The following is a 57,671-nucleotide window of genomic DNA, read 5'->3' as shown; positions in this document are numbered from 1 at the left end:
CGGCTATGTGAAAGCCGGCGTGCGCGCCGGCCAGAAGATCATCTACTTCGCCGACTCTCCCCCGGACACCCTGTTGCGCGAGCTGCGGGACAACGGCGTGGACACACGGCATCTGACCCGCATCGGGCAGCTCAAGGTGGGACATCCCGAGAACGGCTACCTCACCACCGGCATCTTCGACCCCGTGGCGGTGCTGGACACCTGGCAGCGCGAGATCGCCATGGCGCGCCGCGGCGGCTACTCCGCCCTGCGGCTGATCGGCGACATGACGTGGGCCGGCGCGCCGGACGTGGGCGCCGAGCGGCTCCACTGGTACGAGGCACAGGTCAACCGCATCTTCGCCGACGGCTACGCCATGGCGATGTGCCTGTACGACCGGCGGCTGTTCGACCCGGGAAGCCTCGTGCGCCTCTCGGCCGCGCACCCGTCCACGGTCGACCCGACCGCCGTCTGGAACTGGCGGCCCCTGCTGCGCATGGAACGCACCGGCGAGCCGCCGGGGCTTCGGCTGATCGGCGAGGCCGACGCCTCCAACCGCGACGCGCTGGCCGCCACCTTGGCCGACCTCATCGACGACATGTCCCGCGCGGACGCCCCGGTGACCCTCGATGTGGCCGGGCTGCGTTTCGCCGACGCGGCCGCCGCCAGGCTGCTGATGAGCGCGGCCAACACCGCCCCGCCGGAGGTTCGCATCACCGGTTGCTCCCTGTCCCTGGTGAAACTCATGAGATTGTTGGGCGGCGAGCCCCGCGCAGGAGTGGTCGCATGACCGAGCCGACACCCGTGCCGACCGGCGCCGCGGAAGACCCCTTCGAGCACATCGGCCTGTTCTACCGTGACGAGGCCCAGTACACGGCGGGCTGCGCCGCGTTCGTCCGCCGGGCGCTGGCCCGCCGGGAACCCGCCCTGGTCGCCGTGCCCGGCCGCAGCGGCGAGCTGATCCGCGCCGGGCTGGGCGGCGACGCCGACGCCGACGCGGTCGCCTTCGCCGACATGGCCGAAGCCGGGCGCAACCCGGGACGCATCATCCCGTCGGTGCTGCTGGCCTTCGCCGGCGCCCATCCCGGCCGCCGCGTGTGGATCATCGGCGAGCCGATATGGCAGGGCCGCAGCGCCATCGAGTACCCGGCGTGCGTCGCGCACGAGGCGCTGATCAACGCCGTGTTCACCGGCCGGGACGCGGCGATCCTCTGCCCGTACGACGCCTCGGCGCTCCCGGCCTCGGCGCTCGCGGACGCCGAACGCACCCACCCCATCCTTGAGGACACGGGCGGCACCTGGTCGAGCGCCGCCTACGGCGACCCGGTCGCGACGGCCATGGCGTTCGACTGGCCGTTGCCCGCACCACCGGACGCCGCCGACCGGTACGCCTTCACGGGTGTCGCCGCGCTGCCGGGGGTGCGCGACTTCCTCACGGTGCGCGCCATGGCGGAGGGACTGAACGGCGACCGCATCACCGAGCTGCTGCTGGCGATGAACGAGCTGGCCACCAACACCGCCGAGTACACCACCGGGCCCGCCACGGTGACGGTGTGGGCCGAGGACGGCGTGCTGGCCTGCCAGCTCGACGACAACGGGCACATCGGCGACCCGCTGACCGGGCGCATACCGCCGGCGGCGGGCGCCACCCGCGGGCGCGGCATCCTCATCGTGAACGAGCTGGCCGACCTCGTGCGCATCCACCGCCGGCCCGCGGGCACCTCGATCAGGCTGCACTTTCGCCTGCGGGCGTCCGCGGACGCCGGCACGGGTCAGACGGCGGCGGTGGAGGGCACCGGGAACGACCCGGTGAGCGCCGGCTCCTCGTAGGGCGCCAGCGTCACAGGGACGCCGTTGAAGACCGCGTTGCCCGACGGCACGTCGATCACCGACTCGTCCGTGAGGGCGTTGGCGTTGACGCCCGGGTGCTCGGCGGCGACGCGCTGCGTGGTGCCGGCGTGCCCCCATCCGTGCGGCAGGCTCACGACGCCCGGCATGATGGCGTCGTTCGGCTCGACCGGCACGACGAGCTCGCCGTTCGCCGACCGGATGACCGCCAGCTCGCCGAGACCGAGCCTCGCCACGTCGTCCGGGTGGACGTGCAGGGTGCACTGGTTGCTCCCGCCGACCAGCGTCGGCACGTTGTGCAGCCAGCTGTTGTTGGAGCGCAGCTGCCGCCGCCCGATCAGCAGCAGCTCGGGGGCGGGCGCGGCCAGCCGCTCGCGCAGCCGTCCCGCCTCCTCGGCCAGCCGCGGCGGGGCCAGCTCGACCCGGCCCGACTCGGTGCACAGCAGCTCCGGCAGCCGGGGTGTGAGCGGCCCGAGGTCGATGCCGTGCGGGTTCTCCAGCAGGTCGGCGAGCGACAGGCCGTGCGTGCCGAGCCGCAGGAAGAGGTCCAGCAGCAGCTCAGGGCCGCTGTCGCCGATCAGCGAGGCGCGCACCTCCGCCACTTCCCTGCCCTCGAACGGGGAACCCGGCGCCTGCGTCGCGCCGCCGAGGATCTGGTCGAGCATCATCTCGGTCAGGGCCGAGGGGTCGGCGTCGGTGCCCTGGCCGGAGGCGATGAGCGTCAGCCGGGACATGATCTCGGCCTCGGACAGCTGGCCGGGCTCCAGCGGCAGGATGGCCGGGGAGAACCGGGTGTAGTTGCGCACCGCGACCGACAGCAGCAGGAAGTCGTAGTGCGGCATCTGCAGGATGCGCGGCGGAGGCAGGATGACGTTCGCGTGCCTGGTCGTCTCGTTCAGGTACGGGTCCACGCAGACCATGAAGTCGAGGTCGTCCAGGGCGCGGTCCAGGCGGGGGCCGCCCGGCGCGGACAGCACCGGGTTGCCGGCCACCGCCACCAGTGCCCTGACCTGGCCTTCGCCGGGGGTCTCGATCTCGTCGGCGAGGGTGGCCACCGGCAATTCACCGAGGGACTCGGGCAGACCGCGCACGCGGCTGTGCCAGCGCCCGGTGGTGTACGGCTCGCCGGTGCGGCCGAGGTCCATGGTGGCGGTGCGGGTGAACATGACGCCGCCGGGACGGTCGAAGTTGCCGGTCAGGATGTTGATCACATCGACGAGCCACTGCGTCGCCGTGCCGAACTCGACCGTGCAGCCGCCGATGCGGGAGTAGACGGCGGCCGTGGGCGCCGCGGCCAGCTCGCGCGCGAGCCGCGCGATGCTCTCGGCGGGCACGCCGCACACGCGGGAGACGACGTCGGGGGTGAAGTCGTCGGCCAGCCGCCTCAGGTCGTCCAGCCCCGCGACGTCGAGGCCGATCGTCGTGAGGTCCTCGGCGAGCAGGGTGTGGACGATGCCGAACAGCAGGAAGGCGTCGGTGCCGGGGCGGACGGGCAGGTGCTCGTCGGCGACGGCCGCGGTACGGGTGCGGCGCGGGTCGACGACCAGGAGCTTGCCGCCGCGCCGGCGCAGCGCCTTGAGCCGGCCAGGGAAGTCGGGGGCGCTGCACAGCGAGCCGTTGGACTCCACCGGGTTGGCGCCGAGCACGAGCAGATAGTCGGTGCGGTCGACGTCGGGCACCGAGATGGCCAGCGGGTCGCCGAACAGGTATCCGCAGGCGACGTGCTTGGGCATCTGGTCGATGGTGCTGGCGGAGTACACGTTGCGGGTGCCGAGGGCCTGGCCCAGCGCTCCCCGGTACAGGATGCCGCCCATGGTGTGGAACGTGGGGTTGCCGAGGTAGAGGGCGACCGCGTCACGGCCGTGCCGGTCGATGACGCCCTTGAGTCCCCGCTCGACGGTCTCGAACGCCTCCTGCCAGGAGACCTCGTGCCATTCGTCGTCCTGCTTGCGCACCAGGGGCACGCGGAGCCGGTCGGGATCCTCGTCCAGGTGGCCGAGGCTCGCGCCCTTGGGGCAGATGAACCCCTTGGAGAACGGGTCGTCCGGGTCACCCTTGACCGACGTGACGCGACCGGTGTCGTCGAGCGTGAGCCGCAGGCCGCAGACGGCGTCGCAGAGGGGACAGGTCCGGTGCGCGGTTCTCATCGGCACTCCTGAGATCGTCGATTGCACTCATGATGAGCGGGAGTCCGAGACGGGGGGAACCCCAGCAATCGGGGTCATAGGGGTCGGTACGGGTACACCGGTCGCGCCGGCCTGGGCACGGGACGGACGTGGAGCCGAGGTTTACGAGCCGGTTCGCGGCCAAAAACGGCTTTTCTCACGTACGGTGGGACCCGGGGGTTTTCGCGGCGTGATCGCGGGCAGTCCGGTCGGGTTCGAGTCGGCCGACCGACCGTCCGTAAAGGGGCCGAACCCGGCGAGGAAGCTCGCCGGAGTCGCTCCGTAGATGGTGACCGTTCCGGCTGACGATGACGGGTGAACCACGGGAAGAGGGTCGTAATGGCGAACGAGGTCACCGACGGCAAGACCGCCGCGCGCGAACTGGCGGCACGGCTGCCCGGGTGGGCCGTCTGGTACGGAGAGCACACCCAGCGTTTCTGGGCCATGCCGCGAGGGGCCGCGCAGCCGGGCTCCCAGCTCGCCGAGGCCGACACCATCGAGGAGCTCGAAGCCGCGGTGCGCGCCCTCATCAACGGCACGCAGGGCGCGGGAACGCCGGCGCCGCATGCTCACCGTCCGGAGCAGATGCCGATGGCGCCCGAGCAGCACCGTCAGCCGGTCGGCGCGCGACACTGATCGGCCACGGCCGCTCAATGCGACACTGATCGGCCACGGCCGGTCAGCGCGGCACCGATCGGACATGGCCGCGCGACGCGGTATCGATCGGAACACGGCCGGTCAGCGTGCGGCGACGGCTGACCGGCTCACTGAGGCCGGCGAGCCATGGCCGGTCATCGGCACTGCGCCAGCATCGCCGACTTGTCCGCCCTGGTGACCGGCAGGTCGTATTTCACCGCAACCTGCGCGAACCGTGCGACGTACGCGCAGCGAACCTTCCGTACGGGAGGCAGCCAGGACGCCGGGCCCGCCCCGCCCTTGTCCTCGTTGGCCGGACCGTAGACCGGGATGAGGTTGAGCGGGTCGTTGGCGATGCGCACCCGCTTGGCCATGGTCCAGCGGGAGGCGCCCATCCGCCACTCGTACGACAGCGGCACCACGTGGTCGACCTGCACGCGGTCGGCGTCACGCTTGCGCCACTTGATCACCTTACCGGTGTAGGGGTCCCGCAGTTTCATCGCCACGACGACGCAGCGGGACCCGTCGCGGTAGGCCACCTCTTCGCCGTCCCGGGCGAGCAGGTCGTCACGGGTGCGGCAGCCGTTGCGCGCGTACGGCACCCCCCGCGCGTTGTCCGCCCAGTTCTCGCCGAAGCGCTCGCGCGTGTAGCCCCGCTTGGAACCCTGGCGGCCGACGCGCACCTGCCTGACGAGGTCGAGCGCCGCCGCGCGGTCCATGCGCGAGGTGATGGCGACCAGGCCGGGCTTGGTGCCGTTGGGATTCTCCAGCGGGCTCGCCCGCTGGACGACGCGCGCGGTGTCGTGCTTTCCGGTCTGGGCCGCCAAAGAGACGAGCACTATGGCGACCCCGGCCACGGCGACCATCTCACGCGCGCTCAGTGCCGCCTCCCGGGCATGTACGGGTGATGACTCGCTGACCTATCAATCCCCATGAATCCATCGATCGACACCATCCCGTCCCCCGGTCAAGCCACCGCGATCGGCGACGGCGGTGACACCGCGGCACGACCGGCGCGAGCACCACGACCGGCACGAGCGAAGCGAGCGGCACGGGCGCTCACGGGAGCCATGCCACGCGTCCGCGGAGCAGGCCGTACCCGACGAAGGCGACCACGTCGATGAGCGTGTGCGCGACGACCAGCGGCATCGTCCGGCCCCAGCGCTGGTACAGGCGTCCGAACAGCAGGCCCATGGCGACGTTGCCGACGAAGCCACCGAAGCCCTGGTACAGGTGGTAGGAGCCGCGGATCGCCGCCGAGAGGTGGACCGCGCGCCAGGGCCGCCAGCCCAGCGCGTCCAGGCGGTGCAGCAGGTAGCCGCTGACGATCACCTCTTCGAGGACGCCGTTCTGCGCGGCGGCGAGCAGCAGGACCGGCACCCGCCACCAGGCGTCGGGAAGCCGGTCGGGCACGACGTCCAGGTTGACGCCCGCGCGGAACGCCATCAGGTAGAACGCCAGCCCGGTGCCGCCCACCACGGCCGCGAGCAGCGCTCCGCGCAGCAGGTCGCGTCCCGGCTCGCGCAGGTCGGCGCCGATGGTGCGCGCGGACTCGCCGGACCGGACGAGCAGGTAGGCGACCAGCGCGACGGGAGCCAGGGTGATCACGATGTCGGTGAGCTGAAGCGACAGGTCCAGCCACGGGCGGCCGGGCGCCATCGTGCCGACGAGCACCGCGTGCTGCACCTTGAGGTCCGCCGGCGCGGTGAGCGAGCCGATCAGCGAGACCAGCGAGCGCAGTGCGCTGGCCCCGAGCGACACCGCCAAGACGACGAGGATCTCGGCCCTGATGAGCCGTGGGCCGAGCACGGTGCTTTCGCCCCTCAGCGGGGATGCCGCCGGTGGTCCGGCGGGTCCTGACGTGTTGAGCACCGTTCGACCGTAGAGGGTGGGCCGTCAGCGCGGCGTGAGGACGGCGCGGCGGACGCTGGGAAGAGTCCAGGCGCGGCGGATACGGGAAAGGTCAAGACATAATGACACATTCCTGATTTGGCCGCCCCAATCTCCGCGACCGAAACCGGCGCCCCGCCTTCGCCGCACGTCGCACCACCCGCCTGGACCAGGCCGAAACCTCAGATGATCTTGATTTTGCAAGGGACCGTCAAGTCGCTTGCAGGCGGCCGGGTCCATCATGTGCCCATGACGACGTACGGGATCACCGCACCCCAGGGCAGATACACCCCGGTCAGCGACGACCTCGCCATCGGAGCCACGATCAGCGTGGTGGTCCCCGCCATGAACGAAGCGGAGAACCTGCCCCACGTGTTCGCCACCCTGCCGCGCTGGATCGACGAGGTCATCCTCGTCGACGGCAGGTCCACCGACGACACCGTGGCCGTCGCCCGGGCACTGCGCCCCGAACTTCGCGTGGTCACCCAGGCCGGACGCGGCAAGGGCAACGCCCTCATCGCGGGCTTCGCCGCCGCGACCGGCGACATCATCGTCATGATCGACGCCGACGGCTCCACGGACGGACGCGAGATCATCCGCTTCGTGTCGGCGCTGGTCGCCGGGGCCGACTTCGCCAAGGGGTCGCGTTTCGCCTCGGGCGCCGGCTCCGACGACATCAGCGTCACCCGCTCGCTCGGCAACACGGTGCTGACCACGCTGACCAACTGGCTGTACGGCACCCGTTACACCGACCTGTGCTACGGATACAACGCCTTCTGGGCCCGCCACCTGGACGATCTCGCCCTCGACTGCGACGGCTTCGAGATCGAGACGCTGATGAACGTACGGGCGGCCAAGGCCGGGCTCACCGTCCACGAGGTGCCGAGCCACGAGCACTGCCGCATCCACGGCACCAGCAACCTGCACGCCCTGCGCGACGGCTGGCGGGTGCTCAAGACGATCGTGCGCGAGCGCACGCGCGCTCTCCCCCAGCGGCGCCACGCCACCGTCACCCCGGTCACCGAGCACGTCGCCGCCTGAGACGTCCGTCCGCTCTTCACTTCACCCGTACGAGGCCGGCCTTCACCTCAGCTGGACGAGATCGGCACGCGCGGCCGGGCGGAACGTGTGCGGGCGCGGGCGCGGCGCCCGGCCGCGTCGCCGCGCTCCAGCCACCACTCGACGATCAGCAGGGGCACGGTCCACCCGAGCCAGCCGCCAAGGCCGGCGATCGTCCAGGTGAACATGGTCTCGTCGCCCTTGAAGGTCGTCTCCAGCGCCGGGCTCAGGGCGATGAAGAGGATGACGCCCCAGAGGCGGTTGGTGATGATCGAGAAGGTCAGCGCGAAGCTGCGCAGCATCCACCGCCGGTGGTCGGCGAACCGCCGCTGCCGGGCCATCCGGTAGCCCGCGACGGTGCAGGACAGCCAGAGCAGCGCCAGCATCACGTTGCTGACCGCGATCACCGGCCCGAACGGCGTCCCCGCCCCGATGACCAGGCCGGCCAGACCGGCGGGGAGCACCCCGCCGAAGACGTAGACCCGGCCGGTGTACCGGTGCGCCGCGGGGTGCCGCTGCCGGAACCACGGCCACACCTGCAGGAAACAGGTGATCATCGCGATCGAGGCGAACAGGACGTGGGCCACCAGCAGGGGATAGTGCGCCGAGAACCCCGCAGGCTGTGGCACCCGGGAGGCGGCCGGGTCGCCGGTGAGGTACGGCGGCACCGAGAACGCCAGGAACATGACGGCGACGAAGCCGAGGGGCGCCATCCACGGCCGCCGCCACCAGCGCCGAGCCGGGCCGGAGCGAGGCGGGGCCTGCGGGTCTTGGGCGGGCGAGGGCGGCGGGTTCTCCGTGGTGGTGACCATGACGGGGCTCCTGTCGGCGAGGATGGACGCTGCGTATGCAATACGCTGAGCGTAAGGCATACGCAATGTGTATGGAATACGCAGAGCGTAGGTAATACGCATCGAGATAGGATGGCGCCCGATGAGCGAGAAGAGCGGAAGCGAGCTGCCCCGCACGCTGGAAGTCCTGTGGGGGCGCCACGCCGAGCGCCGCACGAGAGGCCCGGCGCAGGCGCTGAGCCTCGACCGCATCGTGACCGCCGCCATCGCCATCGCCGACACCGAAGGCCTGCCCGCCCTGTCCATGGCCCGCCTGGCCGAGCGGCTCGGCTGCGCCACCATGTCGCTCTACCGGCACGTCGCCAACAAGGACGAGCTGCGGATGTTCATGCTGGACGCCGCGCCGGGCCCGCCGCCCGACATCCCGGCCACGCCGGCCGACTGGCGCGGCGAGCTCCGCCGGTGGGCCGTGGAGCTGGTCGGCGTCTACCACCGGCATCCATGGATCCTGCAGATGACGGCCATGGGCCCCCCGCCGCTCGATCCGGGCCAGCTGGCCTGGATGGAGGCCGGCCTGCGCGCCCTGGGCGGCACGGCCCTGCGGCCGCGCGAGAAGATGTCGGTGCTGCTGCTGGTCACCCACTACGTCCGCGGGGACGCACAACTCGCCACGAACGACCTGCGGGCCACGGCCGGCCAAGAGCAGCACCCGTCCCCGGCGTATGAGGAGCTCCTCACTCGCCTGGTCGACACCGAGCGCTTCCCCGCCCTGTCCGAGCTTCTCGACGCCGGCGTCTTCGGCGAGTTCGACGGCGAGGGCCCCGGGACCAGCCCCGCCGGCCACTTCGGGTTCGGGCTCGACCGCATCCTGGACGGCGTCGAGCCCCTGATCCGCGAACGCGCCGCCGCTCTCGAAACGAGGTAGGCGACCTTCCCGGCGACCGTGCATGAGGCGCGGTACACGCGCGCCGAAGGCAGGAATCCCGATGCGCACGGCAAAGGGACCGAATGCTGTCGAACACGTTTTCGAAGAGTTGCTCTGTGTGCGCGGCTTCCATTGCGGGAGCGCCGGGCAGTTGATATTGCTTGCGCTAGCGAGCCCGCCGAAGGGATCAAAGATCCTTTGGTGGGAGGTGGGCCACATGGCCAGATCGAGACGCCCGAGAGTGGTGCGGAGGCTGGAGGACGCCTCCACGGTCATCGGGGCCGCGAGCGGCCTGCTCGGGCAGACGTCAGGCCTGCTCGGGCACATGGCGTGCCTGCTCCGTCAGCTCGTCACGATCGTCGGCTGGCTGGTGCTGCTGGCCGGTTCCGTACGGCTGCTCCTCGACCCTCCGGCCACGCTCTCACCGGAGCACTTCCTCACTCCCGGGGCCGGCGCGGCGGCCGTCGCCCAAGGACTCGTCAGGATGCCGTCACGCCGGTGGAGATCACCGCGGCCGTAGGTCGGCCGGGCGTATCGCCGAGCACCGCGATCCGGCCCGAATCTCCTGGCCAGGCCACACAAACCGAGAACCAGCGGTCTCATGGGAGGGCTCCACAGGTAGGCTGGTCGCACTCGATGTGGAAGGTCTCGTGATGTCACGAGCACGACCGGCCGGCGAGATCCCCGGCTCCATCAGCGAACCCTCCGCCCCGCAGGTGAACGACCCGCCGCGATGCCCGGCCAGACCCCTGGACGCGAAACTGCTGCAGGCCCTCCTGGACGCCTCCGGCGAGGCGGTCGTGCTGTGCGACGCGGACGACCGCGTCATCATGGCCAACCCCGCCGCCGGCCGCATCGTGCCCGACCTGGCCCCCGGCGTCCTCATCGCGTTCGGCGCCGCCGCCGCCCTGTTCGACCCCGGCTGCGCCCCTGGCCAGAGCCGGCGCGTCGCCTACGGCGACCGGCTGATCCGCGTGCGCCGCGAGACGTTCGGCCTCGCCCGCGAGGCCTGGTACCTGTCCGACGTCACCGCCGAATCCTCGGACGGCAACCGCTCGGCCTCGCCCGCGAACCGGCGCACGGAGTTCCTCATCAAGGCCGGCCACCGGCTGTCCGGCTCGCTCGACGCGCGCCGCTGCGCCGCCACCGTGGCCGAACTGGCCGCCTCGTTCCTCGCCGACGCCGCCACGGTGATGCTTCCCCCCGACCATCGCCGCTCCCACTGGATGCGCGCCACGGCGGGGGACCCGGCGGTGGAGGAGGGCGGCGTGCCGTCCGCCACCGCCGCCGAGCTGCCCGGCCTGACCGAGGCGCTGTACGGGGACCCGGCCACGCCCAGCCGCCGCGTCGACGCCGCCCAGGCGCCGGACTGGCTTCTGCCCACCGGCTTCGGACCGGCCTCGCACCTGCTGATGACGCCGCTGCCCGGCACCGGGGCGCCCGCCGGCGTCCTCGTGCTCGCCCGCCGGCAGGGCGCGCCGCCCTTCGACGAGGACACCGAGATCCTGGTGCAGGACTTCGCCGTCCGGGCCGGCGCCGCCATCGCCGCCGCCATGCTCTACCAGGAGCAGAGCGCCACCAACGCGATCTTGACCGAGGACCTGCTCCCGCCGCGGCTGCCCGTGCTCGACCAGGCCGACCTGGCCGGATCGCTACGCGCCTCGCAGCAGGCCGGGCTGATCGGCGGCGACTTCTACGACGTGTGCCTCCCCGACGTCCCGGCCGGCACGGGCGCACGGCGGGCCGCGCCGCTGGTCATCCTCGGAGACGTCTGCGGCAAGGGCGCCCGCGCCGCCGTGCTCGCCGGGCAGATCCGCCACGGCCTGCGCACGCTCCTGCTCCTGGAAAGCCGGCCCGAACGGCTCATCGAGCTGATCAACCGCACCCTGCTGGCCTCGTCGGCACCCGACTCCTATGTCACGCTCGTGCTGGCCAGACTGCGTCCCGGCCGCGAGGGAAGCCTCCTGGTGGACCTGGCCGTGGCCGGGCACCCCGAGCCGCTGATCCTGCGCCAGGACGGCGGCATTGAGGAGGTCACCGCTCAGGGTTCCATGCTCGGCGTGCTCGAACGCATCGACCTCAACCCCGTCACCGTCGAACTCGCCCCCGGCGAGCTGTGCCTGCTCTACAGCGACGGCATCACCGAGGCGCCGGGCGGCCCCACCGGCCGCGAGCTGTACGGGACCGACCGGCTGAAGGCGGCCCTCACCACCTGCGCCCGCATGCCGGCGACGGCCGTGGTGCGGCGACTGGAGCAGACCACCACCGCCTGGGCCCCCCACGGCGAAAAGGACGACCGCGCCCTGCTCGCCATCCGCGCCCGCCCCCTGCCGCACCGCCGCCCTTAGACCGCCGGAGGCAACGTGTCCGGCATCTTCGTCAACGACCGCCTTGTCGGTACGTTCTGCTGATGCGGATGAGGCAACTGCTGGCTTCGGGGCGCACCGCCGATGTGTACGCGCTCGGCGACGGACGAGTGCTCCGCCGCTACAGGACCGGGGCGGACGCCACCACCGAGGCGGCCGTCATGACCTACCTCGCCGGCCATGGCTACCCCGTGCCGGCCGTCCACGCGACTCCCGTCGGCGCCCCCTCGGATCTGGTGCTGCAGCGGCTGTCCGGCCCGACGATGCTGCTGGCCCTGATCAACGGCACGATCTCCCCCGAGGAGGCCGGGGCGACACTCGGGCGGCTCCTCCACCGGCTGCACGCCATCCCGGCGCGGATCTCCAGCGCCCCCGGCGACCGCGTCCTCCACCTCGACCTGCACCCGGACAACGTGCTGCTGACCCCGGACGGCCCCTTCGTCATCGACTGGTGCAACTCGGCCGAAGGCCCTCCGGAGCTGGACTGGGCCATGTCCGCGTTGATCCTGGCGCAGGTCGTGCTCGTCCCGGAGGCCGATCCGGCACGGGCGGAAACGGCCCGTACGGCGCTCGTCTCCCTGCTGTCGACCCTCGGCGACACCCTCGACATCGGCGACCCGCGTACCGGCCCCCTCGCCGAAGCCGGAACGAGACGAGCCTCCGACCCCTCCCTCACCCAGGAGGAAGCGAACCTCGTCCCCTCAGCCCTGACCTTGATCGCGGATTCCCTCCCCCACCACCCGCGACCGGCATAGCCGCAGGCTTTCCTATGCCTCACGCGAAGCGCGATCAGCCCGCCTCCGGCTGATCCGGGTGCGGATCGAAGTCGATCCGCAGATGGCTGGTGTAAGCCCCGCCACCATCCCGCCCGCCGACTACGCCCGGCGGGCGGGGCGTGAGGTCGTCTCCCTTGCCAGAGGCGTTGGGGCCGACCGCCCCACTCCCGCTTCCGCGCCGAGCAGCCCGCAAGCCGGCCGGAGGCGCGGTCAGAGCGCTGAAAGCCGCCTGCAAGGGAGGTGGCCTTCACTGAGTGTGCGGGTGGAACGGCGAGGGGACCGCGTGCCGCCCGCTCACCTGGGAACGCGAGAGGGAGCCCCCCATGAGCACGTCCGACCGACCGGCGCCGTCGACGCCGCTCGTGCAGACCGCACCGGCCGTGCAGGCCGCGACGCCGGCACCGGCCGCGGCGTCTGCGGAGTCCGCAGCGTCGGCGCGGGTGGGGTGGCTCGGGGTCGACTGGCGCCGGCCGCCACGGTGGCTCGGGCTGTTGCTGCTTCCGGGCGACGTCTACCTGACGGCCCGACTGACCGAGAAGCACGGCCTGGCGGTCGGCGTCCTCGCGGCCGTGGTGTACGGAGGGCTGACGTTCATGCCGCTGTTCTTCGAGCGGGTGAGCGCGTGGTCGAAGGCCCACCCTGTGCTCGACAGTCTTGTCCTCATCCCTCTGATCTTCCTCGCCCTGGCCTACCTGACCCCGATGTCGCTCGCCATGTGCGCCGCGATCACCGCCGCCTGCGGGCTGCCGTGGGCGGCCGTCACCATCGCCGTGCGGCGTCGTCGCCACGCCTGAGCGTCGCGGCCTGGTGGCCGGATCCGGTCAGGACCTTGCCACAAAAATCTATATAGATAGAGTTGCGCGGGTGACCCGAGCACGCCGCCCTTCCCCGCAGACCGTCGCGGTCCTGTCCGCCCTCGCCGCCGCCCCGTCCGAGTGGCGCTACGGCTACGAGCTCGGACGGCAGGTCGGCCTCAAGGCCGGCTCGCTCTACCCCATCCTCATGCGGCTCTCCGACCGGGGGATGCTCGAGACCATGTGGGAGTCCGACCCGCCCGCCGGCCGGCCACCCCGGCACCTGTACCGGCTCACCGGCCCGGGCCTTGCGATGGCCTCGGCCGCGGCCGAGGCGCCCGCGAGCCGCGTCCGGAGCGAGCTGCGGAGCGCGTGGTGAACGGCCGGCCTTCGCGTGACGCGGCGCGGTGGTCACTCGCCCTGGCGGTATGGCTCCTGCCCTCGGCCCGGCGCGAATGGGGTGCGGCCATGCGGGCCGAACTCCAGCAGATCGAGGGCGGCACGGCGCGCCTCCACTTCGCGCTCGGCTGCGTCAGGGCGGCGCTCGTCCAGCCCTCGGCGCTGCGCACCGCCGGCCACCTCGGGGGCACGGCCGCCGCGGTCGCCGCGGTGCTGGCCGCGGGCATCGTCTACCCCGGCGCCCGGGCCCTCGTCGTCACGCTGACGCTGGTTCTGGCGGCGCTGACGTGGCTGGGCGGCAGGCCGGGACTGTTCGGGCCGGTGGCGGGCTCGTTGACGGCCCGGGTGGTACGCGCGGCCGGTCACACCGCGGCGGGGGCGTATCTGCTGGTCGCCGTGATGGACTCCCGCGGTCCCCAGTACCTGCGACCTGAGCTGCGCATCCCGCTCGGCATGATCATGCTCGTGCTGTACACCACCGTGATGCTGGCGGCCACCGCCCGCGGGTCGGCCGCGAGGCCGGCGGCGCTGGCGTACGGGACGGCGGCGGGTCTGGTGGCCGGCACGGCGTGCTTCCTGCTCATCCCCTTCGAACGCGTCCTGCCGCCGCTGGCGGACGCCCTGCCGGGGCGCGGCCTCTGGCCGGTGCTGACGCTCACGGTCGCCTTGTCGGTGGCGGTGCTCGCGGTCGCCCGGCGCACCGGCGACACCGGGCAGGCGTTCATTGCCCTGGTCTGCGCGGGCGCCGTGGGGTGCGCGGTGGTGTCCGTCCTCGGCGACGCGGCGTGGCTGCTGTTCCCCGACCGGATGCCGGACATCGTCCCGCTCAACGCGGGGCCTGCGCCGGTGCGGCAGGCGCTGAGCCGCATGGAGGCGGGTGACGAGTACGTCGCGGCCATCGTGTGGGGAAGCCTGCTCGCCGCCGTGCTGGCGACGATGATCCGTCCGGTGGTACGGAGATGGACGGCCGCCCTGCGCACGCTCACGTTCGCCGGGGCAGGCCTCACCGCTTTCGCCGCGACCGCCGGGGAGCAGGGTGGCGCGCTCCTCGCCGCCCTGACGGCCATCGTCCTCGGGATGCTCACCTTGACGACCGCGCCACGAGGCGAAGGCGTGCGAACACGACCATCGTGACAGCGGCGTCCGACCGCCAGGGGTCCATGTCACCGTGATGCTGTTCTGCCATTTCCCGGGTTTACCTGGCTGTCATATCACCCTGCTAACTTCGATTGAAAGTTCAATTACCAGTCGAAGGCCCGGGCGCGCCTGGGGGCCACCCGGGGGTACGCGGTGGCGGTCGGCTGCGGGAAAGTCCGGGGGGACAAGTGACATCCGTCCAAGGTTCGATGGCCGACGTTCGGGACATGTACGCGGCGCACATCGCGCTTCGGCGAGAGTTCGGTCTCGCGCCCGCCCTCGTCCGGGGCGTCACGGCGGGCGACACGCGGAGATGCGCGTCGGTCAGCGACCATCTCGACCTCCTCTCCGCGATGCTTCACGCCCACCATGGCGGAGAGGACGCTCTGCTGTGGCCGAAGCTGCTGGAGCGCGGGAACGAGGAGATCGCTCCCGTCGTGCATCTGATGGAGAGCCAGCACGAGCTACTCGACCGGACGAACGACGAGGTCAGGGCAGGGGTGGCCGCCTGGCGCCGTAACGCGGGGGCGCAAGAGCGCGAGGCGCTGGCGAGCGCCCTGGACCGGCTCGGGCCCGTGCTGGTCGAGCACATGGCCATGGAGGAGGAGCACATCCTCCCCCTGGCCGAGAAGTACGTCACCGCCTCCGAGTGGCAGGAGCTCGGCAAACACAGCATGACCGAGATACCCAGGAAACGGCTCCCACTGGCCTTCGGGATGGCGATGTACGAGGGAGACCCTGAGGTCATCAAGGCCATCCTCGCCGAGGCTCCCCTCGTGGCGCGGCTGCTGATGCCCATCATGGGGCCGCGGGCGTACGCGTCGCACGCGAAGCGGGTGTACGGCACCGCCACTCCCGCGCGCAGCCTGGGTTGACCGGCTCGGGCCGGCCCGGCGTGGGACGCGGCCGGGTCGGCGCCCACCGCGACCGGGTAGCGATGCCCGCGTAGAACTCGCCATGCCGCATCCTCATGACGGACGCCCCTGGAAGTGTTCCCGCGAAGTGCCGCCGAGTCCGTCCGAGACAGCGCGACAAACGGCGATAGTCGCTACAGAAAGTGACGAAGTTCAAGATTCACACCTTTCTACCTCGACGTATGCGCAAAGCCGTGTTTGACAACCGCTCCTCTCGGTAACCAGACCACCGCGGCCCTACGGAGGTATGCCGATGCGGTTTCTGGGGATCAACGCCATATTCCATGATCCGGCAGCGGCCTTGGTCGTGGACGGAGAGGTCGTCGCGGCCGCGGAGGAAGAGCGGTTCAGCCGCCGGAAGCATGGCAAGCGCCCGGTGCCCTTCTCCGCCTGGGAACTCCCCGAGCAGGCCGCCGCGTGGTGCCTGCGGGAGGCCGGGCTCCGGCCCGAGGACCTCGACGGCGTCGCCTACTCCTACGACCCCGAGCTGGTGCGCCTGGACCAGCAGTCGCCCACCGGCTTCGGGATCGGCGTCCGGCGCGCGGCCGACGTCGGCCCCGGCATCGCCGACGGCGCGGGGGTGCTCCTCGACCCGAGGGCCGAGGTGTGCTGGGAAGGGCTGCGCACCACCTACGCGCGCCGCGCCCCGGCGTTCCTGGCCACGGCGCTGCCCGGGCTCGACACCGCGCAGGTGCGGTTCGTCCCGCATCACGTCGCCCACGCCGCCTCCGCCGGCCTGGCGGCCCCGTACCGCGACTCGGCGGTGCTGGTGTGCGACGGCCGCGGCGAGGCCGTGTCCCACCTGGCGGGCCACTACCGGGACGGCCGGCTGACCGTCCTCGCCACCCAGCAGCTCCCCCACTCGCTCGGCCTGATGTACGAGGAGGTCACCGAGCACCTGGGCTTCCTGCGCTCCTGCGACGAGTACAAGGTCATGGCGCTGGCCTCCTACGGCGAGCCGCGCCACCTCGGCGAGCTGCGCGAACGCATCTACACGACCGGCGAGGGCGGCTTCCGGGTCGAGCCGGTCGACTGGAGCGGCTTCGCCAAGGCGCGCACCCCTCAGGACCACCTGGCCGGCGCGGGCTGGACGACCGACCACGCCGACCTGGCGGCGAGCGTCCAGGCCTGCCTGGAGGAGGTGCTGCTGGAGCTCGCCGGATGGCTCCAGGGACGCACCGGCGAGCGGCGCCTGACCATGGCCGGCGGGGTGGCGCTGAACTGCGTCGCCAACACCCGGCTGCTGACCGAGGGGCCGTTCGAGGACATCTGGGTGCAGCCGGCCGCCGGGGACGCGGGGACCGCGCTCGGCGGCGCGCTGTACCTGTCGCACCTGCACGGCGAACCGGTCGCCCCGATGACCGGCCTCGATCTCGGCCGAGGATGGACCGACGAGGAACTGGCCGCCTGGCTGACCTCGGCGAACGTGCCCTACCGGCGGCCGGCCGACCTGGCGGACGCGGTCGCCGCCGAGCTGGCCGCCGACCGCGTCGTGGCCTGGTTCCAGGGCCGATCGGAGTACGGCCCCCGTGCCCTCGGGCACCGTTCGCTGCTCGCCCACCCCGGACGGCCGGCCAATGTCGAGCGCCTCAACGACGTCAAAGGCCGCGAGCAGTTCCGCCCCATCGCCCCCATGGTGCTCGCCGAGCGCGCCCACGAGATCTTCACCCGCGGACCGCTGCCGAGCCCGTACATGCTGTTCGTCCACGATGTGCGCCCCGAATGGCGCGACCGCATCCCCGCCGTCGTGCACGTGGACGGCACGGCGCGCGTCCAGACCGTGGACCGCGCCGCCGAACCGCTGCTCGCGGGCCTGCTGGAGGCGTTCGAGACGCGCACCGGGCTGCCGGTCGTCGTCAACACCAGCCTGAACACCGCGGGCCGTCCCATGGTCGACGATCCGCGCGACGCCTTGGAGTGCTTCGGCTCGGCGCCCGTCGACCTGCTCGCGATCGGGCCCTTCCTGGTGCGCCGCGGGGAGGTGTTCAGCGCATGATCACAGTCGTCGTTCCCACCATCGGCCGGCGGAGCCTGCGGCGGGTCCTCGCCGCGCTCGACGCCGACCTGCCCACCATCGTGGTGGACGACCGGCCGCGCTTCTGCCCGGCGCTCAAGGTGCCCGGCCACGTCGAGGTGCTCCGCACCGGCGGCCGTGGACCCGCCGCCGCCAGGAACGCGGGCTGGCGGGCCGCCGGCACGCCGTGGATCGCCTTCCTGGACGACGACGTCGTGCCGCAGCCCGGCTGGCGGGACGCCCTCGTCGCCGACCTGGCCGACCTTTCCGAGGACGTCGCGGGCTCGCAGGGACGCCTGCGCGTGGACCTGCCGGACAGACGGCGGCCCACCGACGCCGAGCGGAACACCGCCGCCCTCACCGGAGCCGACTGGGTGACGGCCGACATGGCCTACCGCAGGTCCGCGCTCGAACGCGTCGGAGGCTTCGACGAGCGCTTCCCGCGCGCCTACCGCGAGGACGCCGACATCGCACTGCGGCTGCTCAAGGCCGGATACGGGCTGGCAAAGGGGCGGCGCGTCACCCTGCACCCCGTGCGCGACGACGGGTTCTGGGCGAGCGTACGCGCCCAGCGGGGCAACGCCGACGACGCGCTGATGCGGCGGCTGCACGGAGCGGGGTGGCGCGCCGCCGTCGACGACGTTCCCGGCCGTCTCCGCCGGCATGCGCTGACCACCGCGCTCGGCCTGCTGTCGTGCGTCCTGACGGCGGCCGTGGGCGGCGCGCGCGGGCACAGGGCGCGCGTCGCCCATCCCGCGGCGCGCTGCCTGCCCGCGCTCGGCACCGCCGCCGGGCTGGCCTGGCTCGCGCTGACCGCCGAGTTCGCCTGGGCCCGGCTCGCTCCGGGCCCGCGTACCCCAGAGGAGGTGGTCCGCATGGCCGTGACCAGCGTGGTCATCCCGCCGGCCGCCTGCGCGCAACGCCTCATGGGAGAACTGCGGGCGCGCCGGTGACCGGCCCCAGTCCCGGCCTCGGCCTCGGCTCTGCCTCCAGCCCCGGCCCTAGCCCTAGCCCCAGCTCCGGTTCCGGCCCCCGCTCCGGCGCCGGTTCCGGTTCCGGTTCCGGTTCCGCACAGCCTTCCGGGAAGCGGCGGAACCCGGTGAGGCGGCCGGCCGTGAACGGCGGGGCCGCCGCGCGGCCGGGCACCGTCCTCGCGGTCCGGCTGGACAACGCCGGGGACGTCCTGCTGGCCGGCCCCGCCATCCGCGCGATCGCGGCGTCCGCCCGCGAGGTCGTGCTGCTCACCGGCCCGAACGGCGGCACGGCCGCCCAGTTGCTGCCCGGGGTGCACCGGGTGCTGGAATGGCGGGCGCCGTGGATCGACCCCGACCCCGTGCCGTTGAGCCGGCCGCACGTGGAACGGCTGACCTCGCTGGTGGAGGCCACCGCCCCGGAGCTGGCCGTCATCTTCACCTCCTTCCACCAGTCATCGCTGCCGCTGGCGCTGCTCCTGCGCCTGGCCGGCGTCCCGCGCATCGCCGCGATCAGCGAGGACTACCCCGGTTCGCTGCTCGACGTCCGGCAGATCGTGGACGAGACCGTGGACGTGCCCGAGGCCGAGCGCATGCTCGGCCTGGCCAGGGCCGCCGGGTTCGACCTGCCTCCCGGCGACGACGGCGCGCTCGCGGTGCGCCGTCCGCTCCCGTCGGTGGACCAGTTCACCGGCGCTCCCGGCTACGTGGTCGTCCATCCGGGGACGTCGGCGCCCGCGCGGGCGTGGCCGGCCGAGCACCACGCCACGACCGTGCGCGACCTCGTCCTCGCCGGGGTGCGGGTGGTGGTGACCGGCGATCCGGACGAGCAGGCGCTCACCGCCCAGGTAGCCGGCGCGTACGGCTGCGACCTCGGCGGCGTGACCACCTTCCCCGAGCTGGCCGCCGTGCTCGCGGGAGCCTCGGTGGCCGTGGTCGCCAACACCGGTCCCGCCCACCTTGCGGCCGCCGTCGGCACCCCCGTGGTCAGCCTGTTCGCCCCGGTCGTGCCCGCCGCGCGCTGGGCGCCGTACCGCGTGCCGGTCGTCCTGCTCGGCGACCAGCAGGCGCCGTGCCGGGGCAGCCGCGCGCGCGTGTGCCCGGTGGCCGGGCATCCGTGCCTGTCCTCGGTGACCGCCGAGGAGGTCGTCGGCACGGTGCTCGCCCTGGTCACCGCCCAGTCGGACGGCGCCGGCCGAGGCGGCGCCGTCCTGCCCGGCAGGACGGTCCTGTCCGACGCGGACGCCCCTGAGGGACCCGGGCGCGGCGCAGAGGGCGCGAGCGGCACGCGGGAGGGGACGCGATGAGGATCGCCGTGGTCAGAGGCGTCCTGGTGGGGACGCGATGAGGATCGCCGTGGTCAGAGCCATGGGGGAGGGGGCGCGATGAGGATCGCTCTGGTGTCCGAGCACGCCAACCCGCTCGCCGCCGTGGGCGGGGTCGACACGGGCGGGCAGAACGTCCACGTCGCCGGGCTGTCCGCCGCCCTGGCCGCGCTCGGTCATGAGGTCACCGTCTACACGCGGCGCGCGGCGGGCGAGGAGCCTCCCGTGGTCCGCATGGCACCGGGCGTCACCGTCGAGCACGTGCCCGCCGGGCCGCCGGAACCGCTGCCCAAGGACGAGCTGCTCCCGTACATGCCGGCCTTCGCCGCCCACCTCGCGCGCCGTTGGCGGGCCGTCAGGCCGGACGTGGCGCACGCGCACTTCTGGATGAGCGGGCTGGCGACGCTGGCGGCGGCCGAGGAACTGCGCATACCGGTCGTCCAGACCTTCCACGCGCTGGGCACGGTGAAACAGCGCTGGCAGGGCACGGCGGACACCAGTCCCCCCGGCCGCGTCGCCGTCGAACGCGACATCGGCCGGCGTGCCGCCGCCGTCATCGCCACCTGCACCGACGAGGTGAAGGAGCTGGCGGCGATGGACGTGCCGGTCGAGCGGATCACGGTGGTCCCCTGCGGCGTCGACCTGGACCTCTTCCACCCCGGCCCCCTCGACGTCCCCGTGCTCCACCACGCCGGCGGCGACGGCCGGACGGGCGCGGACGGGGTCGCGCGGATCCTCAGCATCGGCAGGCTCGTCCCCCGCAAGGGCGTCGAGACGATCATCGAGGCGCTGGCGCACGTGCCGGGCGCGCACCTGACCATCGCGGGCGGCGACCCGGCCGACGAGGAGTTCGCGCGGCTGAGCCGGCTCGCCGCGGCGAGCGGGCTGGCGGAGCGGGTACGGCTGGTCGGCAGCGTCGCCCGCGCGGACGTCCCCGCGCTCATCAGGTCGGCCCGGCTGGTCGTCACCGTGCCCTGGTACGAGCCGTTCGGCATGGTGCCGGTGGAGGCCATGGCCTGCGGCGTTCCCGTGGTCGCCTCGGCCGTGGGGGGCCACCTCGACACGGTGTCCGGCTGCGGCGTGCTGACGCCGCCGCGCCGGCCGCGCGCGCTGGCGAGAGTGCTCCGTGACCTGCTGGCCCGGCCGGACCTGCGGGCCTCGCTGGCCGCCGCTGGTCTGCTCCGCGCCCGGTCGCGGTACGGCTGGCAGAAGGTCGCGGCCCGGACCGAGTCGGTGTACCGCACCATGACCGGCGACCACGTCGACCGGCTCGTCGCGGCGGGAGGTTGACTGCCATGCACCCGCACTTCTCGCGGCTCAGCGCCGCGCTGTCCGCCGTGGACGCGGAGACCCCGAGGATCCACGCCTGGGGCCGTACCCTGGCCGCGGTGCTGGCCGGCGGCGGCAGGCTTCTGGCCTGTGGGAACGGCGGATCGGCCGCCGAGGCGCAGCATCTGACGGCCGAACTGGTCGGCCGGTTCCGCACCGACCGGCGCCCGTACGCGGCGATTCCGCTGCACGCCGACACCTCCTCCGCCACGGCGATCGCCAACGACTACGGAGCCGAGGAGGTGTACGCACGCCAGGTGCGCGCGCACGGCCGCACAGGGGACGTCCTGCTCTGCCTGTCGACCAGCGGGAACAGCGAGAACGTCCTGGCCGCGGCCGAGGCGGCGCGCGCCGCCGGGCTCATCACCTGGGCCCTGACCGGGCGCGCGCCGAACCCGCTGGCCGCCCGCTGCGACGAGGCGCTGGCCGTGCCCTCGCTGGACTGCGCGACCGTCCAGGAGGTGCATCTGGCGGTGATCCATCTGCTCTGCGACACCTTCGACGGGGCCCTCCAGGACGCGCACGCCCCCCTGACCCGCGACACGATCTCTCGCACGCGTCGCGACGGACATGACGGATACGACGGGCACGACGGCTACGGCGCAGGTGACGGCCTCGCCGCCCGCGCCGGGAAGGCCTGGTCCGACGGTGTGAACGGGCACGCGCCGGGCAACGGACGCCACAGGCGGGACCGGACCGTCCGCGGACCGCACGAGGGGGGGCCAGGATGAGGGGTGGGCCGATCGTCGTCGTCGGAGACTCATTGCTCGACGTGGACATCGAGGGCGACGCGGACCGGCTCTGCCCCGACGCGCCCGTCCCGGTCGTCTGCGGGCGCACCGAGCACCGCCGTCCCGGAGGCGCCGGCCTCGCCGCACTGCTGGCGGCACGCGAGGGCGCCGAGGTGGTGCTGATCACGGCCCTCGGCGAGGACGTGTCCGGAGAACGCCTGCGAGCCCTGCTGTCCCAGTTCGCCGAGGTCGTGCGGCTGCCGCTGCGCGGGACGACGTCACGCAAGACACGCGTCAGAGCCCGCGGCCAGACGCTGCTGCGGGTCGACACCGGGGACGGGCGTGCCTGGCGCGGCCCCGATGACGACCGGGCGGGGCGCGCGCTGCGCGGCGCGGGCGCGGTGCTGGTGTCCGACTACGGGCGCGGCGCCGCCGACACCGTGCGCGACCTGCTCAACCGCCGCACCGCGCCACTGGTCTGGGACCCGCACCCGGCCGGCTTCCCGCCGGTGCCGGGCTGCGCGCTGGTCACCCCGAACGAGGCCGAGGCCGAGGCGCTGTACGCGCGGCCGTGCACGGGCGTCGAGCAGGCGGCCCGCCACCTGGTACGCGAACTGCACGCCGAGGCGGTAGCCGTCACGCGCGGCGCCGACGGGGCCGTGCTGTGCACCCGCGCCGGCCGGACGCTCCGGGTGCCGCCGCCCATGCCGATCACCGGCTCCGACACGTGCGGGGCCGGCGACCGGTTCGCCGCCGCGGCGGCGCTGGCGCTGCGGGACGGGGCCTCGGTGCAGGACGCGGTGAAGGCGGCGGTCACGGAGGCGACGCGCTTCGTCGCCGCGGGGGGCGCCGCCACCATGCGCCTGCCCGAGCCGCCCCGGACCCGCGGGCCGCGCACGGCGCTGGACGACCGGCCGCGCACCGCGTTCGAACTGGCGGCCATGGTGCGCGCGACGGGCGGGCGGCTGATCGCCACCGGCGGATGCTTCGACCTGCTGCACGCGGGCCACGTGAGCCTGCTGCGGCAGGCCAGGGCGCTCGGCGACGCGCTGATCGTCTGCGTCAACTCCGACGAGTCCGTCCGCCGTCTCAAGGGGGCGGGCCGCCCGGTCGTCGCCGAGCGCGACCGGGTGGAGATCCTGCGGGCCCTCGGCTGCGTCGACGCGGTCATGGTGTTCGAGCAGGACACCCCTTGCCTGCTCATCGACCACCTGCGGCCGGACGTGTGGGTCAAGGGCGGCGACTACACCGGCCAGGAGCTCCCCGAGGCCGAGGCGGTGCGGCAGGCCGGCGGCGAGGTCGTCGTCCTGCCCACCGTGCCCGGCCATTCGACCACCGGGCTCATCGCCGCCGCCCAGGAGGTGGTGTAGAGCCCCCTTTCCCCCCGTCCCCCCTTCAGTGACGACGTCCCCCCTTTCGGCAGCGAGGAGCAGCGAGCATGGTGGGGAACATCTTGATCACCGGTGGGGCGTCCGGCCTGGGGAAGGCCACGGCCGACGCGGTCGCCAAAGCCGGCGGGCGGCCACTGGTGATCGACGTGGACGCCCCGGAGGACGGGGTGGACCACGTCCTGGCCGACGTCGCGGACCGCGACCGGGTCGAGGCGGCCGTCCGGGAACTGGCCGAGCGGGCCGGCGGCCTGGACGGGGTGGTGACGGCCGCCGGCATCGACCGGTGCGGTCCGCTGGCGGAGGTGCCCGCGGCCGAGTGGGAACAGGTCATCGGCGTTAACCTCCTCGGCACCGCCTCGGTGGTGCGCGCCGCCCTGCCGTACCTGGTGCGCTCGGCGGGCCGCGTCGTCACCTGCGCCTCGACGCTCGGCCTGCGGGCGGTGGGCGACGCGACGGCGTACTGCGCGGCCAAGTCCGGCGTCGTGGGCTTCACCCGGGCGCTGGCCGCCGAACTGGCCGGGCAGGTGGGCGTCACGCTGCTGGTGCCGGGCGGCATGCGCACGCGCTTCTTCGACGACAGGGACGAGCGGTACCGGCCGGGTCCGGACGCCCGGCTCAACCAGCCCGAGGACGTGGCCGCGGCCGTCGTGTTCGCGCTCGGCCAGCCCCCCGGGTGCGAGGTCCGCGAGCTGGTCGTCTGCCCGTCCACGGAACCGTCATGGCCCTGAACCGCACGCCGCCGAACCGCGCGGCCCCGAACCAGACGGCCCCGAACCAGACGGCCCTGAACCGCGCGGCCCCGGAGCTCGCGGCCCGGAACCAGACGGCGCCGAACCAGGCGGCGGTGAACCGCGCGGCCTCGAACCAGGCGGCCTCGAACCAGGCGGCCTCGAACCCTGCGGCCGCGGACCTCGCGGCGTCGAACCAGGCGGCGGTGAACCGCGCGGCGCCGAATCGGGCGGGGCGGCCGGCGGTGCTCCGCGGGCGGCCGGGGTTCCGCGGCCGGTCGGCGTCACGGGAGCGGCCGGTGGTCCGCGGGCGACCGGTGCTGCTGGTGCTGCGGGCGCTCGGGCTCGGCGACCTGCTGACCGCCGTTCCCGCGCTGCGAGGACTGCGCCGGGCCTTCCCCGGTCACCGCCTCGTACTGGCGCTGCCCGCCGCTCTGGACGGCCTGGTCCCGCTGATCGGGGCCGTCGACGAGACGCTCGACGTGACGGGGCCAGGACCGGTGCCGTTAGACCGTCCTGACATCGCGGTGAACCTGCACGGGCGCGGCCCGCAGAGCACCGCCGCGCTGTCCCGTACCGATCCCGGACGCCTGCTCGCGCACGCGCACCCGGACTTTCTCAGCCTTCCGGGCCCGCCTTGGCGGCCAAGCATGCACGAGGTGGACAGATGGTGCGAATTGCTGCGGTGGTATGGCATTCCCGCCCAACCGGCCGACCTCCGGCTGGACCCGGCAGGCCTCCTGCCCGGCCCGGCCGCCCCCCGACCCGCTGCGGCCCGCCCTGGAGCTGACGCGACGCCCGGTCCGGACCCGGCCGGCCTCGCGCACGGACCAGGGAAGGTCGTGGTGGTGCATCCGGGGGCGGCGTCACCGGCGCGCCGCTGGCCGGCGGAGCGGTTCGCCGAGGTGGCCGCCGCGCTCGAACACGCGGGCCACCGCGTCATCGTCACCGGGAACGCCGCCGAGCGCTCCCTCGCCTTCCGCGTCGGCACGCTCGCCGGCCTTCCCGCCGAGCGGGTCGTGGCGGGCCGTACGGACATGCGCGGCCTGGCGCGGCTGGTCGCGAACGCGGGAGCCGTGGTCTGCGGCGACACCGGTGTCGCGCATCTGGCCACGGCCTTCGCGACGCCCTCGGTGGTGCTGTTCGGCCCGGCGGCGCCCGCGCAGTGGGGACCGCCGCCCACCGGCCGCCATGTCGCCCTGTGGGCCGGCCGGCACGGCGACCCGCACGGGAACCGCCCGGACCCGGGCCTGATGGAGATCGGTGTGGAGGCCGTGCTCGACGCCGCCGTGAATCTTCTGGGAGTGAGCGTGCGATGAGAGCACACCGGGTCGTCGTGACCGGAGGCGCGGGTTTCCTCGGCTCCCACCTGTGCGAGCGGCTGCTGGCAGAGGGCGCCGCCGTGATCTGCATGGACAACTTCCTCACCGGCTCGCCCGCCAACGTCGAGCACCTGATCGGCCGGCCGAGGTTCCGGCTGGTCGAGTGCGACCTCACCGGGTTCGTCCACGTGCCGGGCGAGGTGGACCTGGTGCTGCACTTCGCCTCGGCGGCGTCCCCGACCGACTACCTGCGCCATCCGATCGCCACGCTCAAGGTGGGCAGCCTCGGCACGCTGCACGCGCTCGGGCTCGCCCGCGAGAAGGGCGCCCGGTTCGTGCTGGCCTCCACCAGCGAGGTGTACGGAGACCCGCTGGAGCACCCGCAGCGCGAGACGTACTGGGGCAACGTCAACCCGGTCGGCCCGCGCAGCGTGTACGACGAGGCCAAACGGTTCGCCGAGTCGCTGACGACGGCCTACCGGCAGTCCCATGGCGTCGACACGGCCATCGTGCGCATCTTCAACACCTACGGCCCGCGCATGCGCCCCTACGACGGGCGTGCCATCCCGACGTTCGTCCGCCAGGCCATCCAGGGCGAGCCGATGACCGTCACCGGGGACGGGAGCCAGACGCGGTCGATCTGCTACGTGGACGACACCGTGCAGGGGGTGCTGACCCTGGCCGACGGCGGCTTCGCCGGGCCGGTCAACATCGGCAACCCCTCGGAGCTGTCCATGCTCGAGCTGGCGACGATGATCAGGGATCTGGTGGGCTCCTCCTCGCCGATCACGTTCGTCGACCGGCCGGTGGACGACCCCGCGGTACGACGGCCGGACACCTCTCTGGCCGAGGCCAGGCTCGGCTGGCGTCCGGAGATCGACGCCGTCACCGGGCTCCGCCGCACGATCGCCTGGTTCGAGCGCGATCTGCTGGAGGTCACCAGCCGCCCGGCCTCCTGAGCGAGGCCACCGGCCGGGCCTCGTCCCGGACAACGCCACCGGCCGGGCCGCATCTCGAACGGCGCCACCAGCCAGGCGCTTCCCGAACGAGGCCTCAGCCGGCCGGTGTCCCGGACGAGTGGATCAGGCGCCGGCCGTTCCGGCTCCCGTCTTCGTGGAAGTTTCAGCCGTCCCGTGGCCGTGACCGGCAGCGCCGGAGCGATCGGCGCAGGTAGTGGACGACGTCCGGGGACGGCCACTTCGCCATCCCGCGCCCGGCGGCCCGTCCGCGTGACCCGCGTGCCCGGATCGGCCTAGTTTCGAGCGGATCGATCGGGAGGAAGGTCAGGCCCCGCCGATCGGTCGATCACCCGTCTGTCGAAGCGCTTCGACACACGGGTCCGGTGAAGAGCGCCTTGCACGCAGAGGAGAGTCATGCGCCAACTCACAAGATCGCCCGTTCGCCGCCTGGCCGTTCTGGCGGCCGCGACGGCCACGGCCGTCGCGTCGCTGACGACCGTCTCGGCCCACGCCGCCGCCGGTTGCCGGGTGGACTACGCCGTCGGCACACAGTGGACGGGAGGTTTCACGGGAAACGTGACCGTGACCAACCTCGGCGACGCGATCGACGGCTGGCGGCTGGTCTGGAGCTTCACCGCCGGCCAGCAGGTGGTCCAGGCGTGGAACGCCACGGTGACCCAGAGCGGCGCCCAGGTCAGCGCGGCGGACGCCGGCTACAACGCCGCGCTCGCCACGGGTGCGAGCACCACGTTCGGCTTCAACGGCTCGTGGAACAACTCCAGCAACCCGTCCCCGGCGTCGTTCACGCTCAACGGCGTGACCTGCGACGGGACGACAGGGCCGACGCCGACGCCCACCCCGACGCCCACGCCGACTCCGACTCCGACCGTGACGCCCACCGTCACCCCGACCCCCACACCGACGCCGACGCCGACCCCCACCCCGACTCCGACTCCGACGCCCACGCCCACCCCCGCGAACGCGCGGCAGGCAGAGCGGCTGAATCGGGGCCTGGTCAGCGTGCGGTCCGGCAGCGGCAACCTGGTCTCCTGGCGCATGTTCGCCAACGACCCCTCCGACGTCGCGTTCAACCTCTACCGGGGCTCCACCAAGCTGAACTCCTCGCCGATCACCGGGTCCACGAACTACCTGGACAACGGGGCCGCGGCCGACGCCTCCTACACCGTGCGGCCCGTCATCGGCGGCGCGGAACAGGCCGCCTCGGAGAACTCGCTGCGCTTCACCGGCGGCGCCTACCTTGACGTGCCGATCCAGCCGCCGTCCGGCGGCACCACCCCCGACGGGGTCGCCTACACCTACACCGCGAACGACGCCAGCGTCGGCGACCTCGACGGCGACGGCCAGTACGAATTCGTCCTGAAGTGGGACCCGACCAACGCCAAGGACAACTCCCAGTCCGGCTACACCGGCAACGTGTTCGTCGACGCCTACAAGCTCAACGGCACCCGGATGTGGCGGATAGACCTCGGGCGCAACATCCGGGCGGGGGCGCACTACACCCAGTTCCAGGTGTACGACTACGACGGCGACGGCAAGGCCGAGGTGGCCATGAAGACCGCCGACGCGACCAAGGACGGCACCGGGGTGGTCATCGGCAACTCCGGCGCCGACTACCGCAACTCCTCGGGGTACGTGCTGTCGGGGCCGGAGTACCTGACGATGTTCAACGGGCAGACCGGTAAGGCCATGTCGACGGTGAACTACGACCCGCCGCGCGGCACCGTGTCGTCCTGGGGCGACAACTACGGCAACCGGGTCGACCGGTTCCTCGCCGCCACGGCCTACCTGGACGGCACCCGGCCGAGCCTGATCATGTCGCGTGGCTACTACACGCGCACGGTGATCGCGGCGTGGGACTTCCGCAACGGCTCGCTGACCAAGCGGTGGACCTTCGACTCCAACTCCGCGGGGTCGCAGTACACCGGTCAGGGCAATCACAACCTGTCCATCGCCGACGCCGACGGCGACGGCAGGGACGAGATCATGTTCGGCGCGATGGCGATCAACGACAACGGCTCCCCGATGTGGAACACCGGCAACGGCCACGGCGACGCCATGCACGTCGGCGACCTCGACCCCTCCCGCACCGGCCTTGAGGTGTTCAAGGTGGACGAGGACTCCAGCAAGCCCAGCTCCTGGATGGCCGACGCGCGCACCGGCCAGGTGCTGTGGACGACGCCCGCCAACGGCGACAACGGGCGCGGCGTGTCCGGCGACATCTGGTCCGGCAGCGCGGGCGCCGAGTCCTGGTCGGCCAAGGCCGACGGACTGCGCAACACCAGGGGCGCCAACGTGGGCGCCAAGCCGTCCTCGATGAACTTCCTGGCCTGGTGGGACGCCGACCCGGTGCGCGAACTGCTCGACCAGACCCAGGTCGACAAGTACGGCACCAGCGGCTCGACCCGGCTGCTCACCGCCTCAGGCGTGCACTCCAACAACGGCACCAAGGCGACGCCCTCGCTGTCGGCGGACCTGTTCGGCGACTGGCGCGAGGAGATCGTCTGGCCCACCAGCGACGACCGGGCCCTGCGCATCTACGCGACCACCAACCAGACCGACCGGCGGATCTTCACGCTGATGCACGACATCCAGTACCGCGAGGCCATCGCCTGGCAGAACACCGCCTACAACCAGCCCCCGCACCCGAGCTTCTTCATCGGGAACGGGATGTCCACCCCGCCCAACCCGAGCATCTACACCCGCTGACCCACGCGCTCACTCGACGGCTCCCTGAGCCGCGATCCTGCTCAGGGAGCCGTCGCACCGCACGATCGATGAGGCTCCCCATCCGCTGCTCCGGCCAAAACGGTCGGCCAAACGCGACCTGCCGCAGGTCAGTCGCCGATCTTCTTCAGCAGCCCGTCGGCGACCTCGGCATCCGGCGCCGGCCGGTCGGTCCCCACGGCCTCCCACCCCCCGGATGCGCGTACATGCAGCGTGCCGGCGCCTGCGGCATCGACAGCAGCGTGGCCCACGGCTCGGGGCGACCGCCGAGCAATTCTGCGGCCGCCGGGGTGGCGGCGCAGCACGGCCGCGTGCAGCCGCCCCTCACCGCCGAAGGTGGCATACAGCTGGAGCGGCTGAGCCCGGTCGCCGTCACCACCTCGGCGACGCCGGCGGTCTCGCCACCGCGCTGCCAGAACAGGTGTACGACCTGATCCAGAACCGTGTCCGGGTCGAAGTGCTTGACGTCGGGCACGCCGCCACGAGCGTCAAGAGCTCTCGCGCCCGGCGCGGGATCGCACCAGGCGGCGGGCTACGAATCCAGCCCCCAGGAGTACGGCGAGCGCGGCCGCTATCCAGGCCGGGTCGAGGGTTTCCAGCCAGCCCGAGACGGCGCCCTGCACCCCGGTCACCGAGTCGATGATCGGATCGCCGGCAACGGCTCCGGCGAACAGGCGCAGTTCGTACCAGCCGTAGTAGGAGACGTACAGCCCCGCGAGGATGAGGAGGGCGCCGCTGATGCGCGGCACGTACGGCAGGATGCGGCGCATCCTGGCCACGGCGGTGTGATGCGCCAGCGCGACCGCCAGCGACAGCAGCGTGATCACCAGGCCCATGCCGAGCGCGTAAGCGAAGAAGACCGCCAGGCCGCCGAGGATGCCGCCGCTGGTCAGCGAGGCGGAGGTGATGGCCAGGAACGGGCCGACGGTGCAGGACAGGGAGGCGACGGCGTAGGACAGGCCGTAGCCGTAGTGGGACAGGCTCCTGGTGCGCAGGGCGGGCACGCGCAGCAGCATCTCGCGGCCGGACAGCAGCCGGCCGCCCAGGGCCAGCAGGGTCAGGCCGATGGCGATCGTCACCCATGGCAGGTAGCGGCCCAGTGACAGCGCCAGCGGGGTGACGAGCAGGCCGAACAGGCCGAAGACGGTGACGAAGCCCGCGGTCATCGCGGCCGACAACGCCAGGGCACGCCGCACGCCGCCGCGGTCGTGGGCCTCGGCCGCCCCTGCGGCGGCGGTGGACTTGCCGCTGGTATCGGCCAGGAGCGCGGTCAGGTAGGCGGGCAGCAGGGCGAAGCCGCACGGGTTGAAGGCGGCTATGGTGCCCGCGGTCACCGCCAGGGCCAGCGGCAGGTCGCTCATCCCGCGCGGAGTTTCTTGACGTACGCGGTGAGCTCCTCGGCGCCCAGCGGGCCGGTGGCCTTGGTGGTGGTTCCGTCGGGCCGCATGAACAGGAAGGTGGACTGGGAGGCGATGCCGAACTTGGCCCAGACCGTGCCCTTCTCATCCGACAGGTGGGTGAGGCCGCCGGTGCCGGTCTGCTGGACGAACTCCTTCATCGCCGCTTCGCTGTCCAGGCTCGCGATGCCGACGAAGGACACGTCCTGGTAGGTGTCGGCGGCCTTCTTGACGTTGGGCGCCTCGGAGCGGCACTTGGGGCACCAGGGCGCCCAGAACCAGAAGACGACCGGTTTGCCGGCGAGGGTGTCGCCGGCGAACGCCTCGCCTTCAAGGGTCTTGGCGGTGAATCTCAACGCCTTGGGCACGGACGCGGAGGCCGTCGGCCCAGGCGGGGACGTCGATGCGGTTTCCTCCGGCGTGGCGGTCCCGGCGCCACCCGGGCCGGCGGTAGCGATGCCGGCGGGCGTGGCGCCGGCGGGCGTGGCGGAGCGGGTGCCATCCGGTCCGGCGGCGCACCCGCACAGCGCCAGGGCCGAGGCGGTGACGGCGATCAGCGCACGTAGTGTGATCATGCCCCCAGCGTAGGCACGAGGCGTGGCCCCAATCCTTACGCGATGATGACGCTGACCCGCGACGTGATCGCCGGCTCGCCGCGGCCTGGTCAGCCTCGAGAAGTGAGCGATCGGGTGGTGACGCCGGCCACGTGGGCTTCGAAGACGCGCGCGGCTTCGGGATTACGGGACCTCAGCGCGACCATGGCGGTGAGGATGACGTCGCACAGTTCGGCGTCCACGTCCTGCCAGGTGTGGGTGAAGCCCTTGCGCGGGTTCTGGCCGAAGGCGCCGACCACGGCCGCGGCCACCTCGCCGGCCTCCTCGGAGACCTTGAGGATGCGCAGCAGCAACTCGGTGTCCGGCGGCTGCTTGGCCTCGGCGTCGAGCCAGGCCACGAGCCGTTCGACGTTCTGCCAGATGTCGGCGTCCATGACCGCTGAGAGTATCGAGCCCGGGTGCGACGGAGGGGCCGATCGGAACGGCGGGATGGCCGGTCGCACGGCCGATCGGCCCGGATTTCGCCGGGCCGGCGCATTTCCCGGGTCGGCGTACGGACACCCGCGATCGCCGGCTCCGGTGCTGAGCCGGAGCGGTCGTCAGGGGGTCGCCGTCGCCCGGAGTAGCAGGGAGCCGGTGGTCTTGGCGCCGTCCGGGCGCCAGACGTAGCAGAACGCCTGGCCTCCCCGGTTCCGGCGCTCGAAGTAGCCCCAGTACAGCGACGGCGGGCCGGGGGCGTCCTCGGCGGGCGTCCTCACCCCAGGGAACAGGCGGTGCACCTTGGTGTAGCAGCCGCCCTGTTCGTTCTCTCCGTCGGCGACGACCTCGAAAGTGTGCGGGGCGGAGCAGTCCAGCCGCAGCACCCGCCGCCGGTCCGGGCCGCTCTCGAAGCAGTCGCCGATGCGCAGCAGGTCCACCTCCACCGGCGTCGGCGTGGTCGCCCTTGGGTCCGGCGTGGCGTAGGCGGGGGTCACCGGGCCGGGGATGGGCGAGGTGGGGCGGGCGGCCGGCTCGTCGTCAGCCGGTGGGCCGCAGGGTGGGCTGTAGGTCCGCCCCGGCATGTACTGCTCCCACTCCGACCGGCTGATGGAGGCGCCGAAGGACGAACAGAGCCGGGCGACGAGCTGCTCAGGCGTCGTGGGGTACAGGGCGATCTTCCCGTCGGAGGCGGTCGCGAGCAGTCCGCCGGGTCCGAAGGCCACGGCGGCGGCCTCGCCGTCGTGGGCGTCGAGGGTCGCCACCAGGTGAGGTGCGGTGGGCACGCTCACGTCCCACACGCGGGTCTCGTACGCCCCTGCCGCCGCCAGCAGCCGGCCGTCCCGGCTGAACGCCACCTCGTTCATCCAGTCCTGGTGGTCCTGCACGTCGGCGAGCTTCCGGGAGTAGCGCGGCGGGGACAGATCCCAGAGCTGGAGCCGCCGCTCGTCGGCCCTATTCTTCAGCGGGCTGCCCCCGGAGGCGGCGAGAATGTGGCCGCCCGGGCGGAACGCCATCGTCGACAACTCATCGCCGGGCGCAATGAAGCGGGCGAGCGGCTCCGGGTGGTGGGGGTCGGTGATCTTGTACACCCGGATCTCCGCCCTCTGGTCGCCCACGGCCAGCAGAGCGCCGTCGTCGCTGATGGCGACCGCCCTGGTGGACGCGATGGGATCCCCCGGCAGGCGGGCCAGCAGTGCAGGCTCGCCGTCCTCCGCCGGCGAGGTGAGGTCCCACAGCGCCGGGGTCTGGCCGCTGGTGGCCAGGACGCGGCCGTCCGGGCTGACCGCGGTCCACCAGACCACGCTGCCGGGGTCGGGGGTGAACTCCGTGAGGCGGCGGATCTCCCCCTGCGGGCTCACGGCCGAGACGACCACGTCGGCGTCCCTGCCCGCGGTGATCAGTAAGCGGCCGTCGGGGGTGAAGGCGGCGCTGTTGACCCAGCTCCCGTGCTCGTCCAGGGTCTGCCGCAGGACCGGGTGCCGCGGGTCGGCGACCGACCAGACGCGGGCCGTCCCGTCCATCGCGGCCGATACGAGCGTGCGGCCGTCCGGGCTGAAGGCCACGTCCAGCAGGTCGTCCTGCGCGTCGGTGTCCCGCGGATGCTTCCCCGGCAGGGTGAACGAGGCGAGGGCGCCGGGGCTGGTGAGGTCGGCGGCGTCCCAGAGTCGGACGGCGCCGTCCAGGGAGGCGGAGAAGTAACCCGCCCCGCCGGGCAGGAGGCCGACGTCGGCGACCGGATCGAAGTGCCCGGACAGGACGCGGACCTGCCGGGCCGTGCCGGGGTCTCGGACGTCCCACACCCCGAGCGTGGAGTCCTGGGAGGCGGACAGCAGCGTGGCGCCGTCCGGGCTGAAGACCAGCCCGTTCACCCGGTTGGTGTGCCCGTTCAGGGTGCGGAGCCGGCGCGGGCGCGCGGGCGTGGAGATGTCCCACAGCTGGACCGTGTCGACGCCGCCGGCGAAGCCATCGATGTTACCGTCCCCTGTCGCGAGCACTCGCCCGTCCGGGCTGAAGGCCAGGGCGCCCATCCCCCAGGCACCGTAGTCGATCTTCGCGAGCCTCCGGGGCGCGCGGGGCCGGGAGACGTCGAACAGGGTGGCGGCCCCGCCCTCGGCCGCGGCGAGCATGCTGCCGTCGCCGCTGAATACCAGTCTCTCCGCGAGGCCTCGGATCCGGCCGAGCGACAGGGACAGCCGCCGCGGATGGGCGGGATCGGCGACATCCCACAGGGCCGACCCCCGACGGTCGCCGTCCCGGGTGTAGAAGATGGCGAGGATCCGGCGGTCGGGGCTGAGCGCCATCGTGTCGATGTCGTCGAACTCCTCGTCGGCCCTGCCCATGACGTCGGTCAGGTCCACGGTGATCGACGGCCGGTCGGGGTCGGACACGTCCCACAGCAGCACGATGCCGTCCGTGGTGGCGGTGAGCAGGCCGCGGCCGCCGAGCACGAACTCGGTGAACGTGAGGGCGCCGGAACCGGGGTTGAGCTTCCCGCGCGCCGTCCGGCGCTCCAGGTCCCAGAGCAGCACGTTCCCGCCGCCCAAGGCCATGAGCCGCCCATCTGGACGGACGGCGGCGTGATGGACGTGCTGCCCCAGCTCGACCACCGCGGGGGCGCTCTGGAGCGCGAACAGCGCGGCGTAGGCCTCCGGGGTCGGGGAGATCCGGTAGGCGGTGAGCGCGAGCTGCCTGGCCAGGTTCGGCCGCCGCTCGACCAGGGCGACCGCCGTCCGCCCCAGCCTCCCGGAGTCGGCGACGTCGCGCTGCTCCACGGCGACCCGGGCCGCCGTCACGGCCTCGCCCCGCTGCCGGAACGCGATCACGCTGGTGGCCGCGACCAGGACGCTCACGACGGCCAGTGCCGCCGCCAGACGCCACAGGCGGCGGTTGACCCGCCGCTCGGCCAGCACGAGCCGCTCGCGGTGCTCAAGCCCGGCGTTCAGGAACGCGGTGACCAGGGCCGGGACGTCGTCACGTGACCGGGCGAGCGCCACCGCGCCGTCCAGGATCGCGTCCTGGTAGACGGCGCGTTCCCTGGTCTCGGGGCGGGCGGCCCGCCAGGCGGCGGCGTCGGCCTCGAGTTGCCCGCGCCGGCGGATCCAGTCGCGGTTCAGCGCGATCACTTCGGCGAGCAGCGGCCAGCTCCCGGTGAGCGAATCGTGGACGATCGAGACGTTCCGCTCGCCGTCCACGCTCAGCAGGCGGGCGTCGGTGAGGACCTGGAGCACCTGCCGGGCCGCCGCCGCGTCGGCCTCCTCACCGAGCAGCCGCGCCAGCGGGACCGGCCGGCAGATCACCAGGTCGTCGTGCGGGCCGATCACCAAGGCGAGCAGCATGCGCCGCGCCACGGGTCGCAGCGGGCCGGTCAGCGCGGCGTCCGCCTCCTCGGCCGCCTTGCGCAGGGCGCCGTCGATGCCGCCGGACTCCTCGTACGCCTGGACGGTGAGCACCCGGTCGGCCCGATGCGCCCAGGTGACGGTCAGCGCGTACGACAACTGCGGCAGCGCGGGGACGCGCCCGCCGCGCAGCTCGCGCAGCAGCAGCGTGACCAGGCCGTCCGCCAGGTCCAGCCCCGCCGCCCGTGCGGGGCCCTGGATCGCCTCCCGCAGCTCCGGCTCCGTCATGGGGCGCAGGTAGTACGGCCGGTCGTCGAGCAGGTCGGCCAGCGCGGGGTAGGCCAGGCAGTGTCCGGTGAAGTCGGGGCGGACCGCGAGGACGACGTGGAGGGGCCCGGGCTCGATGGGGAGCACGGCCGTGACGAACGCCTCCCGCTCGGCCTCCGGCGCCGAGAACACGGCCTCGAACTGGTCGACGACGAGGAGCGCCCGGCCGTCGGCGCCGAGGACCGGCTCAAGCGCCCGGCGCAGCGCCCCGGCGGGGTCGGTGTCCAGGGCCGCCCGTATGCCGGCGTCGTCGGCGCGGGTCGCCCGGGCGACGGCGCGGGCGAGCGCGGAAAGGGGGGCGGTGCCCGGCTCGACGAGGATGTCCAGCACGGCCCGGCCGTCGATCCCCCGCTGCCGCACGGCGGGGATGAGCCCGGCGCGCAGCAGCGACGACTTGCCGAAGCCGGAGGGGCCGATCAGCATGAACGGCCGGGCGTCGCCGTGCAGCCGGTCGGCCAGCTCGTCCACGGCCTTGCCCTGGCCGTGGAAGTAGCGGGCCATGTCGGTGCCGTAGGGCGCCATGCCCGGGTAGGGGCAGGCGGTGTCGGCCGATTCGTCCCGATCGCCAGATGGCCCGCCGGGCATGTCAGGGGGTCGGTAGGCCGGATTGTGCGCGATCAGGAGGTTCTGCCCCAAGTCGCCGGACCGGTGGTGCGGCCGCACCTTCAGCGTGCGGTCCAGGTGCCGGTAGACGTCGTCCAGCTTCAGCGCGTACGGAGCGGTCGGGGCGCCGTCCCGCAGCAGTTCGATAAGGCGGCCGGTGAAGGCGGTGTGACGGGCGCCGGGCGGCGCGAGCGCGAACTCCGTGGGGCCCGCCGAGGCCAGCAGGTAATGCGCGCCGCCGTGAAGCGAGGCGTGGCCGGAGAAGCAGCAGTCCAGGATGACCACGGTCGAGGCCACCGCGTTCTCGGCGAGGGCGTCGGCCACGCCGCCGAAGTCCAGCCAGCGCTCGCGCAGGTGGTAGGTCCGCTGGTCGGACTTCGCGGTGCCGAGGTAGAAGCGGTCGGAGGTGAGGTTGCCGTGCCCGGCGAAGTAGAGGAGGAAGACGGTGGTGGCGCGCCGGCTGACCTCGGAGATGGCGGAGTACAGCCTCTCGGGTCCGTCCGGGTTCAGAAGCTCGGTGATCGACGACTCGGCCACGCCGCACCGGGTGACCAGCGTTTCCCGCAGATCCTCGACCGTGGTCTCCACGGCGGGGACGTCGGGAAGATAACGCTGGTCGGCGGCCGGATACCTGCTCACCCCGACCAGCAGGACCTGGACGCCGGGACCCGACAGGTCGGTCGGCGCCCCGGCCGTCACCCCCGGCCGCCCGGTAGCCGCCTCCGCGCCCGCTCCTCGCCACCCTCGCCCGGCGCCCCGCCGACAGGGGGTGCCGTCTCGTCCGCGCCGGGGCGCGGCAAGGACGGCGGGCCGTCCGCGCCGGGGGGCGGCAGGGACGGCGGGCCGCCGTCGAGGGCGGCGGCGAGCCGGTCGACGTACGCCTCCATGCGCGCCCCATCCATGCCGTCGAGGTCGGTGGCGGAGATGGTGAACTTGGCTCCGTCGGCGCGGACCACCTCGAACGACACGTCCGGGCGGCGACGGCGCAGCCAGGTGACCAGCACGGCGGCGAGGCCGGTCACCGCGCCCGCCGGGCCGAGCGCCACCAGCAGCACGTCGACGACCGATGACAGGACGCCCTCCGGCGGCGGCGCCGGCACCGCCTCCACCCGGCCGCGCAGCTCGCGCTCTCGGACCAGCCACCTGCGAAGGTCGTCGAGGTCCCCGGCCGGGTCGTCCGACCGGACCGCGATCCGCACGTCCATGCCCACCCACCCCTCTCAGTGGTCCAGCGCCCCGGTCTCCGGCGCGGGTCCCACCGCTACTTCGACGCCCGTCCACCGGCCCGCGTTGTCACCTGCCCGTCGAGCGGGTTCGCTTTCTGCGGCGTTCTCGTCACTCAGGGCGAGCCGGCGCGGGCGCCTCCGAGCGGCCGGTGCGCCCGATCGTCCAGTCAGGTCGGTCGTCCGGTCAGCTCGGTCGTCGAGTCGGCTGGGCGTTCGGCTCGGCCGGAGGTCATGGGGTGAAGTCCGGGGAGCCGCCGGTGAGGTAGAAGGACGTGCCGTCGCTCTTGGCCGACAGGGCGGCGCGCAGGCGGCGGACGAGGTAGGAGGGCATCAGCGCCCTCGCCTCGTCCTCGTCGAAGAAGCCGCACGCGTCCAGCTCCTCCTCCTGCAGGACGAGGCCGTCGGCGCCCTGCAGTTCGCCACAGTCGAACAGGAAGTGCACCAGGGGCAGCGGCCGGTCGCCGAACGGCGGCACCCAGTGCACGCCGAGGAGGCGGCCGACCGGCACGGTGAGACCGAGTTCCTCGGTCAGCTCGCGGGCGCACGCCTGGTCGGGGGTCTCGTCCTCGTCCACATGGCCGCCAGGCCAGAGCCAGTGGTCGCGGTAGTTCGGCTTGACGAGCAGCACCCTGCCCCCGGGATCGGTGATGAGCGCACCGGCGCCCGAAAGGGTCTTGTTGAGCCCGGCGTAGAACTCGTCCGGCGGTAGCACGACCATGGCTTCGACCGTATCGCCGGGACCGCCGCCGTCGTCCCTTAGGGGACGCCCCGTACACCTGAAGAGGGACGGCCGTCGCGGCCCTACCCCTTCTGGGGTATTCCCGATCTGCGTTCAGCGGCCGATGTGATCGTCTTTCCCGGCTTCTACCTTCAAAGGAAAAACGGGAGCTGGGGGAGACGATCGAATGAGACGCCGGAGGAATCTGGCCGCCTCGGTCGGCGGCTGGAGCGCGCGTCACCGCTGGGCGGCGATCCTGATCTGGGTCGCTTTCGTGGCGGTGACGACTTTAGCGGGGAACGCCATCGGCACGGCGAAGATGAAGGACTACGAAAGCGCGAACGGCGACTCCAGGGAGGCCGGGCGCATTCTCGACGGCGCCGCCTTCAAGGACGTCGCGGGCGAGGTCGTCCTGGTCCAGTCCGAGGACGCCGCCCTGACCGTGGACGGGCCCCGGTTCCGCGCCGCGGTCGCCGCGGTCAAGGACGCGGTGACCGCGACCGGGCAGGTCGAGAACGTCCGCACCCCGTACGACGCGCAGCCGTCCCCCGTCACCCAGGACCGGCGCACCACGCTCGTGCAGTTCGACATGAAGGGTGACGGCGCGACCGCGGACGGACGCGTGCAGCCGGTGCTGGACGCCGTCGCGGGCGTGCGGCCGCGGTTCCCCGAACTGCGCGTGGAGGAGGCCGGTGGGGCCAGCGCCGGCAAGCTGATCGGCGAGGCGATCGACAAGGACTTCGTGCGCGCCGAGCAGCTGTCGCTGCCGATCACCTTCGGCATCCTGCTGGCGGCGTTCGGCGCGCTCCTCGCCGCGTTCGTCCCGCTGGCGCTGGCGATGACCGCCATCGTCGGCGCGACCGGGCTGCTGGGCCTCACCAGCCAGCTGTTGCACGTGGACGAGGCCACTCCGAACCTCATGCTGCTCATCGGCCTCGCGGTCGGCGTCGACTACTCGCTGTTCTACATCCGCAGGGAGCGGGAGGAGCGGGCGAAGGGCCGCGACAAGCGGCGCGCCATCGAGATCGCGGCCGCGACGTCCGGGCGCGCGGTGCTCATCTCCGGCATCACCGTCATCGTCGCCATGGCGGGCATGTTCCTGACCGGCAACGGGGTCTTCATGGGCTTCGCCGAGGGCACGATCCTGGTCGTCCTCACCGCCATGATCGGCTCTCTGACGGTGCTGCCCGCCCTGCTGTCGCTGATCGGCGACAAGATCGACGCGCGGCTGGTCCACGGCACCGTGCGCGTCCTGTCGCGGGGGCGGCTCACCTGGACGCGCAGGCTCGGCGGTCGCGAGGGGCAGGGCCGGTTCTGGAACGCGATCCTCACCCCCGTCCTGCGCCACCCGCTGGTCTCCGTGGTCGTCGCCGGCGGCCTGCTGCTGGCGCTCGCCGTACCGGCGTTCACGCTGCGCACCGGCTCGCAGACCATCGACGACCTGCAGGGCGACTACGCGATCGCCGAGACGTTCAAGCGCATCGACAAGGCGTTCCCCGGCGGCAACGACCCGGCCGTCGTGGTGCTCAAGGCGGCGGACGTCACCACTCCGGCCGTCACCGCGGCGATCGACGGCTTCAAGCGGCGCGCGCTCGCCACCGGCGAGGCCAACGAGCCCTTCGGCGTCGACGTCAACCCCGACAAGACCGTGGCGCGCATCTCCATCGGGCTGAAGGGCGAGGGCGGGGCCGCCGAGCACGCCGTGCGCACGCTGCGGGAGGACGTCGTGCCCGGGACGCTCGCGAGCGTGGGCGAGGCGCACGTCACCGGCAGCGCCGCAGGCTCGATGGACTTCAACGCCCAGCTCTCTCGCACCATCCCGCTGGTGTTCGGGTTCGTGCTGCTGCTGGCGTTCCTGCTGCTGCTCGTCTCGTTCCGATCGCTGGTGGTCGCGATCAAGGCGATCCTGCTCAACCTGCTGTCGGTGGCGGCGGCCTACGGCGTGCTCGTCCTCATCTTCCAGCGGGGGTACGGCGAGGGCCTGCTGGGATTCACCTCCACCGGGTACATCACCGACTGGCTGCCGCTGTTCCTGTTCGTGATCTTGTTCGGCCTGTCGATGGACTACCACGTGTTCATCCTGAGCAGGATCCGCGAGGCCTTCGACCGGGGCATGCGCACCGAGGACGCCGTCGCGTTCGGCATCCGGTCCACGGCCGGCGTGGTGACCAGCGCGGCGTTCATCATGGTGGCCGTCTTCGGGACGTTCGCCACGCTGTCGCTGCTGACGTTCATGCAGATGGGCGTCGGGCTGGCGGCGGCGATCCTGATCGACGCGACCATCGTGAGGGCGGTGCTGCTGCCCGCGACGATGAAGCTGCTCGGCGACTGGAACTGGTACCTGCCGCGCTGGCTGGACTGGCTGCCGCAGCTGTCGCACGGCGACGACGAAGACGACGACGACACCGACGCGGCGCGGCGGCGGCCGGTGCCGGTCCCCGTCGGCTGACCGGTCAGGGGCCGCCGCGCGCGGCGGCCCCTGACCCGGACTCGGCGCCGCCCACGGCGCCCGGATCACCGCCGGGCTCGGCAGGGACGAGGCGGGTGAAGGGCTCGGGGAAGTGAGCGGTGCCGATCAGACCGCCGCGCGAGCGAGACCTGCGGAGCACCTGCCGCCTCGTCTCGGCCGCCCGCGCCGGATCGTCATCGTGGGCGTATTCGATCGCGGGGTCGGCGAGCTGCACCGGGTGCAGGATCACATCGCCCGTCAGCGTCAGCGGCCCGATCTCGACCACCTGGTGGCCGGGTGTGTGGCCGGGGGCCAGGAGCACCCGCACGCCCGGAGCCACCTCGGCGTCCCCTTCCACCGCGTCGACCAGCCCGGTCAGCGGGCGCAGCACCCGCTCGAGTATCGGGTTCGGGCCGGCGCCCTCGATCCAGTCGACCTCGGCGCGCTGGACGACGTGCCGGGCGTTGGGGAAGGTGGCCACTCCGTCGGTGACCGCCCCGGAGGCGTGGTCGCTGTGCAGGTGGGTGAGCACGACGGTGCCGACGTCCGCCGGCGACACGCCCACGGCGGCGAGCTCGTCCACCAGGCGGCCCGGCACGGGCGCCCAGCTCGCCGCGGGCGAGTCACGCCCGCCGAGCCCGGCGTCCACCAGAACGAGGCGGCCGGTGCGGCCGCGCAGCAGGTAGCAGCGGAAGTGCAGGGTCCATTCGTCGCCGGCGAGCGCGGCGCGGTGCTCGGGCGACCCGCCGGTGAACTTCTCTCGCGGCGGCTGCCGCAGGTCGCCGCCCATCGGGCCCACCGCGTCGCGAAGCGGGACGACCTCCACGCCGGCCACCGTCATCGGCTCGTACGCCATCGCGCTCCCCCCGCACCTGGACACCTTGCCCCAAGCTTGGCACGCCCGCGCACCCCGCGCCCGGCTCGACAGAACCTGCTCGACAGGACCTGCTCACCGGCTCCGGCTCACCGGCTCGGGGCCGCCGTACGGCCGCCACGATCGCACCTGATCGCTCCAGGTGCTTGCGCGCCGGCCGTGCAGTGATGTTATGGTGAAAGTGGCTCTTCAGGTGGGATGACCACATTCCCCGCCATTTCAGGGCCGTTCGCATGTTCTCTCGCCGCCCTCTCACGGGCAGGCATCTCGCGCCGATCGCTCGATCGACCACAGGCCGCCGCCGCACGCCCTCACGGGCCCGCCGCGTTCGCCTCTCCTCAAGCGATCCTTCCGGCGCCGTCCCCACCACGCATTCAGCGGGCACACCCTCTCATCGGCAAGGAATCACATGACAACGACCATCGAAGCCCCGGCGCCCGTGGCGGCGCCGCAGAAAAGAACGCGCCGGCGCCCGCCGGTCACGGCAGGGCAGACCCCGGCCGGGCCGGGCGCCCTGCCCGGCCTCAGCCAGACCGACGCCGTGACGGAGATCCGGGGGTTGCTCGACGTCCGCGAGAAGGCGGCCTACATCCGGACCGGCGGCCACCTCCCGGGTGACGACGACGTCCGGCTTCCCCTGACGCAGGTCGGCGAGCTCGGCCTGCGCCCCGGCGACCTGGTGGTGGCGCGGACGCGCGGGCTGCAGGGCCGGGCCGTCGAGATCGTCTCCGTCGACGGCGAGCGGCCCGGGCTCGCCCGGCCGCGCTTCGCCGCGCTGACGCCGGTCCACCCGCACGAGCGCCTCGTCCTCTCGTCCGGCCTGTCCGGCTCGCCCGCATCTCCCGTCACCCGGCTGATCGATCTTCTGGCCCCCGTCGGCAAGGGGCAGCGCGGCCTGATCGTCGCACCGCCGAAAGCCGGCAAGACCATGGTGCTCAAGGCGATCGCCGACGCCGTCGCCCGCGACCACCCCGGCGTCCACCTGATGGTGGTCCTCGTCGGCGAACGGCCGGAGGAGGTCACCGACTTCCGCGAGTCCGTGCGCGCCGAAGTGATCGCCTCGACGTTCGACCGGCCGGAGCGGGACCACGCGTCGCTCGCCGAGCTGGCGGTCGAGCGGGCCAAGCGGCTCGTCGAGCGCGGGACCGACGTCGTCGTCCTGCTCGACTCGCTCACCCGGCTCGGCCGGGCCTACAACGTCATCGCGCCGAACGGCGGCGAGACGCTCACGGGCGGGATGGACGCGCAGGCCGTCCACCTGCCGAAACGTCTGTTCGGCGCCGCCCGGGCCACCCGTGAGGGCCCATCGCTGACGATCCTCGCGACCGCGCTCGCCGAGACCGGCTCACGGATGGACGACTTCTTGTACGAGGAGTTCAAGGGAACGGGGAACATGGAGCTGCGGCTGAGCCGGGCGCTCGCCGAGCAGCGCATGTTCCCCGCCGTCGAGGTGGCCGCCTCCGGGACCCGGCGCGAGGAGCTGCTCATGGCGGCCGACGAGCGCGAGGTCGTGTGGAAGCTGCGGCGCGTGCTTTCCGGCCTGGACCGCGAGCAGGCCCTCGCCGTGCTGCTCGACCGCCTCCGCGAGACGCCCTCGAACGCCGCCTTCCTGCGCCAGGTGGCGGCCTCCTGACCGCCACGGCACACGACCGGACGCCGGGTCAGTACACGACCGGACGCCGGGCCGGCACCCGACCGCGCGCCCGGTCGATGCGTGATCGGGCGCTTGGTCGATGCGTGATCGGGCGCCCGGTCGGTATGTGGTCGGGCGCCGGGGTCAGTACGCGACTCCGACCGGTTGCTTGACGGTGGCGGGGTCGTCCGTGCACGCGAGCATCGCCTGCGCGAGGTCGGCCCGGCAGATGGAACGGCCACGCGGGACGTTGCCGCCCACGACCCGCCGGTACTTCCCGGTCAGCGGCTTGCCGGTCAGCCGTGGCGGCCGCACGATCGTCCACTCCAGCGGGCTGTGCCGCACCTCGTCCTCCATCGCCCGCAGGTCGGCGTACCCGTCCCGCAGGACGCGCTTGAGCAGCGGCAGCACCACCGTGCGGTAGAGGAACGGCTCCCCATCGGGGATCGGGCCGACCGGGACCGCGCTCACGACGACGAGGCGGCGGACGTCGTTGGCCTCCATCGCGCGGACGATCGCGCTCAGCGCCGCGGAGGCGATGCCCACGTCCTTCCTGCCGTTCGGGCCGAGAGCCGAGATCGCGGCGTCGCGGCCGGCGAGCGCGGGACGGAGCGCGTCCGGCGAGGTCACGTCAGCGGTGATCACCTCGAGCGCGGAGTGGCTGATGGGAAGGCGGGCCGGGTCTCGGACCACGGCGGTGACCTGGTGCCCGGCGTCCAGCGCCTGCCGGACGACCTCCCTGCCTGTGCGACCCGTGGCGCCGAAGACGGTGATCTTCATGAGATGTCCCCCCGGACGTTGGTGAGTACTCACTCACATCATAGAATGAGTACCCCTTTCAAAGGCGGCCAAAAGCCGCACCGGCCTGGGAGGTGAGAGCACCGCATGCCTCAGCCGCGCACGGCCGCCGGCGCCCGCACCCGCCGGCGCATCCTCGACGCCGCCGAACACCTCATGCGCACGATGGGGCTGGCCCGCGTCACCACCAAAGAGATCGCCCGCGCCGCGGGCTGCTCCGAGGCGGCTCTCTACCGGCACTTCACCGGTAAGGAGGAGATGTTCGTCGCCGTCCTGCAGGAACGGCTCCCCGGCCTCGGCGCGCTGATCACCCGGCTGTCGTCCGACCCCGGCGGCCGGTCGACCGAAGAGTGCCTGACCGAGATCGTCCGCACGGCGGCGCTGTTCTACGAGGCGAGCGTGCCGATCGGCTCGTCGCTGTTCGCCGAGCCCGCCCTGCTCCAGCGCCACCGCGACGAGCTGCGCAAGCTGGACGCCGGTCCGCACAAGCCCCTGGAGGCGCTCGCGGGGTACCTGCGGGCGCTGCGCGCGGACGGGCGCCTGCGCGCCGACGCCGACCCCGACGCGGCGGCGGCGTTGCTGCTCGGCGCCTGCTACCAGCAGGCCTTCCTGCGGCATTTCCTCGGCGAGGAGGGCCCACCCGCGAAGGTGGACGACTTCGCGGGCGGTCTCGTGCGCACGATCCTCACCGGCATCGCCTAGTCACCCGCCGGCGGCTCCCGAGGTCGGAGTCGATCGCCGGCCGGAAAGGGCGGCGAAGGGCCGGCCGGGTCGGCGATAATCCGCAGTACGACACGGGCGGAGGCGCGCGATGATCGTTTGGTGGCTGGTCGCGGGGGTCGTTCTCCTCGCGGGGGGAATCCTGCTCGCCAGGAGCACGGTCCGCGTCCCCGCCGGGCACGTGGGGGTCGTCTACCGCCGGCTGGGGCGAGGGCGGTCGGCCGCCGGGGCGCGGGCGGGAACCTTGCCCGCCGGGCGCCGCTATCTGCTGCCCTGGCCGATCTACGAGGTCGAGGTCGTCCGGCGGGTGCACGTGCCGCCGGGCACCGTCGGCGTGGTGCTGGCCGAGCAGGGGCGGCCCGCGCCCGCGACCGGCGTGCTCGCCAGGCACGTCGAGTGCGACCTCTTCCAGGACGAGGCCGCGTTCCTGGCGAACGGCGGCCAGCTGGGCCGGCAGCCCGCGGTGCTGCCCGGCGGAGCGTGGTACGCGACGAATCCCGAGTTCTTCACCGTGATCACGATCGACACCGTGGAGAGCGGCCGGAGCGGGCTGCGTCCCGACGAGCTGCGGGAGGTCGTGGTCCCCGTGGGGTACGCCGGCGTCGTGGTGGTCCACGAGGGGGCCGAGCCCGGCACGGCGGAGGACTCACTGGGGCCCGTCGTGCCCGGCCATGCCTCCTTCCAGTCACCGGACGCCTTCCTGAACGCGGGCGGACAGCGAGGCGTGCAGGCCGAGTACCTGCCGGTGGGCTCCTACCGGATCAATCCATGGTTCGCGCGTGTCGCCCTGATCCCCACGCGGGTGCTGCTCCTTGAGTGGGCGTCCGGCTCCGGCGCGGCGCCGGACGATGTCCGGCTGGATCCGATCCGGGTCAACGTCGAGGGGCACTGGATGCGGTGCGCCGTCACACAGATCGTCCGGATCACCGCCGAGGCCGCCCCGCGCATCGTGCGCCGCTTCGGCGGGGGTGAGCCCGACGGCGGGTACGCGGACGTGGTGCGGCGGTTCGTCGTCCGCGTCCTGGACCCCGCGATCCGGCATCATCTGCACACGGCCGCCGCCGCGTACACCGCGGCCGACTTCCTCGCCGAGCAGGACAAGATCCGGCTGGAGCTGGAGGCGCGGCTGCGGCCCCTCCTGGCGGCCTGGGGCGTCGAGGCGATGCAGACCGTCCTTGGCGAGATCGAGACGGAGCAGGAGGAACTCGACGAGACGCGCCGCGCGGTCGCGATCGAGGCGTTCCGCGGCCGGCTGCTGCAGGAGCAGCTGATCAACGCGGAGTCCGAGAGCGACCTGGCGATGATTCAGTTGCGCGCCGAGCGCGAGCGGATCACGATGTCGCTCCACTCCGACATCGAGTTGCTGGGCCGCGACAACGTCGCCCTGACGCGAATGCTGGAACAGCTCTCGAAGATGGCGGTGCCGCAGGTCATCGCCTTCGGCGACGCCGACGAACTGGCCCGCTACCTGCCGCGGTCACTGGCTCAGGACCTGGTCAAGCGCCTGGCCGACGCGACCGCCGCCGTTTCCGCGTCCGCGCTGCCGTCCATCTCGGAGATTCCCCGCGGCCTGGGCGAGGACGCGACGCCGCCGGAGCGCATGGGCGCGGCGCTGGCCCGCGAACTTCGCGCGGTGCGCGATGCCCGGGCGCAGGACGAGCCGTCCGAGCAGGTCATCGCGATCTACCTGGGCGAGGAGGAGCCCGCGGCCGCGGTGCTGACGGCGGTCGAGGAGCTGGTCGAGGCCGCCGGGTGGAGCATCTCGGAGTGGTCGCAGGAGATCCTCGGCTCGTGGTTCAAGCTGTTACGCGCGAAGGCCAAGGACGTCGCCGCCTCCGACCTGGCCCATGACATCGCGGGCGACCTCCGCCGGGCCGCCGAGCTGCGGGCGCTGCACGTGACCCAGGCGCAGGTGGACGACACCCAGGCCAGCGCGGCCGCGCGCCTGATCCAGGCGCTGGAGCACACGCCGCGGGCGGCCCTGGTCGTGGGCTCCCTCCTGGTCGTCAAGGTCGACGACTCGCTGACGGTGCGCACGCTCTCGCACCGCCACCTGGCCCATCTTGAGCGCAACCCGCACCTCATCGCCGATCCGGCGAGCATCCTGCTGGCGCTGCGGGACGTGGCCGCCGACGGCGAGCGTCCCCCGATCGACCCGCCGCAGTGAAGCCCGGCTCGGTCGCTCCGTCCTGGCCTGGGGCCGCGGGGGGAATGTGCGGCCTGGCCTCGGCCGCGGCACGAGGGAATCCGGGACCATGCCATCATGTTACTCACGAGTAGCATGTAGGCGGAAGCCATCCAGCAGCGAGGAGCCAGCCGTGCCAACGTCTCGTGACGTCGTGTTCGTCGACGGCGTGCGCACCCCTTTCGGCCGCTCGGGCCCCAAGGGCATGTACGCCGAGACACGCGCCGACGACCTGGTCGTCCGCGTCATCCGTGAACTGATGCGGCGCAACCCGCAACTGCCGCCCGAGCGCGTCGACGAGGTCGCCATCGCGGCCACCACCCAGATCGGCGACCAGGGCCTGACCATCGGCCGCTCGGCCGCCGTGCTGGCAGGGCTGCCGAAGTCCGTCCCCGGCTACGCCATCGACCGCATGTGCGCCGGCGCGATGACCGCCGTCACCACCGTGGCGGGCGGCATCGCCTTCGGCGCCTACGACGTCGCCATCGCGGGCGGCGTGGAGCACATGGGCCGCCACCCGATGGGCGAGGGAGTCGACCCCAACCCGCGTTTCCTGTCCGAGAAGCTCGTCGACGGCTCCGCGCTGGTCATGGGCATGACCGCCGAGAACCTGCACGACCGCTACCCCGAGATCGGCAAGGAGCGCGCCGACGCCTACGCGGTCGCCTCCCAGGAGAAGGTCGCCAAGGCGTACGCCAACGGCAGGATCCAGCCCGACCTGGTGCCGATGGCGACCCGCAAGGCCGCCGAGGGCTGGGGCCTGGCCACCGAGGACGAACCGCCGCGACCGGGCACCACCATGGAGGGCCTGGCGTCGCTGAAGACGCCGTTCCGCGCGCACGGCCACGTGACCGCCGGCAACTCGGCGGGCCTGAACGACGGCGCCACCGGCTGCGTCCTCGCCGCCGCCGACGCCGCCGCCGAGCTCGGCCTCACGCCCAAGATGCGCCTGGTCTCCTACGCCTTCGCCGGAGTGGACCCCGAGGTGATGGGCGTCGGCCCGATCCCCTCCACCGAGCGCGCGCTGCGCCTGGCCGGGCTGTCCATCGGCGACATCGGGCTCATCGAGATCAACGAGGCCTTCGCCGTGCAGGTGCTGGCCTTCCTGTCGCACTTCGGCATCGCCGACGACGATCCGCGCGTCAACCCCTACGGCGGCGCGATCGCGTTCGGCCACCCGCTCGCCTCCTCCGGGGTGCGGCTCATGACGCAGCTCGCCCGCGAGTTCGGCGAGAACCCCGGCGTGCGCTACGGCATCACGACGATGTGCGTCGGCATGGGCATGGGCGGAACGGTCATCTGGGAGAACCTCGCCTGGGAGGGCGGCAAGTGAGCGACATCACCGGCATCTTCGACGACGAGGTCGTCACCCACGCCCTCGTCCGCGACGTCCGGCTCCCCGGCGACGCGGGCACGATGGCCCTGATCACGCTGGACAACGGCTTCGACCACACCAAGCCCAGCACCTTCGGCCCGCGCGGCCTGGCCGAGCTGGACAAGGCCCTCGACGCCATCTGCGAGCGCACCGACATCGCCGCGGTCGGCGTCACCGGCAAGCCCTTCGTCTTCGCCGTCGGCGCCGACCTCAAGGGCGCCGCGCTGGTCCGCACGCGCGACCAGGCCACGGCCCTCGGCCGGCTCGGGCACGAGGTGTTCCGCCGGCTCGGCGAGCTGGAGGTGCCGTCGTTCGCGTTCGTGAACGGCGCGGCGATGGGCGGCGGCCTGGAGGTGGCGCTGCACTGCACCTACCGGACGATCTCCTCCGGCGTCCCCGCGGTCGCGCTGCCCGAGTGCTTCCTCGGCCTGGTGCCGGGCTGGGGCGGCACGCAGCTGCTTCCCCGCCTCATCGGCCCGGTCAACGCGCTGAAGCTGATCATCGAGAACCCGCTGTCGCAGAACCGGATGATCAAGGGCGCCGAGGCGTTCAGGCTCGGCGTCGCCGACGCGATGTTCGAGCCGGCCGACTTCCTGGAGGAGTCGCTGCGCTGGGCCGCCCGCGTGCTCACCGGCGAGACCGCGGTCGCGAGGCACCCGTTCACCAAGGACGCCGACGCCTGGAAGGCCGCCGTGGCGGGCGCCAGGACGCTCGTCGACCTCAAGCTGCACGGCGCCTCCCCCGCGCCGTACCGCGCGCTGGACCTGGTGGAACTGGCGGGCTCCGCGAGCCGCGACGCCGGTTTCGCGGCCGAGACCGAGGCGCTGGCCGACCTGCTGATGGGCGACGAACTGCGCGCCGGCCTGTACTCCTTCGACCTGGTGCAGCGGCGGGCCAAGCGCCCCGCGGGCGCCCCGGACAAGGCGCTGGCCCGCAAGGTGACCAAGGTCGGCGTGGTCGGCGCGGGCCTGATGGCCTCCCAGCTCGCCCTGCTGTTCGCCCGCCGCCTCGAGGTGCCGGTGGTCCTCACCGACCTGGACCAGGCCCGCCTGGACAAGGGCGTCGGCTACGTCCACGCCGAGGTCGGCAAGCTGCTCGGCAAGGGACGCATCACCGGTGACCAGGCCAACCGGCTGAAAGGGCTCGTCACCGGCTCGCTGACCAAGGACGCGTTCGCCGACGCCGACTTCGTCATCGAGGCCGTCTTCGAGGACCTCGCGGTGAAGAAGCAGGTCCTCGCCGAGGTGGAGGCCGTCGTCGGCCCCGAGTGCCTGCTGGCCACCAACACCTCCTCCCTGTCGATCTCGGCGATGGCGGCCGGCCTGCGCCACCCTGAGCGGGTGGTGGGCTTCCACTTCTTCAACCCGGTCGCCGTCCTCCCCCTGCTGGAGATCGTCCGGGCGGAGAAGACCGACGACGCCTCGCTGGCCACGGCCTTCGCGGTCGGCAAGGCGCTGCGCAAGTCCTGCGTGCTGGTGAAGGACGCCCCCGCGTTCGTGGTCAACCGGCTGCTCACCCGGTTCATGGGCGAGGTCATCGGCGCGGTGGACGAGGGCACCCCGATCGAGGTCGCCGACCACGCGCTGGACGGGCTCGGCCTGCCGATGACGCCGTTCACGCTGCTGCAGCTCGTGGGCCCGGCGGTGGCCCTGCACGTCTCCGAGACGTTGCACGAGGCGTTCCCCGGCCGGTACGGCGTCTCGTCGAACCTGGCGACGCTCGTGAAGGCCGGCAAGCCCGGCGTCTACGCCCCCGACTTCTCCATCGACCCGGAGGCGCGGCAGATCTTCGAGGCCTCGGGGGCGACCGGGCCGAGCGCTGCGCAGGTGCGCGACCGGGCGCTGCGCGCGCTGGCCGAGGAGATCCACCTGATGCTGGACGAGGGGATCGTCGCGGCGCCCGAGGACATCGACCTGTGCATGATCCTCGGCGCGGGCTGGCCGTTCCACACCGGCGGCATCACGCCGTACCTCGACAGGACCGGCGTGTCGGGCGAGGTCAACGGCCGCCCGTTCCTGTCGCCCGGCGTGGCCTCCGTCCCCGCCTGACAGGCCCGGCTCCGGCGGGCCGGCGCCCTCAGCTCGGATAGTCCTTGAGCGTGATGGCGTCGGCCTGCTGGAGCCTCCTGGCGACGATCTTCTTCCACGGCATGTACGGAATGGTGCGCATCATCGTGTTCCGCAGCCAGATGTGGGCGTTGGACGTGGGGAACAGGAACGACGTGGATCCGTCGCCGGCGCGCGCCTGGGCGGACGTGGCGTACTGGCGCATCTCCCGCTCGTAGGCGGTGAAGCCCGCCCGGTGGTCGCCGTCCGCCGCCGCCAGCTCGCCGGCCAGCACGTACGCGCCCACGAGCGCCAGGCTCGTCCCGAGGCCGGTCAAGGCGGACGGGCAGCAGGCGGCGTCGCCGAGCAGCACCGTGCGCCCGCTCGACCATCGCTCCATGCGGATCTGGCCGACCGTGTCGAAGTAGAAGTCCGGCGCGTCCCACATCGCGTCCAGCAGTCGCGGAACCTCCCAGCCCACGCCGGCGAACCGGTCGGCGAGGATCTTCTTCTGCTGGTCCACGTCCCGCCTGTCGTAGTTCAGGGGCGGCGAGCGGAAGCCGAACAGGGCCTTGGCCTCCTCCGGCCGCGCCGTCGGCCGGATGGCCGCCACGCGCCCGCCGAGCGGCGTGTGGTAACGGTCCCACCGCTCGTGGCGCTCCGGGTAGGGGATGGTGAAGAACGAGGTGTAGGAGCCGAGGTGGCGAGAGAAGCGCTCCTCCGCGCCGAAGGCCAGCGCGCGTGTCGTGGAGTGGATGCCGTCCGCGCCGGCGACCAGGTCGAACCTGCGCCGGGAGCCGCTTTCGAAGGTGACCTCCACCCCGCCGCCGTCGTCGGCGAGCGCGGCCACGGAGTCGCCGAACACGTACTCGGTGTCGCCGCGCGTGGCGTCGTACAGGACCCGCGCCAGGTCGCCCCGCAGGATCTCGACCTCGGCGACCGGCCCTTCGCCGCCGAGCATGTCAGCGGACATGCTCGCCCTGCGCCGGCCGCCCGCGTCGACGAACGACATGCCGCGGGTGCCGATGCTCGCCCCACGCACCTCGGCCATGAGTCCCATGCGCGCCACCACCTCGCGGGAGACTCCGCGCAGGTCGATCGCGTGGCCGCCGTCCCGGAACGCGGGGGCGCGCTCCACGACGACCGGGTCGAAGCCGTGGCGGCGCAGCCAGAAGGCCAGCGCGGGCCCGGCGATGCTCGCGCCGGAGATCAGGATGCTGCGGTTCGTCGTCATGCGCCTCTCCTCTGCCGGTGTCTCGGGATGGCCGCGTCTCCCGTGTGTACGGTGTACGAGCCATCACCTGAACGGTAGGGCGTACGGCGTATATGCGCAATGAGCTGGGGATATTCTCTGTTGAGCACTAGTGCACTTAGGCAGGGCTTCACCGATCGATACCGGTGCCGTGACCACGGCGGACGCGCTCCGGCCCCGCCTCGCCGCACCATGCCGCCCGCACTGGTGCACTAGTACGCTGCGGCGCAGGAAGCGATCGAACGAAGGAGGCGCCGAGTGCATCGGCCCGGTGACCGCCCCGACCCGCCGTACTCCCGGATCGTCCGGGAGATCCGCGAGCGCATCGCCTCCGGCGAGCTGAGCGCCGGAGACCGGGTGCCCTCCACCCGCGAGATCACCCGGCAGTGGGGGGTGGCCATGGCGACCGCCACCAAGGTCTTGACCACGCTCCGCCAGGAGGGCCTGGTACGGGCCGTGCCCGGCGTGGGCACCGTGGTGGATCTCCCCGAAGCCGCCCGCCCCGCCGCCCGGCACCGCGAGGCGCGCGGCGACGAGCGGGACCTCACCCGCGAGCGCGTCGTCCGCGCCGGCATCGAGATCGCCGACGCCGAAGGACTGGCCGCGCTGTCCATGCGCAGGGTCGCCGCCGCGCTCGGCGTGGCCGCCATGTCGCTGTACCGCCACGTCGCGAGCAAGGACGAGCTGGCGCTGCTGATGGTCGACGCCGTGTTCGGCGAGTCGCCCCCGCCCGCGACCGCCCCCGGCGGATGGCGCGACCGGCTGGAGACGGCGGCGCGGGCGCACTGGGCGCTGTACCGCAGGCACCCCTGGCTGGCGCAGGTGATGTCGTTCACCCGTCCCCTGCTGTCGCGCAACGCGCTCCTCCACACCGAGTGGCTGATGCGCGGGCTGCAGGGCCTCGGGCTCCACCCCGACACCGTCCTCCACGCGGCCATGACCGTCATCGGCTTCGTGCACGGGGTCGCGGTGAACCTGGAGCGGGAGGCACAGGCGCGGCAGGAGACCGGCGTGACCGACGACGAATGGATGGAGGCCCTGGACCCGACGTTCGCGGCGATCCTGTCGTCGGGCGAGTTCCCCGTCTTCTCCGGCGTCGTCGGGCACCCTCAGGTCGAGTTCGACCTGGACACGCTGTTCGAGTTCGGCCTGCGCTGCGTGCTCGACGGCCTCGCCGTCCGCATCGAGCGGTGAGCGGCGGCCCGCGCGCTGCCGGGATGATGGAGGGCATGCTGGCCGACGTCATCGACTACCTCCTGTGCCCCGTCTGCCGCGGCGGCCTCGCCCTGGACGGGGGCGCGGCGCGCTGCGGTGAGGGCCACGCGTTCGACGTCGCCAAGCAGGGATACGTGAGCCTGCTCACCGGGTCGGCCGTCCCCGGCACCGCCGACACCCCCGCCATGGTGGCCGCGCGGTCCGCCTTCCTCGGCGCGGGCCACTTCGCCGCCCTCGCCGGCCGCCTGCGCGCCCTGGTGAGCACCGCGACGGCGTCCGCGCGGGACGCCGCGGACTCCCCCGCCACGGCGGGCCGGGCGGTGGAGCCCGCCGCGGCGGGCAGGGCGCTGGTCCTGGACGCCGGGGCGGGCACGGGCCACTATCTGGCCGGCGTGCTCGGCCCGCACGACGCCGGCATCGCCCTGGACGTCTCCAAGCACGCCCTCAAGCGCGCGGCGCGTGCCCATCCGCGCATCGGCGCCGTGGTCGCGGACGTGTGGCGTCCGCTGCCGGTCAGGGACGCGTGCGCGGACGTGCTGCTGAACGTCTTCGCGCCGCGCAACGGCCCCGAGTTCGCCCGGGTGCTGCGCCCAGGAGGGACGCTGATCGTGGTCACGCCGACGCCCCGTCACCTTTCGCCCCTGGTCGCGGAGCTGGGCCTGCTGTCGGTGGACGAGGCCAAGGCCCGGCGCGTCGCGGAGGCGCTCGGGGGGCACTTCGCCGAGACCGGCCAGATCGTCGAGGAGGCCCCGATGCGGCTGGACCACCAGGCCGTCGAGACCGTGGTGGGCATGGGCCCGAGCGCCTGGCACACCGATCCAGAGACGCTCAGGCGGGAAATCCTCCGCCTCCCGGACCCGATGACCGTTCAGATGTCGTGCCGGATCTCTCTGTTCCGTAAGATCGCCTAGACACATCGGAATTACGAATTTCCCGAGCTTTGTAGGCCATCTTCCGTACAGAAGCGACATACTTAACGGCAACCCGCCGATCCCGGTCCGGGAGAGCGTGAGGGAGGGGCACGCCCATGAAGGCCGAGGAACGCTGGCAGGCCAGGTTCCGCGCGGCACGTATGACGCTGCCCACCTGGGCACGGCTGGCTCCGGCCCGAGCCGTGTACCGCTGCAACATCTCCGGTGTCTGGGAGATCCACGCCTGGGACCGCTCGAACGGCGCCATGCGCCAGGTCACCAGCCGTCCGCGCGGCACCTCGCACGCGGCGATCGATCCCACCGGCCAGTGGATCTGGTGGTTCTCCGACACCTACGGCGACGAGTTCGGCATCTGGATGCGCCAGCCGTTCAACGGCGGGCCCGAGATCGCGGCCCACCCCGACCTCGCTCCGGGGCACCCGACGGGCCTCGCGCTGTCGGCCGTCGGCACGGCCGCCGTCGGCCGCAGCAGCCGCCACGGCTTCCAGGTGCTCCACATCCAGGTGGACAGCGACGACAAGCCTGCGGTGATCTACGAATCCCGCGAGTTCGTGCAGGTCGCGGGGATGTCGCTCGACGGTTCGCTGATCGCGCTGAGCCACAGCGAGCACGGCGACTCCCGCCACCCCGCCCTCCGCGTGATCCGGCCGAACGGCCAGGTCGCCGGGGACCTGCACGACGGGCCCGGCAAGGGCTTCAGCGGCGTGCGGTTCGCGCCGACCATGGCGGACCGGCGCATCCTGGCCCTGCACGAGCGGCGCGGGCGCCGCGAGCCGCTGGTCTGGGACCCGGTCACCGGCGAGCAGCGCGAGATCTGGCTGCGCGTGCCCGGCGAGATCACGGCCGACTGGTACCACGACGGGCGTGCGCTGCTGATCGGCCACAACGACCGCGCCCGCACCGAGCTGTACCGGTACGACCTCGGCGGCGGCCACCTCACGGCGATCAAGACGCCGCACGGCGTGATCCACGACGCGATGCCCCGGCCGGACGGGACGGTCGAGTACTCCTGGTCGAGCGCGGCGCGGCCCCCGGTCATCAGGGCCAGCGACGGCCACGTCGTCATGAACCAGTCGGGCCCCTCGGCGCCGCCGTCCGTGCCGCTCGAGGACGTCCACGTGGACGGGCCCGGCGGCCGCATCCATGCCCTGGTGTCGCGCCCCTCCGTGGGCAACCCGCCCTATCCGACGGTGTTCCTCCTGCACGGCGGCCCGGCCGCGCAGGACGACGACTCGTTCATGCCCAACGTCGCGGCCTGGGTCGACGTCGGCTTCGCCGTCGTCCGCGTCAACTACCGGGGCTCCACCGGGTACGGCTCGGTGTGGCGGGACGCGCTGCGCGGCGACGTGGGCCACATCGAGCTGGCCGACGTGGCCGCCGTGCGCGAGTGGGCCCTGGGCCACGGCGTGGCGGACCCTGAGCGCATGGTGCTCGCGGGCGCCTCGTGGGGCGGCTACCTCACGCTGCTCGGCCTCGCGACCCAGCCCAAGTGGTGGGCGGCCGGCATCGCCGCCGTGCCGATCACCGACCACGCCGCGGCCTACAGCGACGAGACCGAGGGCCTGCGCGCCTACCACCGGGCGCTGTTCGGCGGCTCGCCGCAGGAGGTGCCCGACCTGTACGCGGCGTCGTCCCCGATCACCTACCTGGACGCGCTGCAGGCGCCCCTGCTGGTGCTGGCCGGCGAGAACGACCCCCGCTCACCGATCAGGCAGATCGAGAAGTACCTGGCGAAGCTGGAGGAACGGGGGCACGAGCACGAGGTCTACCGCTACCCCGCCGGCCACGCCAGCCTGGTGGTCGAGGAGCGCATCCGCCAGATGGCCGCCCAGATCGACTTCGCCTGCAAACACGTGGGCATGCCCCACCCCGCCCCCACCCCCACCTGACACCCCCTGCTCGGGGCGCGGCGATCCTGAGAAGGATGTGGCTCGGGGCGCGGCGGTGTCCTGAGGAGGATGTGGCTCGGGGCGCGGCGGTGTCCTGAGGAGGAGAGAGCGAGTGCGAGGAACGAGCGCTCGTGAACGACGACGAAGGGCGCCGCCTCAAAGGCGCCCCGAGCCCGCCGAGCGAAGCGAGGCAAAACAAACACAGATCAACGCGGTTCTGCGCGGAGGACGAGGATGGCGAGGTCGTCGGCGCTGGGTTCGATCGCGAAGTCCTGAACGGCGCGGCGGATGCGCTCGGCCACGGCGCGGGCGGACAGGTCGACGCATTCGGCGAGCAGCTTCGCCAGGCCGCCCTCGTCGTCCAGCAGTCGCCCGCCCGACCGGCGTTCTGTCACCCCGTCGGTGACGCCGAGCAGGACGTCGCCGGGTTCCAGGCGCACGTGGTCGGCGGTGAACTGGGCCTCGGGGAAGACGCCGAGCAGCGACTGGGAGCTCACCACGGCCTCCACCACGCCGCTCGGCCGCAGGCGCAGCGCCTCCGGATGCCCGGCGGAGATCAGCGAGAGGTCGAGCCCGTCGCCGGTGCGGCGGATCTCGCCGTGCAGGAGGGTGAGGAACCTCGCCCGTTCGCCTTCCTCCAGGATGGCCTGGTTGAGGCGCGAGACGACCGCGGTCACGTCGTACCCCTCGCGGGCCAGCAGGCGCAGCGTGTGGCGGGCCAGGCCGGTGACGGCCGCGGCCTGCGGCCCGGTGCCGCAGACGTCGCCGATGGCGAACCGCCAGGTGCCTTCGCCGATGGTGAACAGGTCGTAGAAGTCGCCGCCGACCTCGTTGTTCTCGCCCGCCGGCTCGTAGACCACCGAGTAGTCCAGGCCGGGGGTCTCGGCGGGCGTGCCGGGCGGCAGGAGGCTGCGCTGCAGGGCGCGGTTGGCGTCGGCCTGCTGGGCGTACAGGCGGGCGTTGTCCATGGCGAGCGCCGCGCGCCGGCCGAGGTCCTCGGCGAGCTGGGCGGCGTCGTCGGGGAAGCGGCCGGCGCGGCCCAGGCACATCATGCCGAGGCTGCGCCCGCGCGCGACCAGCGGGAAGGCCAGGGACTGCCAGTCGCCGAGCTGGATCGGCACGGGGGTGAGGTTCTCCACGGACGGGATGGTGACCTCTTCGATCTCGGCGCGCAGGCCGTCGATCTGGCCCTCGTCGGCGTGCCACAGGTAGGCGAGGTCGAGCGGCTCGCCGTCGGAGCTCACCGTGTAGACGGCGCACCAGGTGGCCAGCCGCGGCACCACGATCTGGGCGATCAGCGCGGGCACCATGTCGGGGTCGAGCGTGCCGGCGAGCAGGTCGCTGGCGTCGGCCAGGAAGCCGAGCCAGCCGGGCCCCTGGGAGGCGCGCTGCCCTGTCCATTCGTCGACCGCGCGGGAACCGCCACCGCCACCGCCGCCGTTGCCGGGCAGGCTCAGCCGGGCCCAGCGGGTGCGGAGCGCGCCCGCGAAGCTGACCCCCCAGACCGCGACCGAGCTGGACGGAGGCGTCGTCGGGACGGCCGTGCCCTCTTTCTCTCGCACCTCAATCTGGAGCGAATCTCCCTGATGCACCCATACAATCTCAAAAGGGACATCGCCTACATCGGAGACCAGCTCACCGGTCAGCCGCTCGGCGTCCACGCTGATGGACGCGGCCGCCCATGCGGTCATGACCTCGCGGGTGAACCGCGCGGCCGCGGGTAGGGCCGTCCTGCCAGGCGCGAATGACGCGGCCAGCACACCCCGGGAAGAACTTGTCATTACACCGTGCTTACCACAGTCGGCCGTCACACGCGGTCGATCGACAGGGCGACCGCACAGCGTCCTTCATGCCAGACTGGCACTACTCCGCATCCCGCCCGAACAGCGTGAAGGAGGCTTCATGAAGGGTACCCCTACGACGGGGGCAGGCTCGGAGCGGTCCTATACCGAGTCCGATCTTCAGCCGTTCCTGGAAACCCTCATGTCGTGGCGTGATGGCGACTTCACGAAACGTGTGCCCTTCGCGCCTCCGGGCAACCTCAGCGCGGTCAGACTACTCCTCAACGAGGTGGCCGACCGCCGCGAGCACCTGGCCAACGAGCTGATCCGCGTGAGCCGCGAGGTCGTCAAAGAGGGCCGCTTCGACGTCCGCCTGGTGCCCGGCCCCGGCGTGGGCCTGTGGGCCGAGAGCGTCCATTCGGTGAACGACCTGATCGACGGGCTGGTGGGCCCGGTGAGCAGCGCCGCCGACGTGCTGGACGCCGTCGCCCTCGGAGACCTGTCGCGGCGCCTCGACGTCGGCCGCACGGCCAAGGGCGAGGTGCGGCGGCTCGGCAGGGCGATCAACGGCATGGTCGACCAGCTCTCCCTGTTCAGCTCGGAGGTGACCAGGGTCGCGCGCGAGGTCGGCTCCGAAGGACAGCTCGGCGGCCGCGCCAACCTCCGCGGCCTGTCCGGAAGCTGGCGCG

The 57,671-nt window shown here is 72.9% G+C and carries 47 protein-coding genes (2 of these 47 running past the window's edge); 32 read left to right on the top strand and 15 right to left on the bottom strand.

Annotated features, from left to right (window positions below; all coding sequences use genetic code 11):
* Both ACFO60_RS24670 and ACFO60_RS24665 read left to right on the top strand, forming a co-directional pair.
* On the top strand, window positions 1-769 hold the 3' portion of the coding sequence (locus ACFO60_RS24670; RefSeq protein WP_380843925.1) for an MEDS domain-containing protein. It extends 77 nt beyond the left edge of the window; the window shows 769 of its 846 coding nt (coding positions 78-846); its start codon lies beyond the left edge, outside the window; its stop codon occupies window positions 767-769.
* Window positions 766-1,809, top strand: coding sequence for an anti-sigma factor RsbA family regulatory protein (locus tag ACFO60_RS24665; protein ID WP_380843921.1), 1,044 nt, complete (start codon window positions 766-768; stop codon window positions 1,807-1,809). Before ACFO60_RS24670 ends, ACFO60_RS24665 begins: the two co-directional genes overlap by 4 nt.
* Here the strand turns inward: ACFO60_RS24665 and ACFO60_RS24660 are convergent.
* Window positions 1,752-3,974 carry a molybdopterin oxidoreductase family protein gene (locus ACFO60_RS24660; RefSeq protein ID WP_380843919.1) on the bottom strand — a complete coding sequence of 741 codons (2,223 nt, stop codon included), beginning with the start codon at window positions 3,972-3,974 and terminating at the stop codon, window positions 1,752-1,754. The two genes, ACFO60_RS24665 and ACFO60_RS24660, sit on opposite strands and share 58 nt — an antisense overlap.
* A 357-nt stretch (window positions 3,975-4,331) precedes the next feature.
* Here ACFO60_RS24660 and ACFO60_RS24655 point away from each other — a divergent pair, with 357 nt between their 5' ends.
* Complete coding sequence (locus ACFO60_RS24655) at window positions 4,332-4,628, top strand: hypothetical protein (protein WP_380843917.1); 297 nt, start codon at window positions 4,332-4,334, stop codon at window positions 4,626-4,628.
* A gap of 155 nt (window positions 4,629-4,783) precedes the next feature.
* Here the strand turns inward: ACFO60_RS24655 and ACFO60_RS24650 are convergent, their stop codons facing one another.
* Both ACFO60_RS24650 and ACFO60_RS24645 read right to left on the bottom strand, forming a co-directional pair.
* Window positions 4,784-5,494, bottom strand: a complete 711-nt coding sequence (locus ACFO60_RS24650) for an HNH endonuclease family protein (RefSeq protein WP_380843915.1) — start codon at window positions 5,492-5,494, stop codon at window positions 4,784-4,786.
* A 193-nt stretch (window positions 5,495-5,687) separates the two neighbouring features.
* Window positions 5,688-6,437, bottom strand: coding sequence for a CPBP family intramembrane glutamic endopeptidase (locus tag ACFO60_RS24645; protein ID WP_380843913.1), 750 nt, complete (start codon window positions 6,435-6,437; stop codon window positions 5,688-5,690).
* Window positions 6,438-6,767: 330 nt separating this feature from the next.
* Here ACFO60_RS24645 and ACFO60_RS24640 point away from each other — a divergent pair, with 330 nt between their 5' ends.
* Window positions 6,768-7,559: a glycosyltransferase family 2 protein gene (locus tag ACFO60_RS24640; RefSeq protein WP_380843911.1), complete on the top strand. Its 792-nt coding sequence runs from the start codon at window positions 6,768-6,770 to the stop codon at window positions 7,557-7,559.
* 47 nt (window positions 7,560-7,606) lie between these two features.
* Here ACFO60_RS24640 and ACFO60_RS24635 read toward each other — a convergent pair whose 3' ends face one another.
* Window positions 7,607-8,389 (bottom strand): DUF2306 domain-containing protein, encoded by a 783-nt coding sequence (locus ACFO60_RS24635; protein ID WP_380843909.1) that lies wholly within the window; start codon window positions 8,387-8,389, stop codon window positions 7,607-7,609.
* 121 nt (window positions 8,390-8,510) lie between these two features.
* On the opposite strand from ACFO60_RS24635, the gene ACFO60_RS24630 reads away from it, so the two are divergent.
* From ACFO60_RS24630 to ACFO60_RS24545, 18 genes are all read left to right on the top strand, one after another.
* The gene (locus ACFO60_RS24630; RefSeq protein WP_380843907.1) at window positions 8,511-9,293 is read left to right on the top strand and encodes a TetR/AcrR family transcriptional regulator; all 783 of its coding nucleotides are present in this window, start codon (window positions 8,511-8,513) and stop codon (window positions 9,291-9,293) included.
* Window positions 9,294-9,510: 217 nt separating this feature from the next.
* Window positions 9,511-9,813 (top strand): hypothetical protein, encoded by a 303-nt coding sequence (locus tag ACFO60_RS24625; RefSeq protein ID WP_380843905.1) that lies wholly within the window; start codon window positions 9,511-9,513, stop codon window positions 9,811-9,813.
* Window positions 9,814-9,946: 133 nt separating this feature from the next.
* Window positions 9,947-11,641 (top strand): SpoIIE family protein phosphatase, encoded by a 1,695-nt coding sequence (locus ACFO60_RS24620; protein ID WP_380843903.1) that lies wholly within the window; start codon window positions 9,947-9,949, stop codon window positions 11,639-11,641.
* 62 nt (window positions 11,642-11,703) lie between these two features.
* Window positions 11,704-12,414: a phosphotransferase gene (locus tag ACFO60_RS24615; protein WP_380843901.1), complete on the top strand. Its 711-nt coding sequence runs from the start codon at window positions 11,704-11,706 to the stop codon at window positions 12,412-12,414.
* A gap of 344 nt (window positions 12,415-12,758) precedes the next feature.
* Window positions 12,759-13,229 carry a hypothetical protein gene (locus tag ACFO60_RS24610; protein WP_380843899.1) on the top strand — a complete coding sequence of 157 codons (471 nt, stop codon included), beginning with the start codon at window positions 12,759-12,761 and terminating at the stop codon, window positions 13,227-13,229.
* A gap of 70 nt (window positions 13,230-13,299) precedes the next feature.
* Window positions 13,300-13,608 (top strand): helix-turn-helix transcriptional regulator, encoded by a 309-nt coding sequence (locus ACFO60_RS24605; protein WP_380843897.1) that lies wholly within the window; start codon window positions 13,300-13,302, stop codon window positions 13,606-13,608.
* On the top strand, window positions 13,605-14,762 hold the full coding sequence (locus ACFO60_RS24600; RefSeq protein ID WP_380843895.1) for a hypothetical protein: 1,158 nt from the start codon (window positions 13,605-13,607) through the stop codon (window positions 14,760-14,762). Before ACFO60_RS24605 ends, ACFO60_RS24600 begins: the two co-directional genes overlap by 4 nt.
* A 212-nt stretch (window positions 14,763-14,974) precedes the next feature.
* On the top strand, window positions 14,975-15,640 hold the full coding sequence (locus ACFO60_RS24595; RefSeq protein WP_380843893.1) for a hemerythrin domain-containing protein: 666 nt from the start codon (window positions 14,975-14,977) through the stop codon (window positions 15,638-15,640).
* A 292-nt stretch (window positions 15,641-15,932) separates the two neighbouring features.
* Window positions 15,933-17,675 (top strand): carbamoyltransferase family protein, encoded by a 1,743-nt coding sequence (locus ACFO60_RS24590; RefSeq protein WP_380843891.1) that lies wholly within the window; start codon window positions 15,933-15,935, stop codon window positions 17,673-17,675.
* Window positions 17,672-18,646 (top strand): glycosyltransferase family 2 protein, encoded by a 975-nt coding sequence (locus tag ACFO60_RS24585; RefSeq protein WP_380843889.1) that lies wholly within the window; start codon window positions 17,672-17,674, stop codon window positions 18,644-18,646. The genes ACFO60_RS24590 and ACFO60_RS24585 overlap by 4 nt, the downstream gene beginning before the upstream one ends.
* A 161-nt stretch (window positions 18,647-18,807) precedes the next feature.
* Window positions 18,808-19,971, top strand: a complete 1,164-nt coding sequence (locus ACFO60_RS24580; RefSeq protein ID WP_380843887.1) for a glycosyltransferase family 9 protein — start codon at window positions 18,808-18,810, stop codon at window positions 19,969-19,971.
* A gap of 78 nt (window positions 19,972-20,049) precedes the next feature.
* The gene (locus ACFO60_RS24575; protein ID WP_380843885.1) at window positions 20,050-21,279 is read left to right on the top strand and encodes a glycosyltransferase; all 1,230 of its coding nucleotides are present in this window, start codon (window positions 20,050-20,052) and stop codon (window positions 21,277-21,279) included.
* 5 nt (window positions 21,280-21,284) lie between these two features.
* Window positions 21,285-22,049, top strand: coding sequence for a D-sedoheptulose-7-phosphate isomerase (locus ACFO60_RS24570; RefSeq protein WP_465269886.1), 765 nt, complete (start codon window positions 21,285-21,287; stop codon window positions 22,047-22,049).
* On the top strand, window positions 22,046-23,419 hold the full coding sequence (gene rfaE2, locus ACFO60_RS24565) for a D-glycero-beta-D-manno-heptose 1-phosphate adenylyltransferase (protein WP_380843883.1): 1,374 nt from the start codon (window positions 22,046-22,048) through the stop codon (window positions 23,417-23,419). Before ACFO60_RS24570 ends, rfaE2 begins: the two co-directional genes overlap by 4 nt.
* 68 nt (window positions 23,420-23,487) lie before the next feature.
* A complete protein-coding gene (locus ACFO60_RS24560) occupies window positions 23,488-24,168 on the top strand; it encodes an SDR family oxidoreductase (RefSeq protein ID WP_380843881.1) in 681 nt (226 codons plus the stop codon).
* A complete protein-coding gene (locus ACFO60_RS24555) occupies window positions 24,159-25,487 on the top strand; it encodes a glycosyltransferase family 9 protein (protein ID WP_380843879.1) in 1,329 nt (442 codons plus the stop codon). The genes ACFO60_RS24560 and ACFO60_RS24555 overlap by 10 nt, the downstream gene beginning before the upstream one ends.
* The gene (locus tag ACFO60_RS24550; protein WP_380843877.1) at window positions 25,484-26,449 is read left to right on the top strand and encodes a UDP-glucuronic acid decarboxylase family protein; all 966 of its coding nucleotides are present in this window, start codon (window positions 25,484-25,486) and stop codon (window positions 26,447-26,449) included. Before ACFO60_RS24555 ends, ACFO60_RS24550 begins: the two co-directional genes overlap by 4 nt.
* Before the next feature lie 414 nt (window positions 26,450-26,863).
* On the top strand, window positions 26,864-29,176 hold the full coding sequence (locus tag ACFO60_RS24545) for a rhamnogalacturonan lyase family protein (protein ID WP_380843875.1): 2,313 nt from the start codon (window positions 26,864-26,866) through the stop codon (window positions 29,174-29,176).
* 145 nt (window positions 29,177-29,321) lie between these two features.
* Here ACFO60_RS24545 and ACFO60_RS24540 read toward each other — a convergent pair whose 3' ends face one another.
* The 7 genes from ACFO60_RS24540 to ACFO60_RS24510 all read right to left on the bottom strand — a co-directional run bounded on the left by ACFO60_RS24540 (window position 29,322) and on the right by ACFO60_RS24510 (window position 37,834).
* Window positions 29,322-29,669, bottom strand: coding sequence for a hypothetical protein (locus tag ACFO60_RS24540; protein ID WP_380843873.1), 348 nt, complete (start codon window positions 29,667-29,669; stop codon window positions 29,322-29,324).
* Between the two features lie 13 nt (window positions 29,670-29,682).
* Window positions 29,683-30,555, bottom strand: coding sequence for a cytochrome c biogenesis CcdA family protein (locus ACFO60_RS24535; RefSeq protein WP_380843871.1), 873 nt, complete (start codon window positions 30,553-30,555; stop codon window positions 29,683-29,685).
* Window positions 30,552-31,166: a TlpA family protein disulfide reductase gene (locus ACFO60_RS24530; RefSeq protein ID WP_380843869.1), complete on the bottom strand. Its 615-nt coding sequence runs from the start codon at window positions 31,164-31,166 to the stop codon at window positions 30,552-30,554. The genes ACFO60_RS24535 and ACFO60_RS24530 overlap by 4 nt, the downstream gene beginning before the upstream one ends.
* Window positions 31,167-31,255: 89 nt before the next feature.
* Window positions 31,256-31,579 carry a MazG-like family protein gene (locus ACFO60_RS24525; protein ID WP_380843867.1) on the bottom strand — a complete coding sequence of 108 codons (324 nt, stop codon included), beginning with the start codon at window positions 31,577-31,579 and terminating at the stop codon, window positions 31,256-31,258.
* 165 nt (window positions 31,580-31,744) lie between these two features.
* Entirely contained in the window at window positions 31,745-36,589 is a 4,845-nt protein-coding gene (locus ACFO60_RS24520; protein ID WP_380843865.1) for a caspase, EACC1-associated type, read from the bottom strand.
* Window positions 36,586-37,095, bottom strand: coding sequence for an effector-associated constant component EACC1 (locus ACFO60_RS24515; protein ID WP_380843863.1), 510 nt, complete (start codon window positions 37,093-37,095; stop codon window positions 36,586-36,588). The genes ACFO60_RS24520 and ACFO60_RS24515 overlap by 4 nt, the downstream gene beginning before the upstream one ends.
* Window positions 37,096-37,345: 250 nt before the next feature.
* Window positions 37,346-37,834, bottom strand: a complete 489-nt coding sequence (locus ACFO60_RS24510; RefSeq protein WP_380843861.1) for an NUDIX domain-containing protein — start codon at window positions 37,832-37,834, stop codon at window positions 37,346-37,348.
* A gap of 187 nt (window positions 37,835-38,021) precedes the next feature.
* Here ACFO60_RS24510 and ACFO60_RS24505 point away from each other — a divergent pair, with 187 nt between their 5' ends.
* Complete coding sequence (locus ACFO60_RS24505; protein WP_380843859.1) at window positions 38,022-40,283, top strand: MMPL family transporter; 2,262 nt, start codon at window positions 38,022-38,024, stop codon at window positions 40,281-40,283.
* 4 nt (window positions 40,284-40,287) lie between these two features.
* Here ACFO60_RS24505 and ACFO60_RS24500 read toward each other — a convergent pair whose 3' ends face one another.
* Window positions 40,288-41,139, bottom strand: coding sequence for an MBL fold metallo-hydrolase (locus ACFO60_RS24500; RefSeq protein ID WP_380843857.1), 852 nt, complete (start codon window positions 41,137-41,139; stop codon window positions 40,288-40,290).
* A 427-nt stretch (window positions 41,140-41,566) separates the two neighbouring features.
* Between ACFO60_RS24500 and rho the strand changes: the two genes are divergently transcribed.
* A complete protein-coding gene (gene rho / locus ACFO60_RS24495; protein ID WP_380843855.1) occupies window positions 41,567-42,790 on the top strand; it encodes a transcription termination factor Rho in 1,224 nt (407 codons plus the stop codon).
* 144 nt (window positions 42,791-42,934) lie between these two features.
* Here the strand turns inward: rho and ACFO60_RS24490 are convergent, their stop codons facing one another.
* Complete coding sequence (locus tag ACFO60_RS24490) at window positions 42,935-43,570, bottom strand: NAD(P)-dependent oxidoreductase (RefSeq protein WP_380843853.1); 636 nt, start codon at window positions 43,568-43,570, stop codon at window positions 42,935-42,937.
* A 105-nt stretch (window positions 43,571-43,675) separates the two neighbouring features.
* Between ACFO60_RS24490 and ACFO60_RS24485 the strand changes: the two genes are divergently transcribed.
* The 4 genes from ACFO60_RS24485 to ACFO60_RS24470 all read left to right on the top strand — a co-directional run bounded on the left by ACFO60_RS24485 (window position 43,676) and on the right by ACFO60_RS24470 (window position 49,916).
* On the top strand, window positions 43,676-44,290 hold the full coding sequence (locus ACFO60_RS24485) for a TetR/AcrR family transcriptional regulator (protein ID WP_380843851.1): 615 nt from the start codon (window positions 43,676-43,678) through the stop codon (window positions 44,288-44,290).
* A gap of 109 nt (window positions 44,291-44,399) precedes the next feature.
* A complete protein-coding gene (locus ACFO60_RS24480; RefSeq protein ID WP_380843849.1) occupies window positions 44,400-46,475 on the top strand; it encodes an SPFH domain-containing protein in 2,076 nt (691 codons plus the stop codon).
* Window positions 46,476-46,626: 151 nt separating this feature from the next.
* Window positions 46,627-47,826 (top strand): thiolase family protein, encoded by a 1,200-nt coding sequence (locus ACFO60_RS24475; RefSeq protein ID WP_380843847.1) that lies wholly within the window; start codon window positions 46,627-46,629, stop codon window positions 47,824-47,826.
* Complete coding sequence (locus ACFO60_RS24470) at window positions 47,823-49,916, top strand: 3-hydroxyacyl-CoA dehydrogenase NAD-binding domain-containing protein (RefSeq protein ID WP_380843845.1); 2,094 nt, start codon at window positions 47,823-47,825, stop codon at window positions 49,914-49,916. Before ACFO60_RS24475 ends, ACFO60_RS24470 begins: the two co-directional genes overlap by 4 nt.
* 28 nt (window positions 49,917-49,944) lie before the next feature.
* On the opposite strand, the gene ACFO60_RS24465 is transcribed toward ACFO60_RS24470, so the two are convergent.
* On the bottom strand, window positions 49,945-51,147 hold the full coding sequence (locus tag ACFO60_RS24465; protein WP_380843843.1) for an FAD-dependent monooxygenase: 1,203 nt from the start codon (window positions 51,145-51,147) through the stop codon (window positions 49,945-49,947).
* A gap of 276 nt (window positions 51,148-51,423) precedes the next feature.
* Between ACFO60_RS24465 and ACFO60_RS24460 the strand changes: the two genes are divergently transcribed.
* From ACFO60_RS24460 to ACFO60_RS24450, 3 genes are all read left to right on the top strand, one after another.
* The gene (locus tag ACFO60_RS24460) at window positions 51,424-52,359 is read left to right on the top strand and encodes a TetR/AcrR family transcriptional regulator C-terminal domain-containing protein (RefSeq protein WP_380843841.1); all 936 of its coding nucleotides are present in this window, start codon (window positions 51,424-51,426) and stop codon (window positions 52,357-52,359) included.
* A 35-nt stretch (window positions 52,360-52,394) separates the two neighbouring features.
* Window positions 52,395-53,291, top strand: coding sequence for a putative RNA methyltransferase (locus tag ACFO60_RS24455; RefSeq protein WP_380843839.1), 897 nt, complete (start codon window positions 52,395-52,397; stop codon window positions 53,289-53,291).
* Between the two features lie 116 nt (window positions 53,292-53,407).
* Window positions 53,408-55,201: a S9 family peptidase gene (locus ACFO60_RS24450; RefSeq protein WP_380843837.1), complete on the top strand. Its 1,794-nt coding sequence runs from the start codon at window positions 53,408-53,410 to the stop codon at window positions 55,199-55,201.
* A gap of 206 nt (window positions 55,202-55,407) precedes the next feature.
* On the opposite strand, the gene ACFO60_RS24445 is transcribed toward ACFO60_RS24450, so the two are convergent.
* The gene (locus tag ACFO60_RS24445) at window positions 55,408-56,763 is read right to left on the bottom strand and encodes a PP2C family protein-serine/threonine phosphatase (RefSeq protein WP_380843835.1); all 1,356 of its coding nucleotides are present in this window, start codon (window positions 56,761-56,763) and stop codon (window positions 55,408-55,410) included.
* Window positions 56,764-57,103: 340 nt separating this feature from the next.
* Between ACFO60_RS24445 and ACFO60_RS24440 the strand changes: the two genes are divergently transcribed.
* Window positions 57,104-57,671: the start of a HAMP domain-containing protein gene (locus ACFO60_RS24440; protein WP_380843833.1), read on the top strand. Its footprint extends 3,617 nt past the window's final position; 568 of the gene's 4,185 nt are visible here — the first part of the coding sequence; its start codon is at window positions 57,104-57,106; its stop codon lies off the right edge, out of view.

The organism is Sphaerisporangium dianthi (assembly GCF_042654065.1).
GTDB lineage: Bacteria > Actinomycetota > Actinomycetes > Streptosporangiales > Streptosporangiaceae > Sphaerisporangium > Sphaerisporangium dianthi.
The sequence above is the reverse complement of the archived record's forward strand: the minus strand, read 5'-3'. Positions and strand labels throughout refer to the sequence as shown.

Bases quoted from the DNA above. Each gene is read 5' to 3' on its own strand.
- ACFO60_RS24665 (WP_380843921.1), top strand. From the start codon at position 766: ATGACCGAGCCGACACCCGTGCCGACCGGCGCCGCGGAAGACCCCTTC.
- ACFO60_RS24660 (WP_380843919.1), bottom strand. From the start codon at position 3,974: ATGAGAACCGCGCACCGGACCTGTCCCCTCTGCGACGCCGTCTGCGGC.
- ACFO60_RS24655 (WP_380843917.1), top strand. From the start codon at position 4,332: ATGGCGAACGAGGTCACCGACGGCAAGACCGCCGCGCGCGAACTGGCG.
- ACFO60_RS24650 (WP_380843915.1), bottom strand. From the start codon at position 5,494: ATGGTCGCCGTGGCCGGGGTCGCCATAGTGCTCGTCTCTTTGGCGGCC.
- ACFO60_RS24640 (WP_380843911.1), top strand. From the start codon at position 6,768: ATGACGACGTACGGGATCACCGCACCCCAGGGCAGATACACCCCGGTC.
- ACFO60_RS24635 (WP_380843909.1), bottom strand. From the start codon at position 8,389: ATGGTCACCACCACGGAGAACCCGCCGCCCTCGCCCGCCCAAGACCCG.
- ACFO60_RS24630 (WP_380843907.1), top strand. From the start codon at position 8,511: ATGAGCGAGAAGAGCGGAAGCGAGCTGCCCCGCACGCTGGAAGTCCTG.
- ACFO60_RS24625 (WP_380843905.1), top strand. From the start codon at position 9,511: ATGGCCAGATCGAGACGCCCGAGAGTGGTGCGGAGGCTGGAGGACGCC.
- ACFO60_RS24620 (WP_380843903.1), top strand. From the start codon at position 9,947: ATGTCACGAGCACGACCGGCCGGCGAGATCCCCGGCTCCATCAGCGAA.
- ACFO60_RS24615 (WP_380843901.1), top strand. From the start codon at position 11,704: ATGCGGATGAGGCAACTGCTGGCTTCGGGGCGCACCGCCGATGTGTAC.
- ACFO60_RS24610 (WP_380843899.1), top strand. From the start codon at position 12,759: ATGAGCACGTCCGACCGACCGGCGCCGTCGACGCCGCTCGTGCAGACC.
- ACFO60_RS24595 (WP_380843893.1), top strand. From the start codon at position 14,975: ATGGCCGACGTTCGGGACATGTACGCGGCGCACATCGCGCTTCGGCGA.
- ACFO60_RS24590 (WP_380843891.1), top strand. From the start codon at position 15,933: ATGCGGTTTCTGGGGATCAACGCCATATTCCATGATCCGGCAGCGGCC.
- ACFO60_RS24585 (WP_380843889.1), top strand. From the start codon at position 17,672: ATGATCACAGTCGTCGTTCCCACCATCGGCCGGCGGAGCCTGCGGCGG.
- ACFO60_RS24575 (WP_380843885.1), top strand. From the start codon at position 20,050: ATGAGGATCGCTCTGGTGTCCGAGCACGCCAACCCGCTCGCCGCCGTG.
- ACFO60_RS24570 (WP_465269886.1), top strand. From the start codon at position 21,285: ATGCACCCGCACTTCTCGCGGCTCAGCGCCGCGCTGTCCGCCGTGGAC.
- rfaE2 (WP_380843883.1), top strand. From the start codon at position 22,046: ATGAGGGGTGGGCCGATCGTCGTCGTCGGAGACTCATTGCTCGACGTG.
- ACFO60_RS24560 (WP_380843881.1), top strand. From the start codon at position 23,488: ATGGTGGGGAACATCTTGATCACCGGTGGGGCGTCCGGCCTGGGGAAG.
- ACFO60_RS24555 (WP_380843879.1), top strand. From the start codon at position 24,159: ATGGCCCTGAACCGCACGCCGCCGAACCGCGCGGCCCCGAACCAGACG.
- ACFO60_RS24550 (WP_380843877.1), top strand. From the start codon at position 25,484: ATGAGAGCACACCGGGTCGTCGTGACCGGAGGCGCGGGTTTCCTCGGC.
- ACFO60_RS24545 (WP_380843875.1), top strand. From the start codon at position 26,864: ATGCGCCAACTCACAAGATCGCCCGTTCGCCGCCTGGCCGTTCTGGCG.
- ACFO60_RS24535 (WP_380843871.1), bottom strand. From the start codon at position 30,555: ATGAGCGACCTGCCGCTGGCCCTGGCGGTGACCGCGGGCACCATAGCC.
- ACFO60_RS24530 (WP_380843869.1), bottom strand. From the start codon at position 31,166: ATGATCACACTACGTGCGCTGATCGCCGTCACCGCCTCGGCCCTGGCG.
- ACFO60_RS24525 (WP_380843867.1), bottom strand. From the start codon at position 31,579: ATGGACGCCGACATCTGGCAGAACGTCGAACGGCTCGTGGCCTGGCTC.
- ACFO60_RS24515 (WP_380843863.1), bottom strand. From the start codon at position 37,095: ATGGACGTGCGGATCGCGGTCCGGTCGGACGACCCGGCCGGGGACCTC.
- ACFO60_RS24510 (WP_380843861.1), bottom strand. From the start codon at position 37,834: ATGGTCGTGCTACCGCCGGACGAGTTCTACGCCGGGCTCAACAAGACC.
- ACFO60_RS24505 (WP_380843859.1), top strand. From the start codon at position 38,022: ATGAGACGCCGGAGGAATCTGGCCGCCTCGGTCGGCGGCTGGAGCGCG.
- ACFO60_RS24500 (WP_380843857.1), bottom strand. From the start codon at position 41,139: ATGGCGTACGAGCCGATGACGGTGGCCGGCGTGGAGGTCGTCCCGCTT.
- rho (WP_380843855.1), top strand. From the start codon at position 41,567: ATGACAACGACCATCGAAGCCCCGGCGCCCGTGGCGGCGCCGCAGAAA.
- ACFO60_RS24490 (WP_380843853.1), bottom strand. From the start codon at position 43,570: ATGAAGATCACCGTCTTCGGCGCCACGGGTCGCACAGGCAGGGAGGTC.
- ACFO60_RS24485 (WP_380843851.1), top strand. From the start codon at position 43,676: ATGCCTCAGCCGCGCACGGCCGCCGGCGCCCGCACCCGCCGGCGCATC.
- ACFO60_RS24480 (WP_380843849.1), top strand. From the start codon at position 44,400: ATGATCGTTTGGTGGCTGGTCGCGGGGGTCGTTCTCCTCGCGGGGGGA.
- ACFO60_RS24465 (WP_380843843.1), bottom strand. From the start codon at position 51,147: ATGACGACGAACCGCAGCATCCTGATCTCCGGCGCGAGCATCGCCGGG.
- ACFO60_RS24455 (WP_380843839.1), top strand. From the start codon at position 52,395: ATGCTGGCCGACGTCATCGACTACCTCCTGTGCCCCGTCTGCCGCGGC.
- ACFO60_RS24450 (WP_380843837.1), top strand. From the start codon at position 53,408: ATGAAGGCCGAGGAACGCTGGCAGGCCAGGTTCCGCGCGGCACGTATG.